This window comes from Lysinibacillus sp. NPDC096418 (genome assembly GCF_044762775.1).
In the GTDB taxonomy this organism is placed as follows: Bacteria; Bacillota; Bacilli; order Bacillales_A; family Planococcaceae; genus Lysinibacillus.
In genome coordinates this window covers 1-57671 of record NZ_JBIWEY010000024.1, presented here as the reverse complement: position 1 = coordinate 57671, position 57671 = coordinate 1, and the positions used below count along the sequence as shown (strand labels likewise).

At 38.3% G+C, this 57671-nt stretch carries 50 protein-coding genes, 5 tRNA genes, 1 riboswitch and 1 other annotated feature (1 of these 57 running past the window's edge); of the genes, 19 read left to right on the top strand and 36 right to left on the bottom strand.

Features of this window, described 5'->3' with window-relative positions:
- A protein-coding gene (locus ACIQZG_RS16610) for a BaiN/RdsA family NAD(P)/FAD-dependent oxidoreductase (protein WP_402756595.1) crosses the window boundary here: on the top strand, positions 1-394 show its 3' portion. The gene continues 857 nt to the left of window position 1, outside the view; 394 of the gene's 1251 nt are visible here — the last part of the coding sequence; the start codon falls outside the window, past its left edge; it ends in the stop codon at positions 392-394.
- 233 nt (positions 395-627) lie between these two features.
- On the opposite strand, the gene ACIQZG_RS16605 is transcribed toward ACIQZG_RS16610, so the two are convergent.
- Both ACIQZG_RS16605 and ACIQZG_RS16600 read right to left on the bottom strand, forming a co-directional pair.
- Entirely contained in the window at positions 628-1320 is a 693-nt protein-coding gene (locus ACIQZG_RS16605; RefSeq protein WP_402756594.1) for an AIM24 family protein, read from the bottom strand.
- A 296-nt stretch (positions 1321-1616) separates the two neighbouring features.
- Entirely contained in the window at positions 1617-2900 is a 1284-nt protein-coding gene (locus tag ACIQZG_RS16600) for an L-lactate MFS transporter (protein WP_402756593.1), read from the bottom strand.
- A 945-nt stretch (positions 2901-3845) separates the two neighbouring features.
- Here ACIQZG_RS16600 and ACIQZG_RS16595 point away from each other — a divergent pair.
- The 7 genes from ACIQZG_RS16595 (at position 3846) to ACIQZG_RS16565 (ending at position 11481) form a co-directional block, all read left to right on the top strand.
- On the top strand, positions 3846-5417 hold the full coding sequence (locus ACIQZG_RS16595; protein ID WP_402756592.1) for an ATP-binding protein: 1572 nt from the start codon (positions 3846-3848) through the stop codon (positions 5415-5417).
- Positions 5414-6082, top strand: coding sequence for a response regulator (locus ACIQZG_RS16590; protein ID WP_402756591.1), 669 nt, complete (start codon positions 5414-5416; stop codon positions 6080-6082). Before ACIQZG_RS16595 ends, ACIQZG_RS16590 begins: the two co-directional genes overlap by 4 nt.
- Positions 6083-6273: 191 nt before the next feature.
- The gene (locus ACIQZG_RS16585) at positions 6274-7317 is read left to right on the top strand and encodes a DctP family TRAP transporter solute-binding subunit (RefSeq protein ID WP_402756590.1); all 1044 of its coding nucleotides are present in this window, start codon (positions 6274-6276) and stop codon (positions 7315-7317) included.
- Between the two features lie 59 nt (positions 7318-7376).
- A complete protein-coding gene (locus ACIQZG_RS16580) occupies positions 7377-8420 on the top strand; it encodes a DctP family TRAP transporter solute-binding subunit (protein ID WP_402756589.1) in 1044 nt (347 codons plus the stop codon).
- Between the two features lie 114 nt (positions 8421-8534).
- Positions 8535-9032: a TRAP transporter small permease gene (locus ACIQZG_RS16575; protein WP_402756588.1), complete on the top strand. Its 498-nt coding sequence runs from the start codon at positions 8535-8537 to the stop codon at positions 9030-9032.
- The gene (locus ACIQZG_RS16570; RefSeq protein ID WP_402756615.1) at positions 9013-10281 is read left to right on the top strand and encodes a TRAP transporter large permease; all 1269 of its coding nucleotides are present in this window, start codon (positions 9013-9015) and stop codon (positions 10279-10281) included. The genes ACIQZG_RS16575 and ACIQZG_RS16570 overlap by 20 nt, the downstream gene beginning before the upstream one ends.
- A gap of 6 nt (positions 10282-10287) precedes the next feature.
- Complete coding sequence (locus ACIQZG_RS16565; RefSeq protein WP_402756587.1) at positions 10288-11481, top strand: MFS transporter; 1194 nt, start codon at positions 10288-10290, stop codon at positions 11479-11481.
- A 159-nt stretch (positions 11482-11640) separates the two neighbouring features.
- On the opposite strand, the gene ACIQZG_RS16560 is transcribed toward ACIQZG_RS16565, so the two are convergent.
- The 7 genes from ACIQZG_RS16560 to ACIQZG_RS16530 form a co-directional block, all read right to left on the bottom strand.
- Positions 11641-12582, bottom strand: coding sequence for a hypothetical protein (locus tag ACIQZG_RS16560; RefSeq protein WP_402756586.1), 942 nt, complete (start codon positions 12580-12582; stop codon positions 11641-11643).
- Complete coding sequence (locus tag ACIQZG_RS16555; protein ID WP_402756585.1) at positions 12569-13090, bottom strand: sigma-70 family RNA polymerase sigma factor; 522 nt, start codon at positions 13088-13090, stop codon at positions 12569-12571. Before ACIQZG_RS16555 ends, ACIQZG_RS16560 begins: the two co-directional genes overlap by 14 nt.
- Before the next feature lie 111 nt (positions 13091-13201).
- Positions 13202-13669 (bottom strand): GNAT family N-acetyltransferase, encoded by a 468-nt coding sequence (locus tag ACIQZG_RS16550; RefSeq protein ID WP_402756584.1) that lies wholly within the window; start codon positions 13667-13669, stop codon positions 13202-13204.
- Positions 13670-13724: 55 nt separating this feature from the next.
- The gene (leuS, locus tag ACIQZG_RS16545) at positions 13725-16142 is read right to left on the bottom strand and encodes a leucine--tRNA ligase (RefSeq protein WP_402756583.1); all 2418 of its coding nucleotides are present in this window, start codon (positions 16140-16142) and stop codon (positions 13725-13727) included.
- Positions 16143-16231: 89 nt separating this feature from the next.
- Positions 16232-16443: a binding site (T-box leader), on the bottom strand.
- Between the two features lie 59 nt (positions 16444-16502).
- On the bottom strand, positions 16503-18248 hold the full coding sequence (locus ACIQZG_RS16540; protein WP_402756582.1) for a SulP family inorganic anion transporter: 1746 nt from the start codon (positions 18246-18248) through the stop codon (positions 16503-16505).
- A 142-nt stretch (positions 18249-18390) separates the two neighbouring features.
- Positions 18391-18735, bottom strand: coding sequence for an ArsR/SmtB family transcription factor (locus tag ACIQZG_RS16535; protein WP_402756581.1), 345 nt, complete (start codon positions 18733-18735; stop codon positions 18391-18393).
- 217 nt (positions 18736-18952) lie between these two features.
- Positions 18953-20140, bottom strand: a complete 1188-nt coding sequence (locus ACIQZG_RS16530; protein WP_402756580.1) for an MDR family MFS transporter — start codon at positions 20138-20140, stop codon at positions 18953-18955.
- Between the two features lie 325 nt (positions 20141-20465).
- Here ACIQZG_RS16530 and mnmL point away from each other — a divergent pair, with 325 nt between their 5' ends.
- Together mnmL and mnmM are read left to right on the top strand one after the other, a co-directional pair.
- Complete coding sequence (mnmL, locus tag ACIQZG_RS16525; RefSeq protein ID WP_402756579.1) at positions 20466-21422, top strand: tRNA modification radical SAM protein MnmL/YtqA; 957 nt, start codon at positions 20466-20468, stop codon at positions 21420-21422.
- On the top strand, positions 21419-21997 hold the full coding sequence (gene mnmM, locus ACIQZG_RS16520; RefSeq protein WP_402756578.1) for a tRNA 5-(aminomethyl)-2-thiouridylate-methyltransferase MnmM: 579 nt from the start codon (positions 21419-21421) through the stop codon (positions 21995-21997). Before mnmL ends, mnmM begins: the two co-directional genes overlap by 4 nt.
- 445 nt (positions 21998-22442) lie before the next feature.
- On the opposite strand, the gene ACIQZG_RS16515 is transcribed toward mnmM, so the two are convergent.
- From ACIQZG_RS16515 to ACIQZG_RS16505, 3 genes are all read right to left on the bottom strand, one after another.
- Positions 22443-24524, bottom strand: coding sequence for a serine hydrolase domain-containing protein (locus ACIQZG_RS16515; protein WP_402756577.1), 2082 nt, complete (start codon positions 24522-24524; stop codon positions 22443-22445).
- Between the two features lie 1067 nt (positions 24525-25591).
- Positions 25592-27052, bottom strand: coding sequence for an alanine/glycine:cation symporter family protein (locus tag ACIQZG_RS16510; RefSeq protein ID WP_402756576.1), 1461 nt, complete (start codon positions 27050-27052; stop codon positions 25592-25594).
- A 126-nt stretch (positions 27053-27178) separates the two neighbouring features.
- Positions 27179-27985: an alpha/beta hydrolase gene (locus ACIQZG_RS16505; protein ID WP_402756575.1), complete on the bottom strand. Its 807-nt coding sequence runs from the start codon at positions 27983-27985 to the stop codon at positions 27179-27181.
- Positions 27986-28331: 346 nt separating this feature from the next.
- Between ACIQZG_RS16505 and ACIQZG_RS16500 the strand changes: the two genes are divergently transcribed.
- Positions 28332-28844 carry a gamma carbonic anhydrase gene (locus ACIQZG_RS16500; protein WP_402756574.1) on the top strand — a complete coding sequence of 171 codons (513 nt, stop codon included), beginning with the start codon at positions 28332-28334 and terminating at the stop codon, positions 28842-28844.
- A gap of 48 nt (positions 28845-28892) precedes the next feature.
- On the opposite strand, the gene metK is transcribed toward ACIQZG_RS16500, so the two are convergent.
- Positions 28893-30089 (bottom strand): methionine adenosyltransferase, encoded by a 1197-nt coding sequence (gene metK, locus ACIQZG_RS16495; protein ID WP_402756573.1) that lies wholly within the window; start codon positions 30087-30089, stop codon positions 28893-28895.
- 292 nt (positions 30090-30381) lie between these two features.
- A riboswitch (SAM riboswitch) is annotated at positions 30382-30500 on the bottom strand.
- 200 nt (positions 30501-30700) lie between these two features.
- Here metK and pckA point away from each other — a divergent pair.
- Positions 30701-32287: a phosphoenolpyruvate carboxykinase (ATP) gene (pckA, locus tag ACIQZG_RS16490; protein ID WP_402756572.1), complete on the top strand. Its 1587-nt coding sequence runs from the start codon at positions 30701-30703 to the stop codon at positions 32285-32287.
- 336 nt (positions 32288-32623) lie between these two features.
- Here the strand turns inward: pckA and ACIQZG_RS16485 are convergent, their stop codons facing one another.
- The 6 genes from ACIQZG_RS16485 to ACIQZG_RS16460 form a co-directional block, all read right to left on the bottom strand.
- On the bottom strand, positions 32624-33235 hold the full coding sequence (locus ACIQZG_RS16485; protein ID WP_402756614.1) for an alpha/beta hydrolase: 612 nt from the start codon (positions 33233-33235) through the stop codon (positions 32624-32626).
- A gap of 90 nt (positions 33236-33325) precedes the next feature.
- Positions 33326-33931, bottom strand: a complete 606-nt coding sequence (locus ACIQZG_RS16480; RefSeq protein WP_402756613.1) for a flavin reductase family protein — start codon at positions 33929-33931, stop codon at positions 33326-33328.
- 17 nt (positions 33932-33948) lie between these two features.
- Positions 33949-34887, bottom strand: coding sequence for a ring-cleaving dioxygenase (locus ACIQZG_RS16475; RefSeq protein WP_402756571.1), 939 nt, complete (start codon positions 34885-34887; stop codon positions 33949-33951).
- A gap of 301 nt (positions 34888-35188) precedes the next feature.
- Entirely contained in the window at positions 35189-35965 is a 777-nt protein-coding gene (locus tag ACIQZG_RS16470; RefSeq protein WP_402756570.1) for an alpha/beta hydrolase family protein, read from the bottom strand.
- Positions 35949-36416, bottom strand: coding sequence for an NUDIX domain-containing protein (locus ACIQZG_RS16465; RefSeq protein ID WP_402756569.1), 468 nt, complete (start codon positions 36414-36416; stop codon positions 35949-35951). Before ACIQZG_RS16465 ends, ACIQZG_RS16470 begins: the two co-directional genes overlap by 17 nt.
- Positions 36417-36567: 151 nt before the next feature.
- Positions 36568-37128 carry a helix-turn-helix domain-containing protein gene (locus ACIQZG_RS16460; protein ID WP_402756568.1) on the bottom strand — a complete coding sequence of 187 codons (561 nt, stop codon included), beginning with the start codon at positions 37126-37128 and terminating at the stop codon, positions 36568-36570.
- Positions 37129-37585: 457 nt separating this feature from the next.
- Between ACIQZG_RS16460 and ACIQZG_RS16455 the strand changes: the two genes are divergently transcribed.
- Positions 37586-39055 (top strand): L-lactate permease, encoded by a 1470-nt coding sequence (locus ACIQZG_RS16455; protein ID WP_402756567.1) that lies wholly within the window; start codon positions 37586-37588, stop codon positions 39053-39055.
- A gap of 63 nt (positions 39056-39118) precedes the next feature.
- On the opposite strand, the gene ACIQZG_RS16450 is transcribed toward ACIQZG_RS16455, so the two are convergent.
- The gene (locus tag ACIQZG_RS16450; protein ID WP_402756566.1) at positions 39119-40102 is read right to left on the bottom strand and encodes an alpha/beta fold hydrolase; all 984 of its coding nucleotides are present in this window, start codon (positions 40100-40102) and stop codon (positions 39119-39121) included.
- Positions 40103-40333: 231 nt separating this feature from the next.
- Entirely contained in the window at positions 40334-40651 is a 318-nt protein-coding gene (locus ACIQZG_RS16445) for a transposase (RefSeq protein WP_402756565.1), read from the bottom strand.
- 133 nt (positions 40652-40784) lie between these two features.
- On the opposite strand from ACIQZG_RS16445, the gene ytzI reads away from it, so the two are divergent.
- From ytzI to ACIQZG_RS16425, 4 genes are all read left to right on the top strand, one after another.
- On the top strand, positions 40785-40931 hold the full coding sequence (ytzI, locus tag ACIQZG_RS16440) for a YtzI protein (protein WP_402756564.1): 147 nt from the start codon (positions 40785-40787) through the stop codon (positions 40929-40931).
- 84 nt (positions 40932-41015) lie between these two features.
- Positions 41016-41186, top strand: a complete 171-nt coding sequence (locus ACIQZG_RS16435) for a hypothetical protein (RefSeq protein WP_402756616.1) — start codon at positions 41016-41018, stop codon at positions 41184-41186.
- Positions 41183-41416, top strand: a complete 234-nt coding sequence (gene yidD, locus ACIQZG_RS16430; RefSeq protein WP_402756563.1) for a membrane protein insertion efficiency factor YidD — start codon at positions 41183-41185, stop codon at positions 41414-41416. The genes ACIQZG_RS16435 and yidD overlap by 4 nt, the downstream gene beginning before the upstream one ends.
- 107 nt (positions 41417-41523) lie before the next feature.
- Positions 41524-42534 (top strand): metal ABC transporter solute-binding protein, Zn/Mn family, encoded by a 1011-nt coding sequence (locus tag ACIQZG_RS16425; RefSeq protein ID WP_402756562.1) that lies wholly within the window; start codon positions 41524-41526, stop codon positions 42532-42534.
- Here the strand turns inward: ACIQZG_RS16425 and ACIQZG_RS16420 are convergent.
- The 6 genes from ACIQZG_RS16420 to ACIQZG_RS16395 all read right to left on the bottom strand — a co-directional run bounded on the left by ACIQZG_RS16420 (position 42514) and on the right by ACIQZG_RS16395 (position 50453).
- On the bottom strand, positions 42514-43668 hold the full coding sequence (locus ACIQZG_RS16420; protein ID WP_402756561.1) for a transglutaminase domain-containing protein: 1155 nt from the start codon (positions 43666-43668) through the stop codon (positions 42514-42516). The genes ACIQZG_RS16425 and ACIQZG_RS16420 overlap by 21 nt on opposite strands.
- A 300-nt stretch (positions 43669-43968) precedes the next feature.
- Positions 43969-45396, bottom strand: coding sequence for an o-succinylbenzoate--CoA ligase (locus ACIQZG_RS16415; RefSeq protein ID WP_402756612.1), 1428 nt, complete (start codon positions 45394-45396; stop codon positions 43969-43971).
- A 271-nt stretch (positions 45397-45667) separates the two neighbouring features.
- On the bottom strand, positions 45668-46486 hold the full coding sequence (gene menB / locus ACIQZG_RS16410) for a 1,4-dihydroxy-2-naphthoyl-CoA synthase (protein ID WP_402756560.1): 819 nt from the start codon (positions 46484-46486) through the stop codon (positions 45668-45670).
- A 67-nt stretch (positions 46487-46553) separates the two neighbouring features.
- Positions 46554-47363, bottom strand: coding sequence for a 2-succinyl-6-hydroxy-2,4-cyclohexadiene-1-carboxylate synthase (gene menH / locus ACIQZG_RS16405; RefSeq protein WP_402756559.1), 810 nt, complete (start codon positions 47361-47363; stop codon positions 46554-46556).
- Positions 47351-49075, bottom strand: coding sequence for a 2-succinyl-5-enolpyruvyl-6-hydroxy-3-cyclohexene-1-carboxylic-acid synthase (menD, locus tag ACIQZG_RS16400; RefSeq protein WP_402756558.1), 1725 nt, complete (start codon positions 49073-49075; stop codon positions 47351-47353). The genes menH and menD overlap by 13 nt, the downstream gene beginning before the upstream one ends.
- On the bottom strand, positions 49068-50453 hold the full coding sequence (locus tag ACIQZG_RS16395) for an isochorismate synthase (protein ID WP_402756557.1): 1386 nt from the start codon (positions 50451-50453) through the stop codon (positions 49068-49070). The genes menD and ACIQZG_RS16395 overlap by 8 nt, the downstream gene beginning before the upstream one ends.
- A gap of 219 nt (positions 50454-50672) precedes the next feature.
- On the opposite strand from ACIQZG_RS16395, the gene ACIQZG_RS16390 reads away from it, so the two are divergent.
- Positions 50673-51593, top strand: a complete 921-nt coding sequence (locus ACIQZG_RS16390; RefSeq protein WP_402756556.1) for a 1,4-dihydroxy-2-naphthoate polyprenyltransferase — start codon at positions 50673-50675, stop codon at positions 51591-51593.
- 182 nt (positions 51594-51775) lie between these two features.
- Here the strand turns inward: ACIQZG_RS16390 and ACIQZG_RS16385 are convergent, their stop codons facing one another.
- The 3 genes from ACIQZG_RS16385 to ACIQZG_RS16375 all read right to left on the bottom strand — a co-directional run bounded on the left by ACIQZG_RS16385 (position 51776) and on the right by ACIQZG_RS16375 (position 54040).
- Positions 51776-52699 carry a dipeptidase gene (locus ACIQZG_RS16385; protein WP_402756555.1) on the bottom strand — a complete coding sequence of 308 codons (924 nt, stop codon included), beginning with the start codon at positions 52697-52699 and terminating at the stop codon, positions 51776-51778.
- A gap of 46 nt (positions 52700-52745) precedes the next feature.
- The gene (locus ACIQZG_RS16380) at positions 52746-53201 is read right to left on the bottom strand and encodes a TraR/DksA C4-type zinc finger protein (protein WP_402756554.1); all 456 of its coding nucleotides are present in this window, start codon (positions 53199-53201) and stop codon (positions 52746-52748) included.
- Between the two features lie 77 nt (positions 53202-53278).
- A complete protein-coding gene (locus ACIQZG_RS16375) occupies positions 53279-54040 on the bottom strand; it encodes a MerR family transcriptional regulator (protein WP_402756553.1) in 762 nt (253 codons plus the stop codon).
- A gap of 309 nt (positions 54041-54349) precedes the next feature.
- Here ACIQZG_RS16375 and ACIQZG_RS16370 point away from each other — a divergent pair, with 309 nt between their 5' ends.
- Positions 54350-55645 carry a trypsin-like peptidase domain-containing protein gene (locus ACIQZG_RS16370; RefSeq protein WP_402756552.1) on the top strand — a complete coding sequence of 432 codons (1296 nt, stop codon included), beginning with the start codon at positions 54350-54352 and terminating at the stop codon, positions 55643-55645.
- Between the two features lie 273 nt (positions 55646-55918).
- Here ACIQZG_RS16370 and dpaL read toward each other — a convergent pair whose 3' ends face one another.
- The 6 genes from dpaL to ACIQZG_RS16340 all read right to left on the bottom strand — a co-directional run bounded on the left by dpaL (position 55919) and on the right by ACIQZG_RS16340 (position 57656).
- Positions 55919-57133, bottom strand: a complete 1215-nt coding sequence (dpaL, locus tag ACIQZG_RS16365) for a diaminopropionate ammonia-lyase (RefSeq protein WP_402756551.1) — start codon at positions 57131-57133, stop codon at positions 55919-55921.
- 107 nt (positions 57134-57240) lie between these two features.
- Positions 57241-57312, bottom strand: a tRNA-Glu gene (locus ACIQZG_RS16360).
- 9 nt (positions 57313-57321) lie between these two features.
- Positions 57322-57412, bottom strand: a tRNA-Ser gene (locus ACIQZG_RS16355).
- Between the two features lie 9 nt (positions 57413-57421).
- Positions 57422-57498: transfer RNA gene (locus tag ACIQZG_RS16350), tRNA-Asn, on the bottom strand.
- A 7-nt stretch (positions 57499-57505) separates the two neighbouring features.
- Positions 57506-57579: transfer RNA gene (locus tag ACIQZG_RS16345), tRNA-Ile, on the bottom strand.
- Between the two features lie 3 nt (positions 57580-57582).
- Positions 57583-57656 (bottom strand) — tRNA-Gly (locus ACIQZG_RS16340).
- Positions 57657-57671: the final 15 nt, after the last annotated feature.

Sequence of the window (57671 nt, the reverse complement as noted above, 5' to 3'; positions counted from 1 at the left end):
AAACAAACTCGTGAAAGAAGATCCGAAAAAATCTGTGAAAAACGTCTGGAAGGGTGTCGCACCTGAACGCTGGTTACTATTCTTATTAGAACGTGCCGGCATCGATGCTCAATCGACAGGAATCGAATTATCACAAGAAAAAATCCGCAATTTAGCGCGTGAACTTGTCAACTTTACGATGACCGTTAGTGGCACACAATCACTGGAAAAAGCTTTCGTCACAGGGGGCGGAGTTTCGGTCAAAGAAGTCGAACCAAAAACAATGGCGTCCAAGAAAAAATCCGGGCTATTTTTCTGCGGTGAGATTTTAGATATTCACGGCTATACAGGCGGCTATAATATTACATCCGCTCTTGTCACGGGACGTATCGCAGGGATGAACGCTGCATTCTAAAAGAACAAATGCGCTAAAGCGCTCGTTCACATCCGACAAGCTACTTGCGAGTCTGAAGCGAAAGTAAACGCTCCACCACCACTTTAGCCTAGATGACAATGCCACAATTGAAAAATCTATAGTTTCCTTAACAACACAAAGCCACCTGACAACGACTAAATGTCGATGCTAGGTGGCTTTATCATATTCTAAGGTTGTCTTAAACAAAAATAGCATGTTCGGAATCACTATTATTATTTTTCATTTGATAAATACACTTCTTCAAAAGGCTGTATGATAACGAAACCTTCGCCTGAAAACGCCATTTGAATCGACTCACCACTACCACGTCCGATAAACGTACGGAAGCTAATATCTGTATTAAACTCTGGTGTTAAATTTCCCGACCACGCTACAGTTGCATGCGGATCAGTATATACTGTTTCCCCCGGTTTCACTAATAAAGTTAACGGTTCAAAATGCGTTGTAATCGCTACTTTACCACTTCCACGTAGCGTAACATTAAATAAACCACCTGCCATTATTCCTACCATTTTACGCATTAAATGAATATCCCAATCAATACTTGGCTCAAATGCAAGTAAATCATTGCCGTTTACACAGATGGTTTCATCCTTTAAATCAAAAATAGTAATTTTTTTACCCTGATCAGCTAAATAAAGGCGCCCATTCCCTATAGCTTTCATTAGTTGAGTACCTTCACCTGTTAATGCCTTTTTAAACATTTTAGTAAGCCCATGCTCCAGCACGCGTTCACGTTCAAACTTAATATCGCCTATATACGAAATCATTGCACCCATCTTCGACCAAACTTCACCATTCAAATTAATTTCTAAGACGCGCTCAGTTTCTAACTCGAAGTACTCGTTCTCATTATCGTCTTGTTGCGTTTTATGAACAAATTCATCCAATAAATATTTTCCCATATTATGTGCCTCCCTCTCTTAACATTTATATACGTACTACACCCATACAAAGATTCAATATTCCATTAATTGATATGTATTATATTACCACTATGATACCGTTGCAAAATAGCTCTTTTGGTAGCAAAATCCTTTAATTTCCCATAATATTATTGACACTATACAATCACTGTTATATGTTAGATGAAGAATATTCTTTTGTACTATAACAACATTGAACAAAAAAACCGAATAGCGTCATGTGCGAAATGACAACTATCCGGCTAAGTACTTTCAAGTGCGAATTGAAAGTGTTTTTATTGTGCTGTAGTTGAGACGTCTCCAACTTTTTCTGCTGAAACTTTCTGTGCATTTAATGCCATTTGTTTGCGTACATCTGCACGTAAAGTTAAAGAAATAATTAACGAAATCGCAATTAGACCTGTAAATACATAAAATACTGGAATATAACTTCCGTAAGCATTTTTAATTGTACTTACTAGTAGTGGACCAAAAATCCCACCCAGTGACCATGTTGTTAGTAGATATCCATGTATCACACCTAGTTGCTTCGTACCGAATAAATCACTTGCGAATGCTGGTAAATTCGAGAAACCACCGCCATAACAACTAACTACTAAGAAAATAAGTGCTTGGAAAATAATAACGTTTGTCGTATGTGGTAATACGATAAATGTAATTAACTGTGCTGTAAAGAAAATAACAAAGACGTTTGAACGGCCAATATAATCAGACACAGCTGCCCAGATCAAGCGGCCACCACCATTGAATAACCCCATAATTCCTACCATTGCTGCGGCACCTGCTACTGATAGGCCTACGATTTCTTGTGCCATTGGAGATGCTACAGAAATCATCATAATTCCCGCTGTTACATTCACTAAATGCATCGACCATAACATCCAGAAATGTTTTGTCTTCACTGCCTCACGCGCTGACATAACAGCTAAATCTTTTTTTACTACTTGCTTGCCATTTTCTGATGCTACCTTCATGTTTGCTGGCATATAACCAGGTACTGGCGGTGCAATATATAAAGACCCCAAAATCATTAACGTGAAATAACTTGCCCCTAGAATAAAGTACGTTGTAGAAATGCCTACTGCTTCCATTAAGTTTGCTGCAACCGGTGCTGTAATTAACGCTCCTGATCCAAATCCTAATACAGCCATGCCCGTTGCTAAACCACGACGGTCTGGGAACCATTTTACTAATGTCGAGACAGGTGCAATATAGCCAATTCCCATTCCTAACCCACTAAGTACCCCGTAAGTAAGCCAGTATAATACAACTGAGTCCATCATAATTGCGACACCTGCACCCGCTTGTCCTACCCCAAACATAACAGCCGCAACCATAGCCGATTTACGTGGCCCCATTTTTTCTACTAAGTTTCCAAATAACGCTGCTGCAAAACCTGCAAGCCCCATCATAATAGTAAAGGCGATCGTTACCTTCGTTTCACTCCATCCCATCTCTGTGACAATCGGTAATTTGTATACGCTATATGCATACGCTCCCCCAATTGAAAGATGAATTGCAATTGCGGATAATGCAATTAACCATCTATTTTTATTCATAAATTCTCATTTCTCCCCTCTTTCGCTATATGTGAAGACTTTATGAACGTCTATGTAAAACAATTTACCACTTATAATTATTCAAATGCAAGATGTTTTTCTAAAAATTATTATTTCTCTAAAAAGTATTTCAAATTAAATAACCTAGTTTTTCATATTCCTCACTTACAGCCCGTAAGGAAAAAGATGCTTAGTAAACAATATTTATTACTTAATTTAGCTAATAATATTTTTCCACTCTATTTATAAAAAAAACATTAACTATACTAGAATAATTAAATTTGTGTATATTTTCACATTCTCACACATCTCTCTCCCTATTTCTATATTTATTTCCAAACATATATAAATCGGACCCACCATTTCCAACGAGGAATCCCCTCACTTCACTAAGCAGAAATATTAAGAATAGTAGAGAATTTTTTGACTTTTAAAAGAAAATACTCATAACACCCATATTCGTCGTCCCCCCTCAGCCAGAAAGGTTAATCCCATAAATTGGTTTAGTTCTAAACTTATTACAACAACCTCTTTGCTTCGAAAATTAACACTTAAATTTTTCCCTACACTTTTTTATTATTCAAATATATATTTTTCTAGCATTTTTATATTTTTCATTAGTAATACACACAGTATAAAACTTATATACACCAACATTTCCAACCAGAATACCTTATAATAAAATAAAAACACGTTGTTATAGTACACAAACAGAAATAATGTAGTATAGTAAGTTTTGTATTACAACAATCTATTTATTTATGCATATTTGTATTAGAATGAAATTCCTAATTCACTAGACTATGGTAAAATAGTACAAATATATTTATATACCACAATTTAATAACTTTCACTGAAATATTTATGCCTGCATCAAAAATACTTACATAAAGAGGTGTACATTCTAAAGAAGGATGCCACCTTGGCATCACTTTTTACATACTTATGAAAAATATTTCTTTGCGCCTAAAGATGTTTATTTTTTCATTCATAATTGTTATTTCTTCTATTGCTACAAGTGGTGCTATTATGATTCATAATCTTTCTGGTGCCTTTGAAAAAGAATTTGGTGCACGTGCTATTGCGATTGCAAGAACTGTCTCGCAACTTTCGGATATTCAAAATTCTGTAGGTAAACAGGAGGGATTTGAAAAAATCCAACCTATCGCTGAACGGATTCGATTAGCCACAGATGTCGATTACATCGTTGTCATCGATATGAATCGGATTCGGTACTCCCATCCTTCTGAAAGTAAGCTGGGTACAATTTTTGAAGGCGGGGACGAAGTAGAAGCTTTTTCGCAGCATGAGTACATCTCAAAAGCTCGTGGTGTACTTGGTTACTCAATTCGAGCATTTGTCCCAATTATGAATGAAGAAGGAACGAAGCAGGTTGGTGTCATTACAGTTGGTCTTCTTGCACCAAAATGGTATCAGCTTCTGGATGAATATCAATTTGGTATATTAGTGTCGTTATTTTCAGGCTTAGCAATAGGTTTTGGTGGCTCTGTTCTAGTTGCAACTCACTTAAAACGACAAACATTCAATTTAGAGCCCTTTGAGATCGCTCGTCTTGTAGAGGAACGTTCCGGCATTATTCAAGCGATGGATATCGGGATATTGGCAACAGACGGTAATGGAAATGTAACGTTTATAAACAGATTGGCAAGGCAATATACACATTTCTTCGGACAAACAATATCGAGAAAAGCCTTATTTAAAGATACATGGCTTGCTGAGGATACGATTCAACAGTCCGAAGCATATCGTCCACTTCTAATGTACGAGCAAATGTATTTAGTACGAACTGTCTCTATTCGAATTATGGATCAAGACGCTGGCTATCTCATTATGTTGACGGACCGAAAAGAAGCAAATATGCTTGCTGAAGAATTAACTGGTATTAAAATGCTAGTAGATTCGTTGCGTGCTCAACAGCATGAATACATGAATCGTTTGCATAGTATTGCTGGTTTGATCCAACTCAAACGTAATGATGACGCCTTAAGCCTCATAATTGATGAAATAACAGATGAAGAAGAAATTATTCAAAGCTTACGTGACAAAATTCATGATTACTCCACACAAGGCTTAATGCTCGGCAAGTATTCACGTGCGAAAGAGCTAGGAATTGAACTTTCCATTGATGAAGACTCTAATTTAATCGAGTTTATGAGCGGTTTCTCAAGCGGAGATATGGTAACAATTATTGGGAATTTACTCGATAATGCGATGGATGCTTGCCTAGAATGTACACATAAGGATGTTCATTTAACGTTAATCGGTGATAAGCATCATTTATTTATAGAAGTACAAGACAGTGGTAAGGGGATTGAAGGAACACCACAACGAATTTTTGATTATGGGTTTAGTACGAAACAAAAAGAAGGCCGCGGTATTGGCCTCGCACTGATTAAACAAATAGTCGAATCTAACAAAGGATCAATCCAAGTAGAGTCTACTATTAATATTGGGACAACGATTACAATTAAAGCAGGGGTGACTGAAGAACAATGAGTAATCTTTCAGTTTTTATCGTAGAAGATGATCCAATGGTACTTGAAGTAAACAAAGGTTTTTTAGATAAAATGAATGGCTTTCAACTCGTAGGCGAATCTACTAATGGCAAAGATGCGTATGAAAATATTATTACCAAGAAACCAAACCTCATTTTACTTGATATGTTTTTACCGGATATGACGGGTATGGAGCTCTTTTTAAAACTTCGTGCTGAGCGCATTCCATCAGATATTATTATGATTACAGCAGCAAGGGACGCACAAACAGTACAAGAAGCACTTCGACTTGGCGCCATTGATTATCTTATAAAGCCATTTCGTTTTGATCGCTTTGAAAGAGCTTTGCAACAGTTTAAAAACGATGCAAAAAAACTTTCAAATACGAATACCTTTAAACAAGAGGATATCGATCAGTGGTTAGGCATACAGTATGAGACAACAGAGCTACCTAAAGGTCTTAATGACATCACGATGAGGCAAATTGTCGATTATTTAATGAAAGATCGTACACCTATTACTTCTGAGCAACTTGCACAAAATGTCGGAATGGCGAGAGTAACAGTCCGAAAGTATTTAGATTTTTTAGCTACAAAAGGTAGTGTTCTTATTAATTTAAAATATGGCACAGTTGGTCGACCAACAAAATACTACTCAATCAAATAAGTACGTAGAAAAAGCTTGCAAACTCAACGTTTGCAAGCTTTTCATTGTTTTATAACAGTTTATTAAAATAATAATTTGTTATATACCACAAATACCAAAATGTTCTTTAACACCATAATATTGTGTATTTCGACATTTAAATTACAATGAAAACAGTTCAGCTGTTACTCACGATAGGGGTCGTTTAAACTATGTGGCGAAAAAGTTTTATTCTTATTTTTGTAAGCGTTCTTATTTCGACGGTAGTTTTGTTAATTTCATGTCAAAAAGTTGATTACCCTACCGACAATGAACAGTTGAGTCATGAGGAACAAATTGTTATTCGCTTTTCACATGTAGTTGGTGAAAATACACCAAAAGGAATGGCAGCCATTAAATTTGCAGAGCTCGTCAAGAAACGTAGCAATGGGCATATAGAAGTTCAAGTATTTCCTAATGGTGTTCTTTATAAAGATGGTGAAGAAATGAATGCTCTTTTACGCGGAGATATTCAAATGATTGCACCTGCGATTTCTAAAGTCACAGCACTCGTACCAGAGTGGTCAGTCATGGATTTACCTTATGCATTTAAAAATGCAGATGAAGTTCATACATATATAGAAAGTAACACCGGGAAAATTCTTGTAAAGAAATTAAATGAGCATAACCTTCTATCAATGGGCATCTGGGATAGTGGATTTAAACAACTTAGTAATAGCATTCGACCAATCAAAGAAATTACTGACTTGAAAGGATTGCGAATGCGTATTATGCCAAGTGATATATTAGCAGAACAATTTTCAAGTGTCGGAGCTTTTCCAAGACGAATTGATTTTAATACTGTTTTCAATCAATTACAAAAAGGGAATGTCGATGGACAAGAAAATACATTCACGAATATCACAAGCAAAAACCTACATTCTTTACAAGACTATCTAACAGTTAGTAACCATGGTTATTTGGGCTATCTACTACTCATGAACAATGAGTTTTGGAATTCCTTACCGAAAGATGTCCAAACATTGCTCACTGATACACTTGCAGAAGTACAAGCTTGGGAATGGCAACTTGCTAAGGATTTAAGCGCTGAACGTCTTCAAGAGATGGAAGCATGTGATTGTATTGAACTTAACTACTTAACCGAGCAAGACATTCAAAAATGGGAGTCAGCTTTTGATCCTGTTTACAAATTTTACACAGAGCGCTATGACGAAAAATACATTAAAGCGCTCCCGAAAAATCAACCACACCATTAACTCGAGTTTAAAAGGTTTACCTTTTTAACTATATATCAAAATTTTTAGGGGGATACACAATGAAGAAATGGCTTTTAATGTCACTTATGGCTGTGCTTGTACTAGCACTTGCTGCTTGTGGTGGCGACAAAAAAGATGAGGCTGCTCCATCAACTGATGGTGACGGCGGCTATACAAAAGAGAAACCGCTTGTAATTAAGTTTTCTCACGTAACATCTATCGATAGCGTTAAAGGGAAAGCTGCTGAAGAATTCCGTAAATTAGTAGAAGAAAAAACAGATGGCAAAGTAAAGGTTGAAGTTTACCCTTCTTCTCAATTATACGGTGATGCAGATGAACTTGATGCGTTGGTATCAGGAAACGTCCACATGATCGCTCCATCTGTAACGAAAATGGTAAAGATTGATCCTCGTTGGCAATATGTAGACATGCCTTATCTATTTGAAAGCGATGAGCATGTTCGTAAATTCTTTGAATCTGACGTAGCAAAAACAATTCTTGAATCAGATAAATTAGCAAATAACGATATTAAAGGTTTAGTATTCTGGGGAAATGGCTTCAAACATTTCTCTAACAACAAACATCCACTTGTAAAACCAGAAGACTTCAAGGGTCTTAAATTCCGTGCACAAGCTGGTAAAGTACTTGAAGAACAATTCAAAGCTTTAAATGCTGGTTCTGCAACTATTTCATTCGGTGAAACATATGCTGCCCTACAACAAGGAACAGTTGATGGACAAGAAAACACATTCAATAACTTTGATACACAAAAATATCAAGAAGTACAAAAATACTTCTCAGTTTCTGAGCATGGTCGTCTTGACTACGCAATTTTCGTAAACAAATCATTCTGGGATAAAATCCCTGCAGATTTATTAACAGCTGTAGAAGAATCTTTAAACGAAGCGACTACATTAGCGTTGGATTTAGCTGCTGAAGAAAATGCTAAATCATTTGAAAACATTAAAAAATCTGGTATTGAAGTAATCGAATTAACAACAGAACAAAAAGAAACAATCAAAGCACAACTTGAGCCAGTTTACGAAGAATTTGGCGAAGTAATTACTGATGAATTAATCAACGGCATCCGTGATTTAAAATAAGTTCTTCTAGTTTGAGTGTCGATTGAATCGGCACTCACTCTTTTTTTGAAAATAAGCCGCTCACGCTTATATGTTGAATGAAATCTTAACATGAATTTTTAAGGAGGCAACAGGATGAAAGCATTATATAAGTTTTGGGGCTATTTAGAGGAAATCCTCGCAGGGTTCTTCTTTTTAGTCGGTATTGCACTAATCTTTTACGGCGTAATTATGCGCTACGCTTTCAATGATCCGCAAGCTTGGGTAGAAGAGCTTGCACGTTATTCAATCATTTGGGGAACATTCCTTGGTTTTGGATTAGCACTTCGTCATAACCAACATATTCAAGTAGATATTTTATACGATCAATTAAAGCCATCTATGAAACGTATTTTAGATTTAGTGGCAACTGGCTTAAGTATCACTTTCTGTGTTATTTATACGTATTACGGTTTCGTATTAGTAGAGAACCGCTTCTCTTCTGGTATGGTGTCTCTTGATATTGGTATTCCGATGTGGATCGTCTATTTAGTATTACCATTGTCAGGGATACTGTTCCTAGCGCGCTTCCTTGAGCGTCTAGTAAATATCCTACGAGGAAAGGATGAAGAATATGCTAATCCTCTTAATTAGTTTCTTTATATTACTATTTTTACGTGTACCCGTGGCAATTAGTTTAGCCCTATCAACTATTTTTGTATTGTTCCAAATTGACTTTAATATGAACATGGTGCCACAACGTATTTTCACTGCGCTAGATTCTTTCCCGATGATGGCGATTCCAGGCTTCGTACTTGCTGGGGTGTTAATGGCACGTGGTGGTATCTCTAAATACTTAATTGAAGCTTTACGTGCTTGGATAGGTCATCTTCCTGGTGGTCTTGCAGTTGTTACCATTTTAGCATGTGCGATTTTCGCAGCGATTTCAGGTTCTTCACCTGCAACGGCAGCGGCAATCGGATCAATTATGATTCCAGCGATGATTTCTGCTGGCTATAAAAAGCGTTATTCCATGGGGCTTGTAGCAGCCGGTGGTACATTAGGTATTTTAATCCCTCCAAGTGTACCGTTAATTATTTACGGTATTACTTCTGAACAATCAATCGGTGAATTATTCATGGCCGGCGTTATCCCTGGTCTTGCTTTAACAGGTATCTTAATCGTTGCCGCTATTTTCTATGCTAAGAAAAATGGCTTCAAAGGTGACGCAAAGGCATCTTGGGGTGAACGTGGACGTAAATCTCTAAAAGCTATTTGGGGTGGATTTTTACCATTCCTAATTTTAGGAACAATTTATTCTGGCGTTGTCACACCTACAGAATCTGCTGTAATCGCAGTATTCTACGGTTTAATCGTTTCTCTGTTCATCTACCGTGAAATGAAGCTCAAAGACTTCCGCGAAGTGCTAGTAGAATCTATTAATATTACGGCGATGATTTACTTAATCATCGGTGCCGCTTCACTGTTTGGTCTATACTTAACAAATGCTCAAGTTCCACAAAATGTAGGTGCTTGGATTGCTGAAAGTGATATGAACAAATGGATCTTTATGATCATTGTTAATATTCTGTTCTTCTTCATGGGTATGTTCTTAGAGGCAGTTTCTATTATTTTAATTACTTTACCAATCTTATTACCGATTCTTGCACACTTCGATATTAACTTAATTCACTTTGCAATTATCATGACAATCAACATGGAGCTTGGTATGATTACGCCTCCAGTAGGTCTGAATCTCTTCGTCGTAAGTGGTATTGCGAAGGAAAAGCTCGGGGAAGTAGTAAAAGGGGTAATTCCATTTATCATTCTTATGATTTTGTTCTTGGCACTTGTTGTCTTAATCCCACAATTATCACTTTGGTTACCAGAGCAAATGAAGTAAGAACTTATGGACACATTTAAACAAGGGTATTCCATAAAAGACATACAGTTTTGGGTAATTGTCACGAGTCTAGGTCTTGCATCTGTATTCGTATTTGCTGCGATGTATTCGATGCAACCACTCCTACCCTTCTTTACAGAGCAGTTTCAAATATCTGTTTCGTATGCTAGTATGTCAATGTCCATGACAACATTGTCTGTTATTTTTGGTTTAATTGTTTTAGGATTTTTATCAGACCGACACGGACGATTAGTTTTTATTAGATTCTCAATCATCCTGACTGTACTTCCTTTTCTATTCATGCCTTTAACAGATTCATTTTTCATCATTGTTGTTTTGCGATTTATTCAGGGCTTCGCCATTGCTGGTGTTCCAGCTGCGGCACTTGCCTACATTAGTGAGGAAATTGATCACAAATCGATGGGGATAGCGACTTCACTCTATATTTCCTGTAACGCTCTTGGCGGAACAATTGGACGTCTCGTAATGGGCTATGTAACTGAACGATTTTCTTGGGAGACCGCGTTCTTTGCCCTTGCAATATTAGGTACAATTATCTTTGCTATCGTATGGCTACTGCTTCCAAAATCACGTAACTTTGCAGTAAATGATCGAACAATACGAAAAGATATGCAAGGTTTTTGGTTCCATTTAAATAACCCAGTCTTGTTGAAACTATTTGGGCTCGGCATCATTTTACAAGTATCGTTTACAGGTATGTGGTCGTTTATTCCGTATCATTTAACAGAACCACCTTTTTCTCTTTCATTAAAAACAATTTCGTTCATTTTTTTAACATACAGCTTGGGCATTATTGGTTCACCAATCGCCAGTGCACTTGCAGGGAAAATAGGGATTCACATTGTACGAACAATAGGGGTGTTTTTATTAGTAATCGGGATTCTTTGCACTTTAAGTGACTCGCTTTTCATCGTTATTGTAGGCTTATGTATTGCCTGTTTAGGGTTCTTTTCTGCACATTCTCTAACATCCGCAACCGTTAGTCGTACAGCAACGTATCAAAAAGGGAGTGCCTCAAGTCTGTATCTCGTTTCTTATTATATTGGTGTGGCTTTCGGCAGCACGATGCTTAGTCCGATTTGGACTTTATTCCATTGGTCAGGCATCGTTAGTATCGCAGCCACTCTACCAATAATTTATATACTATTTTTAAATCGTACTTTACGAAAACAAGCATGAGAAAAATAGATTTCATTCAACACTATGACCGTCGAGCATATAAAAGAGATGTCCGCTAAAAAGCGAGACATCTCTTTTTCATCGACTTCTAGTTTCTTTACATACATCATTGTAGAAGATCAACATGAACTTTACGGGGACCTTCATCCATACTTTAGATTACATCTTTAATAACAAAATGAGGATGATAAGAGAAATCCCCACAAAAATTGCAGTAGCAATCGTTACATAATGCCTTTTCTCCTCGCGCCCATAATAAAAATCAATCGCGATATTTGAAAAGGCTACCATAATAAATATGCCTAAAATCACACTATAATATATTAACCACCCTTTTATTATAAAAACAATTACAATTAATCCATAAATGACGCTGCAAATTATCGTGGCAAGCTGGTGACCTCGGGAGATATACTTCGGTCCTTTTTGAATATTAAATATTTTTCGTACAACTATTTCAACAATCCATCTTAACAACAATAAACCCAGGAGAAAAATAAAAATCCAGTTTGAAAGCAAGTCGTCTTGCTCAAAGGAATTGAAAAATACTAGAAACTCACCTGCTACCACATCATCTACTTTGTAAAATAAGTCTGTGTTTATATCAATAAATGCAAGCTGCTCATTCTTACTTTGCATTTTTAATTTTGCTATTTGTCCATCTTCAAACTGTACCCACACATCTCGAAAAGGGCTATATCGCGTATCCTTTTCACTCAACTCAGCATGGTGTAAAACCTGCTCCAATAGCTCAGTTTCCTGACCATGTTGAAATCCCTCTTGATCAAATATCCAGCCTACTCTCCCAGCCTTAAAAGAATCATCTTCCCAATTCCAAGCAATCCCAAATTGCTTCACAGTCTCCATTCGGGCAATTTCATTAAGCGTTGCCTGCTTAGAAGGATTTATCGTGATCCACGGTCCGGTAATTATGAAAAACAAGACTATCGCAGACATCGAAGCAAGAACAACTGGATATTGCCAATGTCGTTTCTTTTTCGGTGGCTGCTGTGCCTTTTGTAAAATAGTTGCCTGTAATTCTTTTGTAAAGTAAGAAGACTCCCCAAGCTCTTTATTTAACTTTTCTTTAAAAGGTGTCATCTATTAGCACCTCCCAGTCACTTTGTTCAAGCTGATTCTTCAATAATGTCCTTGCTCGTCGCAATCTCGTTTTCACCGTGTTTTCTGAACAACTTAAAATGTCTGCAATCTCTCGGATTTTAAGGTCTCTATAATAATGCAATATCAACACTTCGCGATACATTACCGGCAGCATGAACAATGCATTCTTCAATACCGTGCGTTCTTCACCTTCAATAAGTTCTGTTTCAATCGTTCTCTTGCTTACACCGATATGTAATTTTTCGAATAAAACATGGCGTTTATTCTTCCAGCTACGTAAGTAGTCATGACTTTTATGAACCGTAATTTTCACTAAATATGTTTTCAATGAAGACCTTTGTTCAAAGCGATCTTGTTGTCGATAATAAGCTAGAAATACATCTTGCACGATTTCTTCGGCAATTGCCCAGTCCTTCACATACAAATATGCGACACGTAAACAATACTCGCCGTGCTCTTCCATAATTGCTGACAAGTGCTCACTCAAATAAACACCCCACTTCCATTACACTATAGTCGGAAAAATAATATGTATAGTTTCATTTTCATAAAAAAATTGCTAAACGAGTAGATTATTATCGTTTAGCAACCTAGCTTTCTATTTTACCTTTAACTCTAGCATCATACAGTATCGATTTTCACCGAAACCAAATTCATCTGATCTAGTTTCCTTTATCACAAACCCACAGCGCTCATACAAAACGATAGCTGCCTGGTTCTCAACATTCACTGTAAGCGTTACGTTTGAAAAGCCGTCCTTACGTAGTAACGCTATTACCTCTTGTAAAAACTGTCTTCCTGTTCCCTTGCCCTGCCAGTCAGAACGTACATAATAGCCAAAAATATACGCCGTTTCAGGGTTTTCATAGCTACGCATGATTTCTGCTACTGCAATTGGGCGTACATCCCCCTCAGCTCTATACCAAATCATTTTGCCGTAGCGAGCGATTGGCACTAGGGTTTGCTCATCAACAGCGCCTATACTAGAAAATGCATCTTGTTCTAGCTCAATCATCATCTTTTGTTCTGCTGGCGTTAACTTTTTCGGAACCTCAATATAATACATACTTATCCTCCTATAAAAAAACCGGGAAAGCAGTGCTCTCCCGGCTGAACAATTATTATTTTACAACGATGTTTACAAGTTTACCTGGAATAACAATAACTTTTACAAGTTCCTTGCCAGCCATATGCTCTTGTACTTTTTCGTCAGCTAATGCTACTTTTTCTAATTCTTCCTTAGAAGCATCTTTAGAAACTGTTACTTTTGCACGTACTTTACCTGCTACTTGTACAGCTACCTCTACTTCATCATCTACTAATTTTGACTCATCGTAAGTTGGCCATTCTTGGTAAGAAATTGTCCCTTCATGACCCAGTAGTTGCCATAGCTCTTCAGCCACGTGTGGTGCAATTGGCGCAAGCATTTTCACAAAGCCTTCCGCGTATGCTGTTGGAATAACATCTGCTTTGTAGCAATCATTAATGAATACCATCATTTGTGAAATAGCTGTATTGAAGCGAATGCCTTCGTAGTCTTCTGTCACTTTTTTCACAGTTTGGTGATATGATTTTTCTAATGTTTTATCATCAGAAGATTGGACTTTTGCTGCGATTGTCCCTTCTTCTTCGTTGACAAATAAACGCCAAATACGATCTAAGAAACGACGAGCACCATCTAAGCCATTTGTAGACCATGCAACTGAAGCTTCTAGCGGACCCATGAACATTTCATATAGACGAAGTGTATCAGCGCCGTGTGAAGCAACGATTTCATCAGGATTTACTACGTTACCTTTTGATTTAGACATTTTTTCATTACCCTCACCAAGAATCATCCCTTGGTTGAATAATTTTTGGAATGGCTCTTTCGTGTGAACCACACCTAAATCGTACAATACTTTATGCCAGAAGCGTGCGTATAGTAAGTGAAGTACCGCATGTTCTGCCCCACCAATATAAATATCAACTGGTAACCAGCGTTTTAGTAATTCTGGATCAGCAATAGCTTCCGTATTTGTTGGATCAATATAGCGTAGGAAGTACCAGCTAGAACCAGCCCATTGTGGCATTGTATTCGTTTCGCGACGACCTTTCATGCCTGTTTCTGGATCTACAACATTTACCCATTCAGTAATGTTCGCAAGTGGTGATTCACCTGTACCAGATGGTCGAATGTTATCTGTTTTAGGAAGCATTAATGGTAATTCAGTTTCTGGAACTGGCGTGATTGTGCCATCTTCCCAATGAATCATTGGAATTGGTTCACCCCAGTAACGTTGACGAGAGAATAACCAGTCACGTAAACGATAAGAAATTTTCTTCTCGCCGACACCTTTTTCTTCTAACCATGCGATTGCTTTTGCAATTGCCTCATCTTTACCAAGTCCATCAAGGAAACCAGAATTGATGTGCTTGCCATCGCCAGTAAATGCTTCGTTTTCGATATCTCCGCCTTCAAGCACAGCTTTGATCTCTAGGCCGAATTCTTTGGCAAATTCATAGTCACGCTCGTCATGAGCAGGTACCGCCATAATCGCACCTGTACCATAAGTAGCAAGTACATAATCTGCAATCCAGATTGGCATTTTTTCGCCATTTACAGGGTTTACTGCATAAGCCCCCGTGAAGACACCTGTTTTTTCTTTCGCTAAATCTGTACGCTCAAGATCAGATTTAAGTTTTACTTTATCTAAGTACGCTTCAACCGCTTCTTTTTGATCAGCAGTTGTAATTTGAGCTACTAATTTATGTTCTGGCGCAAGTACCGCATAAGTCGCACCAAATAATGTATCTGGACGCGTTGTGAATACTGTGAAGTTTTTATCAGTACCTTCAATATCAAATGTTACTTCAGCACCTTCAGAACGTCCAATCCAGTTGCGTTGCATATCTTTAATAGACTCTGGCCAATCAACTTCCTCTAGGTCGTCGATTAAACGATCTGCATAAGCAGTAATCTTAAGCATCCATTGTTTCATCGGACGGCGTTCAACTGGGTGACCACCACGCTCAGATTTACCGTCAATTATTTCTTCATTAGCAAGTACTGTACCAAGTGCAGGGCACCAGTTTACAGCCACTTCATCCACGTATGCTAAACCTTTGTTATAAAGTTGGATGAAGATCCACTGTGTCCATTTATAATATTCTGGGTCTGTCGTATTAATTTCACGATCCCAGTCATATGAAAAGCCTAGTTCTTGAATTTGACGTTTGAACGTTGCAATATTTTTCGCAGTGAATTCCGCTGGGTCATTTCCTGTATCAAGTGCATATTGCTCTGCAGGTAAACCAAATGCATCCCACCCCATCGGATGAAGAACATTATAGCCTTGCATACGTTTGAAGCGTGAAAGAATATCCGTCGCAGTATATCCTTCTGGGTGTCCTACATGAAGACCAGCACCCGATGGATACGGGAACATATCTAATGCATAAAATTTCGGTTTGTCTGTTTCATTTTCAGTTTTGAATGTCTTATTGTCAGCCCAGACCTGCTGCCATTTTTTTTCGATTTGTTGATGATTGAAACTCAAAATATTTCCTCCTTTATATGTGCGATGTTGCTCACCTTTAGAATTGACAAAATATTTAAAAAATAAAAAAACTCGCCCCTTTTTTGTATAAAAGGGACGAGAGAATACGCATCTCCCGCGGTACCACCCAAATTAGTGATCACACTCGGCTCAATTTTCCTTAACGCGGAAATAAACGACAAACTTAATTTACGTTTGCTGACTCAGTAGGCGAGTTCGATTTGTTCTCTTACTAGCTTCCACCAACCGCTAGCTCTCTAAAAAGAAAGGCAAATCTACTATTCCTCATCATTGTCATTACATGTATTGCATTTATTCTAATAGATAGTTTCAAAAAGCACAAGTACAAAAAGAAATCCGCTATTTACACACGATCTTATTCATTTTTTCTTCCTGCACAGACAGCGTTGTACATTCTCTGAAAGCGAAGTGTTTGCAGCCTAAACATTTATTAGTATTTAAATATGTTAATGCAGCGTCTATGGCTTCACCTGTTTGGCTATAGAAATTCTCAACACCAATTTCAGCTACTAAGCCACTTTGTTCGATCATTACTTTTAACTCAGGCTGTACACCTGTGACTAACACTGTGCCGCCGCGCTTTTTAAAATTTTGTACAATATTACTAAAGTAAGATTCCCCTGTCGAATCCATAAAAGGTACTTTCCCCATACGTAAAATTAATACTCTAGGGTGATAATGTATTGAATCTAATATCGATTGCTCAAATGTTTGAGCAGCACCAAAAAATAGTGGCCCTTCTATTGTATAAATACTAATTTGCGGGCAATCATGCGTTTGATTGACAACATGAGGAAGTACTTTACCACTTTTTTTCGTATGGTCTGGAAGTACCTTTGACACAACAAGCATTTCACTCATACGTTTAGCAAAAAGAATAACCGCTAATACTAGTCCTACTTCCACAGCCAAAGTCAGACTTGTAAAAACAGTAAGTAAGAAAGTAACCACTAAAACCAGTGAATCTCCTGATTTCATTTTTAAAATATGTGCGAAATGCTTTTGTTCACTCATATTCCATGCAACAACCATTAATACCGGTGCCATACTTGCCAATGGAATATGTGATGCATAAGGCGCTAACAATAGCACTGTTATTAATACAAAGATACCATGGATAATACCTGACATAGGTGATGTTGCACCAGTCTTAATATTTGTCGCTGTACGAGCAATCGCCCCAGTTGCAGGAATTCCGCCAAATAAAGGCGTAACAATATTAGCAATTCCTTGTCCAACAAGCTCTCGATTACTGTTGTGCTTACTGTTTGTCATTCCATCTGCCACAACTGCGGATAAAAGGGATTCAATCCCCCCTAGCATTGCAATGACAAATGCTGGCCCAATTAATTGCTGAATACGTTCAAACGTAATTTCAGGTATTGAAAATTGTGGCAATGTATTTGGAATACTGCCATATGCCGTGGCTATTGTCGCTACTTGCCCAGAGAAAAATACGGTTGCAACTATCGTAGAAACAACGATCCCTGCTAAAGCTCCTGGTACTTTAGGCAATACTTTTGGCGTTAATAGGATGATTACTAAACTTAGAAGTGCTATTAAAATACTGTAAAAATTAGTAGTACCAATCTGTTTAGCTAACTCTTTAATGTTTGCAATGAAATATTCATGTTGTTCAATATTCGTCAAACCAAGGAAATTCGCAATTTGCCCCGTAAAAATGATAACCGCAATACCAGCAGTAAAGCCTACTGTGACAGGACGAGGGATAAATTTAATAAGTGACCCTAATTTAAAAATCCCCATTAAACATAGTAGAATCCCCGCCATGAGCCCTGCGATTAGCAGACTTTCATAGCCGTATGTCAGTACAATACCTAACAGCACAGGGACAAATGCACCTGTTGGTCCGCCTATTTGATATTTGGAACCACCGAGTAACGAAATAAGGATACCAGCAATACATGCGGTATATATGCCATACTCTGGTTTCACTCCCGAAGCAATCGCAAATGACATGGCAAGTGGAATTGCCACAATGCCGACGATGGTTCCAGACAATAAATCCTTTTTAAAATGACCAACTGAATACCCCCGAAAACGTCCCGTAAACAGTGATTTCATAATAATTCTTCCTTTCGAAATTTAATTTCCAATCGAATCTAGTACAGTTATAGTAATTCCTATACAGATTTTAAGGTCCTTCTTAAAGAGGGAATAAATTGAATCATAATACGATTCTATCTATCAGTAAGTTCGATCATCATTACATCTCATCTTCCCTTTCACTAATGGTCATTTCTTCTAATATTGAAATCGTATTAATTAAATGATTGTTAAAAATCCTTTTCGCTACATCAAGCAATTCTATAATCATCGGATCACGTAAAGAATAATAAACGCGCTTTCCATCTTTCGTACCATACACAATATTTTTTGCGCGTAATACACTCAATTGCTGTGAAACTGCAGAACCTTCTATCTCCAGGCAATTTTGAATTTCATTTACACTTTTTTCACCATCTACTAACAATTCAAGGATTCTTATTCGTAACGGATGTGCCAATGCTTTAAAAAAATCCGCCTTGAAACTTTGTAATCCTTCTTCCATACTAATCCCCCACTTCTAATTCATTACTTTTGTTTTCTCATTTTCTGCCGGAAAAAAGCATAATTGTTACTCTTATATATTCAAATATTTGAATATGTATGATTGTAAGTGGAAAGGGAGAAGATTTCAAGAGAATTTATAATAAAAGGAGAAATAAAGCTGCTTAAGCAACCTTATTTCTCCTTTTATGTAACTTTTTTCATTTCGCAAACTTTTCTTACTCTAGTACTGTAGTACTCTTACTTCTTTTAACAAGAGGACGATCGTATACAAGACACGGAATAACCGCAATAACTACAATGATAACTAAAATCGACATGAGCGCCATCATACCAAACTGATCGACCATAATACCACCAAATAATGGTCCAATCATCCGACCAACTGTTGTTGCACTATTAAGGATCCCTTGATAAAAGCCTTGACGACCTTTTGGCGCAAGCTGATTTGCAATGGTCGGTAACGCAGGTGTGTAGAACATTTCACCAAACGTTAGGACGACCATCGCAGCTGCAAACATTTTAAAATCACTTGCAAATGCTACAATACCAAATGAAATTGCAATTATTACAACACCGAATACTAATTGGCGTTTTAAATTATTTTCCCAACGTTTCACGAGTGGTGCAATTAATGGTTGTGCCGCTACAATGAGTAATCCATTAATTGTCCAAAGTAGACTATACTGTTTTAAGCTCAAGCCTAGGTCTTGCGTATAAGAAGAAATCGTCGCACTCCATTGTGAATAGGCAATCCAGCATAGAACAGATGATGAACTAATGATTAATAATGCATACAATGAAGCCTTATTTGTAATTCGTTTCCGTTCACTGACCACATTTTTAGGTACTACACTATCTGTTTCAAAACGTTTAAATGTAAGTAATGCAATAAAGAAGAACAATACATACATCCATAGATTCACCTCAAACACATTATCGAAACCTTTTTCAGCGACAATACCAGCCAACGCCGGACCTACAGCAACACCTACGTTTTGGGCTAAATAAATGGCATTAAATGCTTTCCGGCCACCTTCAGGCCATGCAGTACCTGCCAGTGCAAACATGCTTGGAAAGACTATTCCCCCACTAAAACCGAGCAATGTTAATAACCACACATAATGCGGCCACTCGTGCCATTGTGTTAGTCCAATTAAAGATACTACTGTAAGAAAAATACCAAGCATAATCGCTTTATAACCACCAATTTTATCGAATAAAAATCCACCTAGTAAATTACCTAAAACCCCCGCTGCTGAATTTAACATTAAAACAAAGCCAGCCATTGCAAGCGTTTTTCCTAAGTAGTCATGCATATAGATGGCATTCAAAGGCCATAAAAAGGAGTTGCCCGTCGTATTTACGAGCATCCCTATAATTAAAAACCAAACACTTTTTGGCATTTTCAGACCTCCATTGTTTCGACGCTCTAAATAGTTAGTTTATTCCGAATTCCGAAAATAGACAAGAAAATAATTTCACCAATCTTTTATAGTCCTTTAAATAGTTACTACTATTTCCACACGGCTAGATAGCACTTATATGGGGCGTAGATAAGGTTGTGGTTTACGATGTGACTACAAAAAGCGAGTGCCATAGGGGAAGGCTCTTTTACTTTAATAGAATGGAAATAACTGTTTCAAAATGTACTCATTGTTAGTAGTAATTATTATCCCATGACGGAACGCACCACGCATGATAAAATATACCGTTAGAGGAGTGAAACACATGACAGAAACAAACTTTCCTTTTCCTTCTGAAGGGAAAAGATATTATACATGGAATCGCTATTTACGCGATCAGTTCGGCCATAAAGTATTTAAAGTAGCACTTGATGCAGGCTTTGACTGCCCGAATCGTGACGGCACAGTCGCCTTCGGGGGCTGTACGTTTTGTAGTGCTGCTGGTTCAGGGGATTTCGCAGGGAATAAAGTTGACCCGATCGACGTCCAATTTGCTGAAATCCGCGATAAAATGCATCAAAAATGGAAAGATGGTAAGTATATGGCGTACTTCCAAGCCTATACCAATACTCACGCCCCACTTCCTGTCCTTAAAGAAAAATTCGAAGCAGCATTAGCACAAGAAGGTGTGGTCGGTTTATCGATTGCCACACGCCCAGACTGCCTACCAGATGATGTGGTGGAATACTTAGCAGAGTTGAACGAACGCACATATTTATGGGTAGAGCTTGGCTTACAAACTGTACACGAAAAAACAGCTAACTTAATAAACCGTGCACATGACTATGCAACGTATGTAGAAGGTGTGGAAAAACTGCGTAAACACGGGATTCGTGTATGTTCACACATTATTAATGGGCTTCCTCTTGAGGATTATGACATGATGATGGAAACAGCTCGCGAAGTAGCAAAACTAGATGTTCAAGGCATTAAAATTCACTTACTTCATCTATTAAAAGGTACGCCTATGGTGAAGCAATACGAAAAGGGCATGCTTGAATTTTTAGACCAAGACGTCTATACGAAATTAGTAGCTGATCAATTAGAAATTTTACCTCCAGAGATGGTTATTCACCGTATAACTGGTGACGGGCCAATCGACTTAATGATCGGACCAATGTGGAGTGTCAACAAGTGGGAAGTTTTAAATGGCATTGATGCTGAACTTGAAAAACGAGGCAGCTGGCAAGGGAAACTTTACAATGCTGAGGTACCAAAATGAAACTACAACGAGTTTTACAGTATGCGCAGCAACTTCTAAAAGACTCAGTAGAAGAAGGCGATACAGTCGTTGATGCGACAGCTGGTAACGGTCATGATACATTATTTCTCGCACAGCTTGTTGGAGATAATGGACAAGTATACGCATTTGATGTACAAAAATCAGCAGTCGATGCTACCTTACATCGCCTACTAGATAATGGGTTAGAGCACCGTGCACTTGTCCTCCATACGGGGCATGAACAAGTTGCCAAACATGTACAAAAGCCAGTCGCCGCCGCTATTTTCAATCTTGGCTACTTACCTGGTAGTGATCACGATATTATTACAAAGCCAAACACAACAATACAGGCCATTCAAGCATTGCTCGACCTATTAAAAGTAGGTGGCATCATTGTACTCGTCATTTATCACGGACATGAAGGTGGAAAAGAAGAGCGCGATGCTGTCATCGACTATGTCTCTACATTGCCTCAAAAATTCGTACATGTATTGCGCTATGAATTTTTAAATCAACAAAATGACCCTCCCTTTATCATCGCATTAGAGAAAGTAAAAGGCTTCCCTACTAATTAGAAGACAGAAAAGGGTTTGCGTACTATGCTTTATGTGATTACTTTAATAACAGTGAATCCAGGTCTTTTTAAATAAAAAAAGTAAAGGGCGGTGCTTTTCCGCCGTTTACTTTTTCCTTTTTCACTTTATTAAGAAGAAAACTGGCATAACTGGACTATCTTTCATATAGATATTTGCTCCAAGAGCTAATGAATCTATTGTTACCCCTTCTTCAAGCAAATAATGAATTACTTTTTGATCGCCTAGATATAATCCACGATAGGTATAATACTTATTTCCATTTAAGTGAAATTGAAGTTTAATAATCCAACAACTAAACTAATTTTTGGGAACCAAATCATATACCATGATTATTTAGTGGGAATAATCCGTAAATACAAACAAAACCAGCAAAACACCTTTTCGGTGTCGTACTGGTTTTATTGAAGTTCATCTTAAATTGTAGTTAGTTCAACTTGACTGCAAATTCCGAGTTCGGCGCGCCAGCAAATACAACCGTTCCGTTCTTTGGCAGTTTTACTTTGTTATTGCCGCTCACAACGGTAAAATTGATACATACACCCTTCTCATCATACACCGCGAACGAACTCTTCGATGGCAACGCTACGGTCATCGTTTTCCCTGTTACCGCTTGCGGGATTGTAAACCATCTCGCATGACCATTTGCTTGTAGCGTAACTTTAGATGCTGGGCTTGCATCAAGCGGTTTTACGTTGGTTCCACTTACGTATAAAAATCCGGACATCTCCATATATTCATTTCCGCCTTCTGTATAGAAACGAGATTCCGTCGTATCACGGCCTGTCAACCCGGGGATCTGGAGCTGATGCGCAGCCGTGTTTGGGCCTGTAATTTTTCTGCCGTTCCAATAGCCCTCTAGACCATCATTGCGATTAATTTGTGTTGTAAGCAACACTGGTACGAGATATTGAGCAGAACTATATTTCTCGTTTACAAGATAGAACTTGACGCCTTCCCGCTTTGCCCAAGCGGCAGTGGTTTCTTTCGATAGCACGTTGTCTTCTAGTTTCTCTGCTCCATAGTGATTCATCGCTACTTGCCCTAAGCCAGGCATCGATATAAATGTGCTCTCCCTCAAATATGTTCGTCTATTCTTCTCTGTGACGAAGTTGAGCTTGGAGGTACCTGTCTCATTAATAAAGCTTCCATTCGCAGTATATACATATTTTTCTTCTGGATTAGATGATAAGAACAGTTCTCCATTCTTCGTAATTTCTATTTTGAAATGACTTGAACTATTACCGTAAAAACCCGCTTTCTTCGCTACGTCTTGAGGCATCTTGGCCTTGACCGGCTTGTCAAAGGATCTGTTCGGCTTAATGTCCTTAATTGTGCCCTTCTCTTTGAGCGCGGCAAGTAGCAATTCAGTTGCCAGCAATTGATTTGTAGAGCTGCTGCCGCCAGATGACAAGACAGCCACTGCCATCTTCTGTTCCGGTAGCACGACCAGTGAAGCATGTTGTAAAAACGTATCTCCGCCCTTAACCAAGCCCTTTATTCCATATTCACTGAATGGATATAGTTTCACACTATCCCAGCCAAGACCATAGTTGAAAATATTATCTCCATCCCCCGGCCACATTCCTTTTTTATATTCCTCCTGCTCCATCGCTTTGACTGCCTTATCGGAGAGGATCCCTTTTCCCTGTCCCATAAATAATTGTGAGAATCGCACCATATCTTCTGCTGTGGAAGAGATCCCTCCCGTCCCGATAATATTCACCGATTCAGCGGGAAGCTGTCCTTGGTACATCGGAAAATAAAGTCCAGCCCGCTTATCATCTTCCCATTTGTCCTGCGGCGTTTTCGTATGATTTAACTTTAAAGGTTCTGTAAACTGTTGATGTATAAATTCGGTAAAGCTCATACCGCTGACTCTTTCCACCATAATCTCGGCTAACGTAAAGCCGTCATTGCAATATACCGAGAACGCACCAGGATCCGCCTTCAAGCTTTGATTGGACAATTGCTGCAACAAGGTATCATGGGCATATGTATCATTATCTTTAAATAAAAATGAATTACCATACATAGTACCTTGCAAGCCTGATGAGTGATTCAACAGCATACGTGGCGTAATGCGTTTATAACGCTCGTCTTTCATCTTGAAATCAGGAACATAGTCGACGACAGGAGCATCCAAATCAACTTTTCCTTCGTCAACCAATTTCATCACAGCCGCCGCTGCATACATTTTACTGACTGAACCAATCCCGTATAGGGTATCTTTGGTCAGCGGCTGTTTCCCTTTCATATCGTTCTTGCCTGTCTGATCCGACAAAACAAGTTTGCCATTATCAATTAGCGCATACTGCACGCTAGTCGTTGCATACGACTCCGTGAGTAGCGCAGCCTTCTCTGCCGCAATCTTCTTCAGTTCTTGGCTAGCTACTTCTTGGCTAGCTACAACCGTAGTCTGACTTCCAGAAAACGCCATCGCCCCTGTTGGTAAGCTCATCGTTAACGCTAATGTAGCGGCTAACACCCCAGATAGTTTATTTTTCATAAAAGAATTGCCTCCTTAGATAAGTGATCGATTTCATTGCTCTTATTTCGAACAAAAGTATCTCCTTGTTCAGCAGTATAAATAAAAAACATCACCTCCAAATTGCATTTTTTTCACAGCTAAAACACATCTGTTATATAAAAAGTATCACAGATGTATCCATAAAGTCAAATTTTTCTAAATATATATATTTATGCTCGTTGCACTTCATATTTGGATTTTCATCCTAAGTTTGGCTTTAAACCGATGAAGGATTTCGCAGCAAACAGAATACCTGTATCTCCAGTATAAAGTGGTATAGGTTAATTACTTGTATAATATTGGATAGACGTTCAAGTAGATTCCGATGTTAGTCAGAGTGGAAGATTTTTACTTATGAAACGAGGGGAAGGAAAAAATCGAATCGCTCATAATATCTGATGTTTTGAACTAACAGCGGTCCTTCAAAATCAAGTTGGAGTTTCTAATGTGATTTGAAATAGGAGGCATAAAAAGATACTCGTTAGCGATAGGAGGGTACTGAAAAGCTCTAAACTAAGATTATTTTTATAGTATTTTTGCATGGGCATTATTTTACTATGCAAGGATTTTACGCGGCAGCGAATGTCTTCCGCGCGAAAGCAAAGCAACAGAGGCGTGAGAATCCAGCAGGAACATTATTTACAACGAAAGCGTAAGTGAAACGTAGCGACAGGAGCGCGCACGAGACGTAAGACGCAACAAGCCACGCGTAACGAGGGTTGCGGCCTACTCTGTGCCTGAGGAAAGCGAATGCTAGAGAGCATAATCCTTTAGGTCATATTTTTATTAGAGAATCTATTTTTAAATAACTTTTTCTGTAGCCTCTAGCGATAGATGCAGCATTTTTCGCCATTATTTTTGTCCACATTATTAGAGGGACTTGTCGATTTTCCTAAATAAGCAACGAATACTATTTATCCTTCTAAGGCTATTAACAAAATATAAGAGGCTGGGACAAAAACCTCTTCTGAATAGAAAAAAGTGAAATTGAGCACACTCAATTTCACTTTTTTCATTATTTGAGGCTTGTCCCAGCCCCTTTTTTACTATTTATTTTTCCGTTTTTCATTGTAGTCAATCCAGAAGTCTGCATCTTTAATGCCTAGTTTACGAGGATCGAAGACAGGGTCTTTCCCCTCTTTTTTCTGATGCTCATAATCTTTTAAGGCGAGCATGGCTGGCTTTATCAAGAACAACATACCAAGAATATTAACCCAAACCATCAGACCAAGACCTACGTCACCGAATGCCCAAGCAAGGTCAGATGTACGCACTGTCCCATAGTATGTTGCGGCGATTACAATAATTTTCACAACCCAAATGGCTAATTTCTCATTACTACCCCTAAATAAATATGACGCATTCGTTTCTGCTATATAGTAATATGACATAATAGTTGTAAAAGCAAAGAAGAATAATGCGATTGCAACGAAAGCTGAACCAAAATTATTTAATGATGGGAATGCTGCGTTTACAGCACCTTGTGTGAAGTCAGAGTACGTCATATTTGGTACGTTCTCTTCAATAAGCGCCCCTGTTGAGCTTCCCTCTTGCACATTGTATGTACCCATAAATAGAATCATTAACGCTGTTGCTGAGCATACGAATAATGTATCAATATAAACAGAGAATGATTGTACTAATCCTTGTTTGGCAGGATGAGACACTTCTGCTGCTGCTGCTGGGTGAGCACCATTACCTTGTCCTGCTTCATTTGAGTAAATCGCTCGTTTTACACCCCAAGCAATAGCAGAACCAATTAAACCTCCAAATACCGCATCAGCACCAAATGCACTTCGGATGATCATACTAAACACTGCAGGAACATCTGAAATATTCATAAAAATCACGACTACAGCTAACAAAATATACGCAATTGCCATGAATGGTACTAATAATGTCGCGGCACTCGCAATACGTTTAACACCACCAATGATAATGAATGCTAGTAACAATACGATCGCTACGCCTGTTACTCTCGTTTCAATTCCAAATGCATTTTCAACAGCAGATGAGATTGCGTTGGATTGAACCCCTGGCATTAAAATACCCGTTGCTAAAAGTGCAGCAACGGCAAACATCATACCAAACCATTTTTTTCCTGTACCTTTTTCAATATAGTAAGCTGGCCCACCTCGGTATACACCGCCACGTTTTTCTTTGTAGATTTGTGCTAATGTCGACTCTACAAAAGCTGTCGAAGCACCTATAAAAGCCGTCACCCACATCCAAAAAATTGCACCAGGTCCACCAAACGCAATAGCAGATGCCGTACCAACAATATTTCCGGTACCTACACGACCTGCTAAAGCCATTGATAACGCTTCAAATGAAGATACCCCTTCTTCAGATTTCTCGCCTTTTATCATTAGAACAATACTATCTTTTACAAGTCTGACTTGTACAAACCTCGTCATAACTGTAAATAATACACCGACAATTAGAATTCCGTAAACTAACCACGGCCCCCATAAAATATCATTTAATACCTTTACAAAACTCTCCATCTTACCCCTCCCTATACATATTTTTTGATTAAGAGATTATCGTATTACTTTTTTCAGAAAATTTCAATATCATTTTCAGATTAAAACTATCTTGAAAAATGATTGCTAAATAGGGAGGGGGATGAATTATTTAATAATATAGCCTACCGATCGAAGTACATTATTCATAAAATCTCTCATATAAATAAAAATTTCTTCACGCTCTACCTCGTGAAATAAATTATGATAACTCTTTGGCCATTCCTTATATTGAATTTCCGTTATATCCTGCTGAAAAAGCCAGTGACGAGCCATTCTTACATCAGTAATAACATCTCTTTCGCCAGTCATTACAAGCATAGGCTTATTTGGGAATTCACCCTTTTGTAAAATGATTAAATTTTTTATCAACATTTGAAGTTCTCGATACCATTTAACGGAAACAACTGTCATAAAGGGAAATTCATCTTTCATTTCTTCTATACCTTCAACACTACGCGTTAATTTACCCAAATCAATTTCATGGGTCATCTTTACATTTGCAGTTAGTGCGCTAATAGTCGTTAATGCATTTGATAATTTACCGGGTTGTAATTTTAATTGCAACCAAGGTGAACTTAAAATAATTCCTGCACACTCATACTTTTTTTTGTGCATCATACGTAGTGCTAGTGTTGCACCTAATCCATGCCCAATTATAAAAACAGGTAACTCATACGAAAAAGCATTCTCAATAAGCTGTCTTGTATATTTATAATATTCTTTAAAATCCTCATCATGTGCACGTGAAAACTGCGCTTTTGTCCCGTGATTTGGTAAATCCCCCATTACTACGTGGAAGCCTTCTATTCTAAGTTTTTCTATAAGCCACGCATACCAGCGGTGATTTTCATAAGCACCATGAAGAATGGCAACTACTGCCTTGGCTTGTCCATCAGCTTCCCATTTCCACATTTAATTTACTCCTCCTGAAACTTAATTACACAATTATTATAACGAATATCATGATTTTTAACATTATTCGAGGATTTACCTAAATAATCCTCAAATACTACCAAAATTACCCTTACATTCGTGTATCTATCTAACACAAATAAATAGATGCAGCATGTCCCAGCTACACTTTTATTGTAAATCAATCTATCGCATTAACGTAATGAAAAACCTGTATCCAATATTTTTTTATTAATCAAAGCATCAGATACTCTTCCACTTTGGCATATTCGATTTTCACCTTTCCAATAACTTGCGTATTTGATACGATAATATCACATCACGTAAAAGAAAAGAGGCCCTTAATATGATCTATCCTTTTAAAGATAAAAACCCCCATATTCATCCATCGGTCTTTATCGCAGACTATGCGACAGTAACGGGCGACGTCACAATTGGAGCCGAAACAACAATTTGGTTTAATACAGTTATTCGAGGAGATGTATCTCCTACTATTATCGGTAAACGAGTGAGTATTCAAGACCTATGTTGCTTACATCAAAGCCCTAAATATCCACTCATTATAGAGGATGAAGTAACAGTTGGTCATCAAGTAACCCTACATAGTTGTACGATTCGTCAAAATGCATTGATTGGCATGGGTTCCATTATTTTAGACGGGGCTGAAATTGGCGAAGGTGCTTTTATCGGTGCAGGTAGTCTCGTACCTCCGGGAAAAGTAATTCCTCCTAATAGCTTGGCTCTAGGACGCCCAGCAAAAGTCGTACGTGAATTAAATGCCGAAGATAAAGAAGATATGGAGCGCATTGTTCGTGAATACGCTGAAAAAGGACAATACTATAAATCACTGCAAAAATAGATTAAAGGGGAACTAAGATAATTTCTTTTCTTAGTTCCCCTTTATTCATTACAGACCAGCTTTAGCTCTTAATGCGTCAGCTTTGTCCGTTTTTTCCCATGGTACATCTAAGTCAATACGACCGAAATGACCATATGCTGCTGTTTGTTTGTAAATTGGACGACGTAGATCAAGCATTTTAATAATACCTGCTGGGCGTAAGTCGAAGTATTCGCGAATCCATTCTACGATTTGGCTTTCATTTACTTTTCCTGTACCGAATGTATCAACAGCGATTGACACAGGCTGTGCTACACCGATTGCATAAGCAAGTTGTACTTCTGCACGTTCCGCAAGACCCGCTGCTACGATATTTTTCGCCACGTAACGTGCTGCATACGCTGCTGAACGGTCAACCTTTGTCGCGTCCTTACCAGAGAATGCACCACCACCATGACGTGCATAACCACCATAAGTATCTACGATGATTTTACGCCCTGTCAGACCTGCATCACCTTTAGGTCCTCCGATTACAAAACGACCAGTTGGATTGATGAAGTATTTTGTATTCGCATCAAGTAATTCACCTGGTACAACAGGTCCAATTACTACCGCTTTTAAATCTGCCTGAATTTGTTCAAGCGTCACTTCTTCATCATGTTGTGTTGAAATAACAATTGTATCCACACGTACTGGTTGGTTATTTTCATCGTATTCAATTGTTACTTGTGTTTTACCATCCGGACGTAAGTATGCTAATTCGCCAGATTTACGTACTTCTGTAAGACGGCGAGCTAATTTATGTGCTAAGCTGATTGGTAGTGGCATAAGCTCAGGCGTTTCGTTACATGCATAACCAAACATTAATCCCTGATCTCCTGCACCAATCGCTTCGATGTCTTCTTCTGTCATTGTTCCTTCGCGTGCTTCTAATGCTTGGTCAACACCTTGTGCAATATCTGCAGATTGCTCACCGATTGCCACTAGTACTGCTAGGTTTTCAGCATCAAAGCCATACTTCCCACGAGTGTAGCCAATCTCTGCTACAGTATCGCGTACGATTCCTTTAATATCTACATACGTAGAAGTAGTGATTTCTCCTGCTACTAATACTAAACCTGTTGTTACAGTAGTTTCACACGCTACACGTGCATTTGGATCTGCTTCTAAAATTGCATCTAAAATTGCATCCGAAATTTGGTCGCAAATTTTATCTGGATGTCCTTCCGTTACACTCTCTGATGTAAACAATCGACGGTTTGTCATTTGGTTTCCTCCTATTACTCTTGCGAATAGTGCTCGCGAAATTAATACGGTACTCATTACCCATGTCAAGTTCGCTCCTAAAGGATTGAACTTCAAGCCGTTGTTGCTGACGTTTCACTTTCGCACAAAAAGGCAGCTGCTGCTTTTAACACGAGGATTTCGAAAGGCTTATCCTTACTTATAATAAGGAAGAAAATAAATATCGTTACTACGGTAGTTATTTTTACAAACAAAAAAATCCTCAACTCACGCTTTTACATGAGGAAAGGATTTGACATTTCGTAACCTTTCACTCTTATCGTTCAAGGGAAATTCCCCTGCATCAGGTTGGCACCAGCGCATACCGTGAAATTGGTTATGCAGGTTGCCGGGTTTCATAGGGCCTGACCCTCCACCAGCTCGGGATAAGAGTATCCGTTCAATTCCACATGTTACTTAAAACAGCCGCTTATGTCAAATATTTTATGACGTTTATGCTAATTGTAAGAAATTCGCAAAAATAAATTTTCGAATTAGTATAGATTATTTAGGCAATTGTGTTATACTATTTTTGAAAATAAGAAAATCTCCCTGACTCAGGGAATACTATAAAAAAGGATGGTATTTAATCGATGAATTCAGTAGAAATCGCTAACGAACTGAAGGAATTATTAAGCGGCGGGAACATTAAAGTTCAACTTTCAGTACCACAACTTGTAGAAAAAGCTACATCTCGCGGTGAAGCATTGTTAACAGTAGATGGCGCACTTCGCGCAGAAACTGGTAAATACACTGGTCGTTCACCTAAAGATAAATATACGGTAGAAGAAGCAGAATCAAAAGAACAAATTGATTGGGGTAATGTAAACCTACCGATTTCATCTGAAGTATTTGATAACTTATATGTAAAAGTATTAAACTACTTAAAAGAAAAAGATGAACTTTTCGTTTTCAAAGGCTTTGCAGGCGCTGATAAAGATTCACAATTAAGTATCCAAGTGATCAACGAATACGCTTGGCACAATCTTTTCGTTCATCAATTATTTATCCGTCCAACTGAAGAAGAATTAGCATCTCACGTTGCAGACTTCACAATCGTTTCAGCTCCTAACTTCAAAGCAGACCCTGCTGTCGATGGTACAGCTTCTGAAACATTCATTATCGTGTCTCTTGAAAAGAAAATCATCTTAATTGGTGGTACTGAGTATGCTGGCGAAATGAAAAAATCGATTTTTGGTATCATGAACTACTTGTTACCACAACAGGGCATCCTTTCGATGCACTGTTCAGCAAACGTTGGTGAAGCTGGCGATGTAGCATTATTCTTCGGATTATCTGGTACTGGTAAAACTACGTTATCAGCAGATGCTGACCGCAAATTAATCGGTGACGATGAACACGGTTGGTCTGATAACGGCGTATTCAATATCGAAGGCGGTTGCTACGCAAAAACTATCAATCTTTCTGAAGAAAAAGAGCCTGAAATTTACCATGCTATCCGTTTCGGTTCTGTATTAGAGAACGTTGTGGTTGATCCGGACTCTCGAGTATGTGACTACGATGACGGTTCATTAACTGAAAACACACGTGTTGCTTATCCTATCGATTACATCGAAAACATCGTAACACCATCTGTTGCAGGTCACCCAAAAACAATCGTCTTCTTAACAGCCGATGCCTATGGCGTATTACCTCCAATCAGTAAATTAACAAAAGAGCAAGCAATGTATCACTTCCTAAGCGGTTTCACTTCAAAACTCGCTGGTACTGAACGTGGTGTTACAGAGCCTGAACCAGTATTCTCTACATGCTTCGGTTCTCCGTTCCTACCACTTCCAGCAACAGTTTACGCTGAAATGTTAGGTAACAAGATTGACGAGCATGGCGCACAAGTATTCCTAGTTAACACAGGTTGGACTGGTGGCGAATACGGCGTAGGTTCACGTATGAAGCTTTCTTACACTCGTACAATGATACGTGCTGCAATCGACGGTAAACTAAACAACGTTGAAACAATCCAAGACGCTGTATTCGGATTACATATCCCAACTGCTGTTGAAGGTGTTCCAACTGAAGTACTTAACCCTCGTGATGCATGGGCAGATAAAGCAGCATATGATGTAAAAGCAGCTGAACTTGCTAATCTTTTCAACGATAACTTCAAGAAATTCTCAAACGTTTCTGAAGCAATCATTAAACAAGGCGGTCCTTTAAAATAAGACGCATTCAAAGAGGAGACGAATAATATCGTCTCCTCTTTCTTATGTTCTATAAAGATATAAATAGACTTTGATATTAAACGATAACACGAAAGTAGCACAGCCTACATAATTGGTTTTTCTTTTCCCTCCTGCAACCACAAAGGGAACTCCTCTAATAATTGCTCATATAACGGCTCATCACTAACAGTCTCTATACTACTCTAAGGCTCTTCCTCTAGAAAATTAGTTATAACCTCTTATAAAAAACTAAACAACCAGTCACCGGTTCAATACCGACAACTGGTTGGATAAATGCTATTTTGAGCTCTGTTTTATAAACGGGGAGCACTTTTTTTAAGAATAAATCTGTTCATACCACTGTTTAGCAGCTTCCACTTCTACTATTGTGAGCTGATGTCCAGTACTTACCCATTGAACACCAACCGATGCACTTGCATCTGCTAATAGTTGTAGTAGTTCAAGAGATTCTTGTTGCGGACAAATCGGATCATTCATTCCTGCCGCGATAAATACATGGATACCCGTTAAATTGGGGAGTGTAATACCGCGCCTTGGCACCATAGGATGATGTAAAATTGCACCTTTTAGTGCATCTTCAAAATGAAATAACAGACTGGCCGCAATATTGGCACCGTTTGAATAACCAATAGCTAGGATGTTTTGACGGTCAAACTTATATTCTACAGCAGCCTTATCTAAAAACGCATTAAGCTCATTTGTCTGAAATATTAAATCCTCCTCATCGAATATACCTTCAGCTAAACGTTTAAAGAAACGAGGCATTCCATTTTCTAATACATTACCGCGTACGCTTAGTACAGATGCATTTGGATCTACAATATCTGCCAAAGACAATAAGTCATGTTCGTTACCACCAGTACCATGTAAAAGTAACAGAACTGGTTTTTCGTTATTTGTTCCCTGTTTAAAAATATGTTGCATAATATCATTCTTTCCTTTCAAAAAGGTTAATTTTAATAATTACCTCTTCTATCATAAATGGGGCTTTAACGTACTTTTCAAATATTGAGATTACTACTTAGGTCTTTCAATGGAAAAAATATCACCAATTGTCGCATAATCAGAACCTGCTAAGCGACTAACCGCATTTAACCCTCGAGGGTCGATTCGTCCATCTTGATAAATTGCTTCATCCACATGAAACCGTACAACTTCTCCAATAAACAAATCACTACCAGATCCTTCTCCCCCTAGTGGAATAGCTTTGACAAGTTTACATTCCATTCGAACTTTCGCTTCCTTTACTCCCGGCACAGATACATTTTCACTTTGTACAAGCGTTAGATTCGCCAACTCGATTTCACTTTCAGTTGCAGGTAATGAGGCTGCGGTTTCATTGATTTTCGCAACATTCTCTTCATCCACAATATGCACTACAAATTGCGAACTTCGATAAATATTTCGAGCAGTATCTTTTAGTTGTTCATCAGGCCTTTGGACAGCAAGTGAAACCATTGGTGGGTTTGATGACACAATATTGAAATAGCTAAATGGTGCACCGTTTACAATACCATCTTCAGATTCAGTAGTAACAAAGGCTATAGGTCTAGGAATTATAGCACCAATTAGAAGTTTATAATTATCCCGCTCACTATTTCGTTTCGGATCAATCGAAATCAAATTCTTCATCCCCCTTATTAGTCGATTGTACGCACTTGAATTGGAATAAGGGAATTAACTAATTGCTCACGGTATTGTTCATACTGTACAGGTAACATCAACTGAGTTCCCATTGTTTCAGTAGTTTCATCATGGGCAAACCCTGGCGGATCTGTTGCAATTTCAAAAAGTATTTCGCCTGATTCACGGAAGTACAGTGCGTTAAAATAATTACGGTCTTTCATTTCAGTTACATGTTGTCCAAGATTCATTGCATGTTGTTGCCATTCAAGATGATCTGTATCATCTTTTGCACGCCAAGCAATATGGTGAACTGTGCCGACACCTATTGAGCCACGAACACCAGTGACCATTTTTAAATCGATTATATTACCGATAGAAGCCGGTGCTTTATAGCGTGTATAATCACCTTCAGTTCCAACCAATTCAAGTCCCATTACATCTGTTAATGTTTTGGCAGTTTCTTCTGGTCTACTTGAGTATAGTGTTGCACCGCCGAATCCTTTTATTGCGACTTCTGGCGTTACCCCACCAAATGTCCAGTCATTTTGTTCACCTTCCGCTCGTTCAACTAACTCTAAATGTAAGCCATGCGGATCATCAAATTGAATCACTTGTTCTCCAAAACGTTCTGCTTTTTTAAATGGAATCGCAAGTGTTGCAAGACGATTAATCCAAAAATCCAATGCACCAGATGGGACTACGTACGTTGTCACGCCAACTTGTCCATCTCCAATTTTTCCTTTATAGGCATCTGCCCAAGGGAAAAATGTAATAATTGTGCCTGGCTTACCTGCCGCATTGCCAAAATAGAGATGGTAAGTGCCAGGATCATCGAAGTTAACTGTTTGTTTAACTAAACGCAAACCCAATACGCCTGCATAAAAATCAATATTTTCCTGTGGATGCCCTACAATTGCTGTAATATGGTGAATACCCGCTGTTTGTTTTTTCATTATTATTTCCTCCTGTTAATTAAGATATCTCGAATTCGAGATATCTATTTAAAAAAATTTTATTATCTTTATGTTTTTAGGTTATATTTCAAATCATATCAATCATCAATAACATTCATTTCTAATTATTTCGAATTAAAGTATCTTTAATTCGAAATAAATTTAACATAGAGTCACTGTAACTGTCAATACTTTAGTTTTAGATTGTTTTTATTTATGAATAGCCACGCTGATATATAAGATACATGTAACAAACCATATAAAAACAGTCATTCTAATGATAGAACGACTGTCATGTTCTTTATTGTGCTTTCATCCAGTTACACAGTTTTCGAACAACTTGTCGATTAACTTCTGGCGGGAAAAAATGTGTCAGGTTTTCATAATACCATGTTTCCACGCTTCGCTTTTCTTCTTCTAAATAAAATTCAAGCTGTCTTGCATGCTCAATTTCAACATTTTCATCGCGTAAACCATGTATGATTAATACGGGTGCTTTTATTTCTTCCACTTCAAATAAGGGTGTTCGAGCATCGTATGCTTCAGGTACACGATTTGGCGTGCCTCCGATGACACGTTTCATCATACGACGCATATCCATGCGTTCCCAATATGTAGCTGTTGCATCTGATACACCTGCCCACGTAACAATGGATGTAATGTCATTTCGTATAATCGCTGTCCATAATGCCATCATACCACCTCGTGAAAAACCAAAAACATGAACGCGATCATTACAATATTGCTTTAACACTTCAACACCATGTACCGCATCAAAGCGATCATCTCCGGCAAACTCATCACGTCCTTCGCCGCCCCTATTGCCACGATAATAAGGCGCAAAAACGATAAATCCTTGGGCTGCAAACTGTGCGATACGTGGGGCTCTTACCATACCAACATTTTGTATGCCACCTCGTAAATAGAGAAAACCATCATATGTGCCTTTTACTTTAGGTTCTGCTAGTAACCCTTTCACCCGTAAACCTTGCGAAATATACGTTATTTCTGTTAAACGAATAGCAGGATTCGGTGAAGGATATGCACGTTTTTCAAGTATCTCACCATCGATTTTCATAGTGCTTCACTTCCTCTAGCATTTTTTTCATACCTTCATCCTTCATATAAAAACTTAAATTTGGATGTTCCGCTAGTTCTTCATCTGTTAGCCACATCATACCCGATGTTTCTAAATCAAAAGATATATCCTCTTGACTAGCAAACTGTGCAGTAAACACCGTTTTACAAAATAGCATGTCATCGTGTACTGCATATTCCGCAAACCACTGCAAATTCTTTACCCGTACCCCAGTTTCTTCAAATACTTCTCGTATAGCAGCTTCCTCTAAAGTTTCACCAGGCTCTAGCTTACCCCCGGGAAACTCAACTCCCCTACGTTTATGAATTGTACAAAGCCACTTGTCCTCATACTTTAAAAACACTAGTACATGCTTTGGCTCAACAGTAAATTTCCCTTTTGTGAAACTTAAATCTACTTGAAAACCATTTAAATCTTGAAATGAAAACATTCACGTCAACTCCTATATACATAGTGTAACGAACGTATTCAGTGCATTCAACTTTCCCTGATAAAAAATACATGTAAACAATAATAAATGTACTTATTAAAAACTTGGTATGTATTACCTCTAATAAGTCGTTAATTTATCACCAATATGCCTATTTCTTCGCCTGTGTAGAATCAATCACAAGGAAATAACGACACTCTTCATCTCCAATATTAAGAAATCTATGTTCTGTATCCGCTTCAAAAAAGAAGGAATCTCCCTCACCTAATTCTTCTTTAAAAACGCCGTTTCCTAGTTCAACACGTAATTTTCCATATTCAACAAAAATATATTCTTGAACACCTGATTTGTGTGCCGGAAATACACCCGATTCTTCATTAGCAGGAACAATATTCAAGACAAATTCAATGCCTCTGGATGGAAAGGAGGGGGACAATAAATGCCGTTGAAATCCAGATTTTTCATCAACATAAATGGGACGATTATTTTTTCTCATTACAACAATATCCCGTTTTTCCTGCTGATCTAATAAAGCTGAAAGTGTCGTATTTAATGCCTCCGCAATTTGACAAGCTACTTGAATGGTTGGGTTTTTTTCTTCTCGTTCAATTTGAGATAGCATAGAGGCACTCACATTACTTAATGAAGATAAATCCTGTAGCGTCAAATTGCTTTTTTTCCTAATAAAATTCACTTGTTTTCCAAATCCCATTATTTTAAACTCCTTCATTTTCACTATAGTGTATTTCCAGTGACGTATTCCTTCTATAATATGGCACAACAGCTATAACTATCAACATTAATAAAACCTTATACAGTTATTGTGAAACTTAAATTAGGTTCTTCAACAAAATGTGGGGTTGACATTTAAAAAGCAGCATTTGTTGATTGTAGCGGAGCCAGCGTGACTCCTTGGAGATTAGCGTCACAGGTAAGACCTTGGAGCGAGCGTTTAGGGGAACAAAGGCTAGAGACATCACTTCCTGGGATAGCGCCTTTGTGACCAACATCGTGTTGACGGCTTACCGGTAGCCCCCAGGAAAGCACGCTGGCGGAACGGAAATCACCCCCTATTTTTTGATGATCCTCCTTAAATTACAAATTTTATACTATAGTGTAATTAGATGTACTATAATGAATTAAAGTCATATAAATTAGGAGTGTATGAAATGTTAAAAATCTTACTTGCTTTGTTACCACTGTTTAGTATTTTTTTCATGATTTTCGTATTAAAAAAGTCTTCCATTTTCACAGGGATAACTGCTTGTATCATTACAACTGTCATCGCTATTTCACCAGTCTTTAACACAAACATAAAAATAATACCTGAGCCTATAACTAAAAGTTTTCTGACGACATCCGTCATTGTGTATATCTTATTTTTTGGAATTCTTTTATTTCAATTGATGGAAAAAGCAGGGGCTATAGATGGCATCGCTTCTTCTATCACAACTGCAACCAATGATAAAATTTATCAAGTCTTGATATTAGCTTTAGGGTTATCACCTTTAATTGAATCTGTGAGTGGCTTTGGTTTAGCTGTCATCGTCATTGCACCTATATTGATTGCCTTAGGTTTTAGTCCTATTCAATCATCTGTTATTGCTTTAATCAGTTTATGTATTATACCTTGGGGAACTTTATCATTAGGTACAATCATTGGAGCTACATTAGGAGATATTCCCTTACAAGAGTTAGGAATGGGGAGTGCCTTAATGTCTATACCTATTTACATCTATATTGCCGTCTTAGTTGCATACATAGGGGCTGGAAAAGAAGCTTTAAAAGAAAGTATAATACCAGTACTTTTCATTGGATTTTTATTAGGTTTTTCTGTCTGGGTCTGTAATCGTTTTGCTAGTGTCGAGCTTGCAGGTATTTTTGGATCTTTAACAGTAATCGTCGCTATTTTTCTACTGATCAAACTAAAGAGTAATACTTCAACACATGAAAGCCAAATTTCATTTATTAAAAATGTTTCTCCCTATCTACTGTTAATACTGCTACTATTCACATCAAGAATCATTCATCATATAAAAGATTTTCTTTCCGGTATCTTAAATATTTCTATAGAAAAATATAATTTTCACTTAGCACCACTATACTCACCTGGTTTTTTTCTTATGCTCGTTTGCATTTTCACACTTTTCTTCTTCCGTTTAAACAGAAGCGCCATCATAGATAGTATCAAATTAACACTAAATAAATGTTATCCGGTCATCCTCACTACATTTTTATATATTGTCGTTTCTGAAATTATGTCAGAAGCAAAGATGATTGAAATTTTGTCATCGACAGCATCACAATCTTTTGGTCAATTTTTTGTATTTATTGCCCCATTAATAGGTGCTACTGGCGGCTTTTTAACGGGAAGTAATACCGCATCCAATACGATGTTTATTAGATTACAAACTGAGACTGCCATACAAATAGGTCTTTCGCCCATTCTAATAGCATGCACTCAAAACGTAAGCTCATCTTTCATGACGATGGTGAATCCTTCAAGAGTCGCGCTAAGCTGCTCTGTCTGTAAAATTAGTACACTGGAAAATGAAATTCAAAATAAACTAGCGTTCGTTGGGATCGGTACAATTACTATTATTTTCATAGAGTTAATAATAATGTATACACTATTGTAGTTAGTTCTATTCTAGCTCAATAAAAAGGATCAATCGAAAATAATTGATCCTTTTTATAAAATATCATTCAGCATCTATAGTTTTTCTTAGTGAGTGTTTGTTTAAAAATAATTCTATCTTCTCAGCTATAGTTTCTGGTTGCCAAGCGTGGACATAATGCCCTGCATCTACTACAATGGATTCTCCTATCTTAAGCTCACTGACATAGTCCTCTAACATCTCTCCCCAGTTCTCAATAGGTATTTCTTTCCCATTTGAAATGAAGAACAACATTGGTGTATCTTTAGGAATTCCCTCTCGTTCAACTTTTTTAGCATTCTCCTTTATTTGCTCAATCTCTTCAGCCATATTAGAAGTTAACGTTCGACGATATAAAATTGAACGATACACTTCTTGATCCTTCTTTAATAAATTACCAGAAGCTATAGCTGCCGATTGATTGAATAGAGATGGTATCCATCGAATCATCCCTGAGCGTGCAAAGATCGTAGGTAGGATGAGTTCCATGGAAGATGGAATTGGAAATATTTCGTAAACAGAAGGAATAGCAGGATCTAACCCAATGATACTATCTACTTCTTCAGGATAGAGCTGTGCCCAACGGATTGCTTCAATGCCTGACATAGAGTGCGCTGCTAAAACATAAGGTGGACGAATTTCTACCAATTGTAAGGCTGTTCTAGTCTCTTCTAAAATAACATCAATTTCCCGTGAGACATCCGCTACTTCACTCCAACCATAACCTGCCTTTTCCACAACTGCAATTGAATTACTTGAAGATAGTAGTGACCAAAGTGGTTTGAAATCTAACATTGGGGCACTCGTACCGTTACCTGATAAAAAAACAACTGTTTGTTTCCCTTTACCTTGTTGATACACATGCATCTGATGTCCGTTCACCTCTACCATTTTTCCCGGAGGCGGAGTATCTAGCACCTCTTTTTTTATAGCATTCAAATGATAAATCCAAGAAGCTCCAAAAACCATCACTAGAAGGGCACCTAACACTAAACATACCTTTATCACCATTTTGCTAATTTTCCGCATCATTTCTCCTCTTTCTCTACTGTTCTATAATTGATTATGTAGAAAATAAAATAAGAGACCCAGTTATTCATCTTGCAAAAATGCAATTATATCCTATCTATTCTAAATCACTTACTCCTAATATCCGCCTCTATATTATATATGATTTTCCAAATATATTAATATTAGCAAATTCATTGTTCGCGAGAGCGCACTTATTGTGAACAATAAAAAATGCCTAGCCACAATGAGCTAGACACGTTTATCGAAGTATGGTAACTGTTCCACAAATGCTTTTGTGTCATCATCTCCATACTCATGCACTAAGGCATATATTTTTTTTAATCTCAAATCAATATCATCATTTTCCTTATCTAAATGATATGGTACATACGGAACCTGCGCTCTCCACATATTCGATATCTCTAGTAGCTGCATTTGCTGAAAGATTTTTTCAAAAACATCTAGTGCCTGGCGATCAATATTTAGCTCAAAATTCCATGGACCTGCATGTGGATTTGTATAATACGTTCGGTTGGCAAGTGAAAAATATACGCGGTGGCGATCCATCAAAACACTCCTTTTTCTATAGTATGATGAAAAAGGAATTTTTTTATTCGCCGGAATGTCAAACTTCCTTCACAATTACCAGAAGCACATATTCTATAATAAGAATGGATGAATCAGAAACGGAGTGAAGTAAATGAGTTTAACCATACTATTAATCGTAGCACTTATCATCGTTATCTTGATAACAGTTGCTACTATTGCAAGTGTCAATCGTGCCTATGCCTTTAAACATACAGTCGATGAAAAACCTGTTCAAAACTTTCAACACGACAAGAAGTAGATTGCTACATAACCAGATCCTAGTTCAATTAATACATTTTTAATGCTAAAACTATTATAATAAAAATAACGAAACTGATTTGGAGTGAAAAAAATGGGTGTCCCATTACCAATTATCATCATGATTGCCATGATGATGCTAATGTTTGGTGTCTCTGTCATCGTCCTCATGAAGAAAAAAGGCGATGTTTTTAAACAAACAATCGATGCTAAACCTGAACAATCAACAATACAACACAAGGATGGTCAAGCATGAAATATCCCTTTATATGGCTCATTCAGTTTTACAGAAAATTCATCTCACCTATGACGCCACCTTCGTGTCGCTTCCATCCCACCTGCTCATCTTACGGATTAGAAGCATTTCAAAAGCACGGAGCAATTAAAGGATTTATCTTGACGATTATCCGTATTTTAAAATGCCAACCACTACATCCTGGTGGCTTTGACCCAGTTCCAGAAAAATGGCCTTCGAAAAAGAATTAATTTCGAAGGTCATTTTTTCTTGTACTTTTCTCAGTAGTACGTTATTATAAAAACTGTTAAAAATAAATCGTAATCATTACTATTTAAGAGAGAGGTATTACATTAATATGAAAAAAATATTTTTACTGTTCACAGTAGCCATACTAGCGCTATTTACGGCAGCGTGTGGCGACAAAACAACAACTGCTGATAAGGCTAGCGAATCGACAAGCAAATTATCTATTTATACGACAGTTTACCCATTAAGCTATTTCACTGAACGAATTGGCGGTGAATTTGTAAACGTTTCTTCTATTTATCCAACTGGAGCTAATGAGCATACATTTGAGCCCACTCAAAAAGATATGATGAAATTAGCTGATGCTGATCTGTTTTTCTATGTAGGTTTAGGTCTTGAAGGCTTCGTTGAAAATGCGAAAAAAACGTTAGCGAAAGAAGACGTTACAATGATTGCAACAGCTGACCAAGTATCCGATGAACAACTAGCTGTAAGCACAGGTCATACACATGACAACGAAGAAAAGGGACATACCCATGAAGAACATGAAGAAGACGGACAAAGTCATGAAGACCACGACCACGGTGATGTAGATCCACACGTTTGGCTTTCACCAGTCATTAGTCAGAACTTAGCACTTTCTATTAAAAATGCACTTGTTGAAAAAATGCCTGAACAAGAAGCTACTTTTACTGCTAATTACGAAGCTTTAGTACATGAATTACAAAAATTAAACGATCAATTTAAAACAATGGCCGATACTGCATCAGAGAAAAACTTCTTCGTTTCACACGCAGCATTTGGTTATATTGCGGGTGAATATGGTCTATCTCAACTACCAATCGCAGGCTTAAACTCACAAACTGAACCTTCACAAAAAGAATTAACGTCAATCGTAGACAAAGCAAAGGATTTACACATTCATTATATTTTATTCGAACAAAACGTTTCCTCTAAACTAGCGGAAGTTATTCAGAAAGAAGTTGGAGCAGATTCACTTGTCTTGCATAACTTAAGTACCTTAACAACCGACGATGTAAAAAACAAAGAAACGTACTTCACGTTAATGCAGAAAAATATCAAAACATTAGAAACTGCTTTAAACACTCAAACTCAATAAAATGGAAAAGGGTGTCTCGATGAAAAAATTCGAGACACCCTTTTTTATGACGACTAGTTTTTTATGCGATATTCTTTGTTGTGGAACATAAATATTCTTATATTTTCGAATGCTCTCACGACTATATTTTTCTTTGTTTTCAAAGAATAAATTCATAAACAAATTAGCGATAAGAAATTTTGCATTGATGTTTTCTACATTTTTCTTTGAACGCTCATCGACCTTTGAATAGCTACCTCCATAATCAAAAGTAGGAAACTTCGTACGATTAATAATAGAGGAATTTTGTAAAAATGCTGTGCTGTTTAATACAAATGGCTGATCCATAGCATTGAGCTTAAAAGAATATTCACGATTTGCTGCTGGATATTGCATACGGTCCCACTGATGATCTTCAGCTAATTGATCGTCAGACAAAAGGAAATAGTTATATCGTACTTCGTTTGGTTTATCTGGTACTGGATCATCCCAGGTTACATCAATGTGATACCAAGCTCCAGCTAAGTTCACTAATACCCATGCATGGAGCTGATCTTTCGCATCTCCTGCGACGTAACGCACTTCAAACCCCAACTTCTCTAACATACGATAAAGCACTAACGCATACGCTTGGCATACCGCCTTGTTTTCTGTTAACAATGTGTATGGTGAATATTGACTGCTTACTGTCTGACTTGAATACTCTGTAGACAAGACGATAAAGTCATGTGCAGCTTTAACTTTCTCAAAGTTACTAAGTCTACGCATCGGCGCTATAATATTGTTCAGTGTTTGGTCTACGAAAGCTTCTTCGACTTTTGAGTGGTGATAGTTAAACTGAAATTTAATGACAATATTTTTTACATAGCCGCTATAATGCCATCTAAAACTTGCGATATTCGCATAAATATAAGGATCTATATCTGCCTCTTTAATCATTGCTGTTAACTCATCTTTCGACAAAGTAGCCGCTCCTGTATAGCGAATATCAAAATCCGTTTTTAGTTGCATCAAAGCCTGTTGGATTTGCTGTTTTAATTCATCGACTGTATTTGCTGTTTCAACTTCTTTATGAAAATTATCGGCCAGAACATGCAGTTGACTCATGTGTAAGAAAGTTAGTAGTATCATCATAATACTTAAGTATTTTCTCATATGAGTCTGTCTCCCTTACTAATCATTTTATGTGGTTTTCATTTGTTTTATACCAAACTACTTGTAAATTTGTGATATACAGAACAAATGAGCTAAAGCGCTCCTTCACATCAAATCGCCAAAACGCCACATCCATATGGTATTGCCGAAATGACTCATATCGTGTGAGCCCGAAGCAACCTCGAGGATGTAGTGCTTTAGCCTAGACGACAATGCCCTAGGTTGACCACTGTCAAAAATAAATAGTTTCCTTAACAATAAAAAAGAAGCCTTCTTGTATACAGAAAGCTCCTTCTTGGACTATAATTCCTTTAATTTTCTTCTTAACAGCTTATTCGAGCCATTTCGGGGTAACTCATGGACAAAATTTATTTCCTTAGGTATTTTATATTTAGCTAGCTTTTGTTTACAAAAATCTAATAGTTCCTCAATCGATACTTCTTCCTTCAACACGATATAGGCTTTTGGCACTTGCCCCCATTTGTCATGGTTCTTACCACATACGCCGGCTTCCTTCACTGCTGGATGTGCGAGAAGTACATTCTCGATTTCTGCGGGGTAAATATTTTCACCACCTGAAATGATTAAATCAGCTCGACGATCGACAACAAATAAATAGCCATCTTCGTCGATATAGCCAATATCCCCTGTATGAAGCCACCCATCTATTGTTGCTTCCTTTTGTGCAAAGCGGCCAATATAGCCAGGTGTTACGTGCGGGCCACGAATACATATTTCTCCCTCGCCCTTTTCATTTGACTCAACAATTTGTATTTGATTAAAGAATAATGGCTTCCCCGCAGAACCAATTTTCAACATTGCATCTTCACTCGCAAGTGTAGCAGTTTGAGATGAAGTTTCCGTCATGCCATATGTTTGGGCAACGGCTAAATTTAATGCCCCAGCACGCTGTAAATAATCAACTGGAACGGGTCCACCTCCTGCTAGCATCATTTTAAAACGAGTTGAGGCTTTCCTATTTTTCTCTTCTAATGCATGTAAAATACGTTCTAATGTGACCGAAACAACAGACATATGCGTTACATCACCATTGACCATATTTTTCATAATAGCATCAACATCAAATTGTTCGTATAAATGCACTTTATTGCCATATAGTAATGACCGCACTAAAATCGAAAAGCCACTAATATGAAATAACGGTACCGCACACAACCAGACATCTTCAGCCTGTAAACCTAAATTAAAAACTGAGGCTGTCGCACTCGCCTGATGATTGCCAACAGTTTGACGTACGCCCTTTGGAAAACCAGTTGTGCCTGACGTATACATAATCGAGGTCGTTTGTGCTAATGACCACTCTTTCGCAACGGTAACTTCTCGTTCAGCACCTTGCTCAATTTCTGAAAATAAAAGCTGAGGCGCATTTTGCGGCAACTTTTCTGCATCTTCATCTGCAACAAGTACAGTTACTACTGCAGCATCCTCTATTTGATAAGCAATTTCTGCTGCTGACAAACGTCGATTCAGCATAACTAATTCGCATTGCAAATGCATACTTGCATACATCATGAAAATTATATTTGGCGTGCTTGGGCCCATAATCGCAATACGGGCTCCTTGCTGTATGCCAAGTGCCGTTAATTGCCGTGCACGTTTTAGAGCAAGTTCATTTACTTCACTAAATGTCCATGTTTGTCCTTCATTTGTTAAAGCAGCGCGCAACGGTGTTAAATAAGCACGCTGTAAAATCCAGTTCGGATACATATCGTTTCCTCCAATCACTTACAATGCTAATCTTACTGCTTTTTCGAAAGATTTGCATAGATATTGCGCAATTCTATCCGTCACATTCAAAGTTTTATCCGTCTAAACGACTTGCCTACGCAAAAAAACACGTATCTCATAAAAGATACGTGTCTCTGTTATTGTCTAGCTCCGAAAGCCAGCTCCTCGCGTCGCTTCAATCCCTCGGGCGAAGGCAAATGAGCACCTTCATTTCAAACTCTCAAACGGGCTTTCTAAGCTTTTCCATTCATCAAGGGAATCTTGGGAATTGACCGAAGTCTGGTTGGCGTTTTTCTTTGAATGCGTCGCGACCTTCTTTTGCTTCATCAGTTGTGTAGTAAAGAAGTGTAGCGTCACCCGCCATTTGTTGAAGACCTGCTAAGCCGTCAGTATCAGCGTTCATCGCAGCTTTTAAGAAGCGAAGTGCCATTGGCGACATTTGTAGCATTTCTTCACACCACTGAACTGTTTCGTCTTCAAGTTGCTCGTAAGGAACAACTGTGTTAACTAAGCCCATATCAAGTGCTTGTTGTGCATCGTATTGACGGCAAAGGTACCAAATTTCACGTGCCTTTTTATGTCCGATAATACGTGCAAGATAGCCTGAACCGTAGCCAGCATCGAATGATCCAACTTTTGGTCCTGTTTGTCCAAAACGAGCGTTGTCTGCAGCGATTGTTAAGTCACATACTACGTGTAGTACATGTCCACCACCGATTGCATAACCTGCAACCATCGCAACTACTGGTTTTGGAATAACGCGGATTAAACGTTGTAAGTCTAATACATTTAAGCGTGGAATTTCGTCGTCGCCAACGTAACCACCGTTGCCTCGAACTTTTTGGTCTCCACCTGAACAGAAGGCTTTTTCTCCTTCGCCTGTTAAGATGATAACACCCACATTTTTATCGTCGCGCGCACGTGAAAATGCATCGATCATTTCCATTACCGTTTTTGGACGGAAAGCGTTGCGCACTTCTGGACGGTTAATCGTAATTTTTGCGATACCGTTGTAGAACTCATACTTAATATCTTCATAAGTATGTAATGATGTCCATTGACGTGTCATTGATATTTCCCCCTAATTCATCTAATCCGCCTCATTATTAATATGAGGCGTTAACATGATCTCAAAATCACATTAAATACTTCTTTACTATTGTAGCAAACTCCGCGGGATTTTCCACATGAATTGCGTGCCCAGCTTCATTTACTATCACATGTTGTGCATTCTTGCATAAAGCTGTCATATCAGTTGCAATTTTACAGAACTTTTCATCCATCGATCCTGTAATCAATAACACAGGCATGTCTAGTTGTGCTAAAAACAGCCAATTGGATGGTTGCATACCTGTTCCTATTCCACGAAGGCTGCCGGCTAATCCAGATTCACATTGCGTAAGCCGCTCTGTTCGAATCGCTCGTCGTACACTTTCTGGCAATCTTTTTTGTGATTCAAAGAGCGGGATATTTTCCCATGCATCGATAAACGATGTAAGGCCATTCATCTCAATTTTATCGGCTAACATGTTATCTCGATCACAACGCTCGATACATTCTTTAGATGTACGTAAGCCTGGTGATGCGCTTTCTAATATTAACTTTTCAATACGCTCAGGATATTCGATGGCATACGATAAGGCAATACGACCACCCATGGAATACCCGAGTAATGCGAATTTATCCAAACCCAATTGCTTGAAAATTTCGTCTAGGTCTCTTAACTGCTCATTCATAACGTACCGACTAGCTTTCTCCGGGGCTATCGTTTTACCGTGACCAATTAAGTCAATTGCGACGATTCGTACATCTTTCAGCTCATTCGCCAAATTTCGCCATGTGACCGTACTACCTGTAAATCCATGCAATGCAACGACTACTTGCTCGGCCCCTTCATTCCACACTTCTACATTCGTTTCAATACCTCGTATATTTAACTTTGCCATGCTTTTAACCCCGAATTTATTCGTTGCCATAGCGCACGGTGTGCAAATACATTTTCCTCACGATCTGTGAAGATTTCTACTAAACGTAATGGGCGTTTTTTGGCCATCGTAAATTTCGGGAACAACTCTGCAATTTCATCCACACGTACATATTCCATATCATACATATGTGCAATATCACGAAACTCTAGAGCAGTTGGTGTACCAAATAAATCCTCATAATGTTCTTCCACTTTAGACTGTGGTAAATAAGAGAAAATACCACCACCATCATTGTTCATGACGATAATAGTTATATTACAATTCTGATAGCGTGAAGCGATTAAACCATTTACGTCATGTAAAAACGCTAAATCACCTATGATTAAATACGTTTCACGTTTGTTTACTTGGCTAAATCCCATTGCTGTAGAAACAACACCATCAATTCCGTTCGCTCCACGGTTTGCAAACACACGAATATCCTTTGTTGTTTTGATTAAAAACGTATCAACATCACGAATCGGCATACTGCTACTTACGAAAATATCACTACCCTCTGGTATGAATTCTAAAAGTAAGCTAACCATAGCACCTTCATCAATTGCACCTTCAGTGTAATGTTCGATATATTCAAGTGCCAGATCATCAGCATCTTGCCATTCAGCTAAATATGCTGATTCTAGCATATTGTCACTAACATCTAATTTTCTTAGCCATTCGCCAATAGTAGCTTGTATAAAGTGTGTGGATACACCTGTTGAATCTCGGAACATCGGATCCTCATCAACCACAATATACGCATTTGGCTGAGATTTCGTAATAAATTGCATGATAAACTTCGAAATCGGCTGAGCCCCTAAACGAAGCACAGTATCAGGCTTCACTAACGCCGGAAAATCTTCACTCTTCATAATAGCGTCATATGTTGTAATTACATACTGCATACAGTCTTCAGGTACTAAAGTACGCATGTTTGACAGACTCTCCACAATTGTTGGCCATTTTAACTGACGTACTAAATCCCATAGGATTGTTAAATCAGTGCCTAGTGGAAGCTCCCCAATTACAATAAAGCCTCGTTTCGTCGCAGCTAATAAGTCTCTTAATTCTCCCTGCGTTCTCTCTGAAGGTGTTAACTCAGCGATACTACTTTGCTGAAATGTTGCCCTTGGCAGTTCGTCATGAAAGTCAATAAGTAATGGCTCTCGAAAAGGTACATTCAGATGTACAGGTCCAAATGGTGCACTCGTTGCTAAGGCAACAGCACGTGCAATATGACGCTCAACAAATGGTAATGTAGGTGCTACCCCATCTGCTAATGGAAAATCGACACTCCATTTCACATGCTCACCGTAAAGGTTTAGCTGGTTAATAGCTTGTGGTGCACCCACCTCACGTAATTCATGTGGACGATCTGCTGTAATGACGATTAATGGTACACGCGCATAGCTTGCCTCAACAATCGCCGGAAAGTAGTTCGCTGCTGCTGTTCCTGATGTGCACAATAATACAACTGGCTTTGCGGTCGCTTTGGCGATACCAAGTGCAAAAAATGCAGCTGAACGTTCATCAACCTGGCGATACATCGTTAACTCTTTTGTTGATGCAAAAGCATAAGCAAGTGGTGTAGAACGTGATCCTGGACTAACAACCACCTGCTCGACGCCTCCCTGTACTAGTGACGCAACCATTTTATAAACATAATCAGTTAATATCTGACGATCACTCATCTAATTGACCTCCTAACGCTCGAAGCATCGGGCGGAATTTTACTAATGTTTCTTCATATTCAGATTGTGGTTCTGAATCTGCCACAATACCCCCACCTGCGTACAAATAAGCTTTATCATCGACTAAAGATGCAGAGCGAATCGCTACAACAAATTCACCATTACCTTCTGCATCCAACCAACCGATCGGCGCAGCATATAGCCCGCGATTCATCGGCTCGTATTTACGAATTGCTGCCATTGCTTCTTGTCGTGGCACGCCACCTAAAGCTGGTGTTGGATGTAGATGCTTCGTTAATTGTAATATTGTTGCATCCGCGTTTAGTTGACCTTCAACCGGTGTATATAAATGTTGAATATCACGGATTTTCAGTAAACGTGGCCCTGTAGGGATTTTCATATCGGTACAGTTTTTACGGAATGTTTCAGCAATCATATCAACAACGTATTGATGCTCTCCACCATTTTTACGGTCATTCAATAGGCTTTGACCTAAAACCATATCTTCCTCCGCTGTCTTTCCACGTTTAATGGAACCTGCTACGCAAGACGAGAAAGCACGACCTTTTTCTACTTTTACAAGACGCTCTGGTGACGCACCGAAAAATAGTAAATTATTTCGCTCTAAACCAAATAAATAACTTTCAGGTTGCTCATTGATCACCTGAGAAAGTACTTGTTGTGAGCCTACTTGCTCTTTAAATTGCAATGCAAGAGAGCGTGCGATGACAACTTTATCAGCTTCTTTCTCTTTAATAAGCGATGTCACCTGATTAATGGATGCTAAGTACTGTTCTTTATATGGTTCGAAATAGTTGATCATTTCAGGCTTAGAATATGTTTTTACTTCTTTCACCTGTGCTGCGTGAATTAAATGATCTCGCTCTTTACGAAGCACTTCAAATTGTTCTTCTGCATGCGCATTTTTAGTGACAAGATTCACACTTATATATGCTTTGTCATCACGTAAAACCAGTTGATATGTGGCAAGTGCAAAATAAGCTTCTGGAAAGTCTGTCCACTCTCCACTCACTTCATTTTGTGGATCGAATGTAAAACCACCAAAAAGTATCGGTTGTAACTCTGCTTGACCCTTTATGCAATTTTTCGTTAAGCTAATCCACTCTTTTTCTACACCATCAAAACGGTCGTCTTTTGCGCTATTTTGAATTGTATAGGCATGTCCTAAGCCTACTAATGTCATTGTTTTTTCTCTATTTTGCCAATAAAATCGTTCACCTTTATAACGCTCTTCACCAGCCGCGTAAAATGCTAGCGCCGATAAGCGACTTACTTCGATTGTTTCCATATAAAAATGAAGGTTTTGGCCCAAAGAGTCCACATATACTTCTGTGGCTTGGTACCACTTCTGTTGCATGAAAATTCCCTCCGTTGTTGCAATGTAACTCGCTAAAAGAACCGTCACTTGTTTCTTTGACAGCTATTAACTACTGTATCGTTCTATGAAATCAGTTTCTATTGTATCATATCATTTTTTTAGGCTTAACTGTATCCAATAAGCCGATAACCTACCCAATTTCTCATTCTTCATATAAAATAGGTAGAGTCTACAACATTTGAAGGAGAGAATCACCTTATGACCAAAGTCATTGAAGCTGATAGGGGTTTTAAAGTTTGGTGGCATTTGACACGTCCTCACACTTTAACCGCTTCGTTCGTTCCAGTTTTTTTAGGAACAGCAATTGCTCTAGCAATTGACAAAGTAACTATTAATTTTGCCCTGTTTTTTGCCATGCTTATCGCTAGTATGCTTATTCAAGCGGCAACAAATATGTTCAATGAATATTATGATTACAAACTAGGACTCGATAATGAACATTCAGTCGGCATCGGAGGAACAATTGTCCGTCATGGTGTCCAGCCAAAAACTATTATGTTTATTGCGCTAAGTTTTTATGCGTTCGCTACGCTACTAGGCATTTATATTTGTGCATCAACGTCTTGGTGGCTTGCTGCTGTTGGGCTCGTATGTATGCTCATCGGTTTCTTATATACAGGTGGACCTTACCCAATTGCATATTCACCATTCGGAGAGCTCGTTTCAGGGGCTGTTATGGGGATGGGTATTGTCTTAATCGCCTTTTACATTCAAACAGGTACAGTCACACTTGATGCGATATTACTTTCTGTGCCAAGTATGATTTTAGTCGGAGCAATTATGCTGTCGAATAATATTCGTGATATTGTTGGAGACACAGAAGGTGGACGTAAAACGCTCGCTATTTTAATTGGTCGTGACCGAGCAATCACTGTGTTATCAGGCTTTTTCATCGTTTCATATTTATGGATTATTGCACTTGTAGCAATTGATGACATTACTGCTTGGGCACTTATTATTTTCTTAAGTGTACCGAAAGCGTTACGTGCCATCCAAATTTTCCGCGATAAAAAGGAAGCAAAAGAAGTAATGCCTGCGATGAAATTTACAGCGCAAACCAATACATTCTTCGGCTTCCTACTAGGTCTTGGATTATTATTTAATTATTTCTTTTATTAATGCTTATGCACGACAGCCTTAACGGGTTGTCGTATTTTTTATCTTTATTTAGCAAACACATAGTGAATGAAGATAAAGCCTTCGGGGGATGTCACCGATTTTGAAAGGAACTAATTGTGCAAGCACAATTCAAAATCTGGACGCATTGTTTTTTCTGCGCGAAAGCGTAGCGGCAGGTACAATTACACCGAGGCGTCATTGATATAGCGACGAAAATTGGCGTTGGCAATGCCTCGCACTTCTTCGACTGAAAAATGTTCTCGTAAGGCTTCTAATAAATTTTGTGTCTCTCCAGCATGCGCTAACCCATTCAGCGTTTCATCAATGCCATCAAAATCAGAGCCCAAACCAAGATGCTCAACACCTACTAGATTGGCTAAATGCTTTATATGTGTTACTAAATCATCCAACGTAGCATTTTCACCAATAAAATGTGGATAGTACACTATATGGATATGTCCCCCATGCTCTACTAACGCCTTCGCTTGCTCATCCGTTAAATTACGGGGATGCTCGCAGAGTGCTCGTGCATTACTATGACTTGCAATTATATGCTTCGCCAGTGGCAAGACATCCCAAAAGCCTTGCTCATTTAAATGCGAGACATCAATCAATATATCATGCTTATTTAAAATATCTACAACTTCTTTGCCAAATGGCTTTAAGCCTAGTTTCGCATCTTGCTCAGCCCCATATGCCACACTATTTTCGCCATTCCACGTTAAACCGACAAGCTTGACCCCAGCATCTAATACCGCTTGCAATTTCGTAATATCGTCACCAATTGCATCGCAACCTTCTAAGCTTAAAATTGCACCTATTTCATGAGGCGCTAAATTTTCAAGCTGAGACCAGTCTGTTATATGCACCATACCTTCTGTTTGTAACACATGCGTATGAAACGCTTCAATTTGACGGATTACCTCAATAAACTTCATACCTTGAGGAATCTTCGGGTCGATAAAGATTGCAAAAACTTGAGCTTTTACCTGCCCTAATTGCAGTCGATCCTTATTTGTTTGTAATCGTACATCATCCCTAAACTTCGCTGTTTCTAGCGTAGTTAATTTCATTAGCACATCACAATGTAAATCTATAATGTCCATACTTTTCACCTCATACAGCTATTATACTGCCTGAAGTAAAGAATGCTTACATATTTTGATCGGACTCGGTATCCGAGGAGCCAAATGCCTCAACCTCTTCAAAATCATCCGAGAATTTTGGTGAAGCGGATAGTACTTCTTCTTCAACGGGTCTTAAATTCTCATCTTGATGCTCCGCATGCTCCACACATGTTAATGCTTTCGGCATCGCCTCTAGACGACCAAGAGGAATCTCTTCTCCACATACACTGCAAACACCATACGTGCCATCTTCCATCGCTTCAAGAGCACGTTTAATTTCTTCAGCATTGTCACTCCGATGCTCATCAATAGCCATTTCTGTTAGCTGATCCGTTAAATCACTGGCATTATCAGCCGGATGATTATCATAATTCGATAACTCTGTTTTCTCTGGCACCTCAGCATCTTCTAGTTGCTGTTCCACTTCCTTTAATTCCTGTTCTAATTGTTTTTTCAACTTGGCTATAGTTTGTTCTTTCACAAAAACGCCTCCCTTTGCCTTTTCTATATTTTTTCCTAAAATATCATTTCTAAAACACAAGACCTCGGGAGAGTTTTTTAATTTCGTGTATATGTTAAAATGGCATCATGTAGAAACTGCGTCGCACCTGGTGCAACACGCTCATCATAGTAAGCTGTAAATCGCTCATCTGCTATATACATCTGTGCAAGACCAGCATGTGTCTCCTTCGAATATTTAGACCAGTTAAAGCATAACCAGCGCTTATGAAGTTCCGCTACTTCCATTGCAATTTCACTCGATGTATCGTCCATTTGCATCGCCTCTTCTAAGCGAGCAAATAACTGTTGCTCTAACTGCTGCATCGCTTCATATTGTTCTTTTGTCATTTTTCTTAGTTGCGCATTGGATGCATCAACTGTTTCACTTCCATATTTCGATCGAATTTCCTCACCGTATTGTTGTTCATTGTCCTCAATAAGCTTTTCTTTAAATCCTTTAAATTTTTCTTCGTTTGTCATTGGTATTTCCTCCTCTAATGATTGAATCGTTTGCTCCACCGTTTGTAATAATAGATCAAGTTGCTGTTTTCGTTTTAGTAATTCAACCCGATGTGAAACAAGAGCCTCTTTCTGCTGAAAATCAGGCGCTTGAATAATTTGCTGAATCGTCGCTAACTTTATATCTAACGCCCTGTAAATTAATATTTGCTGTAACAAATCTACCTCTTCTTGTTCATAAAAACGGTAACCTGCCTCATTCGTTCTTGCAGGCTTCAATAAACCAATTTCATCATAATAACGCAGTGTCCTCGTACTAACACCAGACAAATTTGCCAGCTCTTGAATAGTATATTCCATACCTTTCACCTCCACTACCCTTACTGTAAACCTTTACGCAACGTCAAGGTCAAGAAAAAAATATGTAAAAAAAAACACTGGAATTCTGGGTATGTTCATCAAAAAAAGGCGATGTTGACATTTTTAATAAAGCGTTTGTTGATTTGAATGGATCCAGCATGATTCCTTGGGGATAAGCATTACGGAAATCACCCCTAGTTTCGATAGTGACCTTTGTTTATACAACAGTAGTGAATTTTTCTATTAAATAGTACAAATTCAACATTTATTACCGATATTAATAGTAAATATCTCATAGGAGTTGGTAGGGTGAAATGTCCAAAGTGCAATCATATTGAGAATGCTGGCGGAAACTTTTGTTCTGTATGTGGAGAGAAATTAACTTCGATACCGGTTGTAAAACAAGGAATTCCAGTTTGGATGATATTTGTATTAATCATTTGCTTTGTAACACTAGGTGGCCTTGGTTATGGTTTTTGGGATTACTATAATGATAATCAAAAAGCAAGCGGTACATCCTACAAAGAAACAAGTACTATTCCAAACATTCAGCAAGTCTCAACTGAAGAAATAAAGAAAAAACAAGAGAACTATAAGCAAGACGTAGACCGAGTAGCACTCATAAAAGAAGTACAGCAAAAAGTATTTACAGTATTGACTAATTCTGCACAGGGCTCTGGTTTTCTCTATAAACAAGGTGGCTATGTCATTACCAATGCCCATGTTGTTGAAGGCGAAGTAGACGTAGCTATTCGAAACTCTAAAGGGCAAGAATCGCCCGCAACCGTAATTGGCATTTCAGATCGATACGATATAGCGCTTTTACATGTACCAGCATATCGGGATGTAAAACCTTTAGAAGTTGAGCCTAGGGAGTCACCTGTTGGCTTAGAGGTCATTGCTTTCGGCAGTCCTAAAGGATTTGAAAATTCTGCATCCGTAGGCTATATAACAGGTAACGGTCGTGATATAGAATTAGATAAATTCATTTACAAGCAAATCTATCAAATAGATGCTCAAATCGATGAAGGAAGTAGTGGAGGACCTTTAGTGGATGTCCAAACTGGAAAAGTAGTTGGCATTAATTCACTTCTTTATACTTCAGAAACTAAAACAAATTTCGGATTCAGCATCCCACTATACAGTATGCTTGAGCAGTTTGATGCTTGGATTGCAAAACCGTTAGCTGCAAAAGAAGTGCTAGCAGTTGCAGATGTTTATAACTATAGCCCGCAAACTTCAGTCGATACAGATGCTATTTTAGCGGGTCAGTTTGTGCAAGCTTTCCGCATGTATTATGAATTGGCGTTGAACGAAGGTGATTTTTATTGGATTGCAGATATGTTAGCATCTAATAGCACAGCCTATCGAGAACTTGAAGATTACGTTAATGATATTACTGGAGATGGCCATTATTTCTATTTTACCAATAACGAAGTATTAGATGTAACTACTTCAAATGGCAACTATCTCGTGTATATGAACGAAACGTTTGATTTTTATAATGCACAGGGCGATTATCAATACTACGACCGCTATAAAACATATACAATTACAACTGATTCAAACGGAGCATTCAAAATTTCAAATATAAAAATTCATTAATATCTCCACTATTTTTAATAATTCGAATGACAGATGAAAAATTAAGTATATACATTTTAAGAGGATGTCCAATAAGTCCGTTTAAGCTGAACAACTGGCTTTCTATATAGTAAAAATCCGCTTCGCTTTCCGCCTGCACAGCATAAGTCGCAAATAATGTTCCCGCAGGAGTCTACGCGGATTTTTACCTGTATATCAATAAAATAGTTACTCTCGATAAACTATCTTACTTTTAAGACAGCACCTTACTTCTTCAACTAATACTATTCCCCTCTAGGTTGTAGGATATTTCCCATGCCACATAATATCACGGTAATTGTTAACATCTGTATCTCCCTCAGTACTAATGAATAGTACTCGTGAAGTCGTATTTAATTTCAATACCTCTTTTAAATCCTGATATTCGCTATCACTCATAATTGTGTAAAAACATCCTAGCGGTGCTGCACCAGATTCTCCTGCAATAATACTCGTATCACTTCCAATCGGATTTCCAAGCACACGCATTCCCGTAGCTGCTACTTCTTCCTCACAACTAATACTTACCTGCGTATAAGTCTTCAAAATATCCCAAGCAACTGGACTAGGCTCTCCGCATGCAAGACCTGCCATAATAGTATGCATCGCTCCTCCAACATTTACAGACTGTTCGGTTCCCTTCTTAAAGCTTTCATAATAACAATTTGCTGCATGTGGCTCCACTAATACATACGTTATATCTTGCTCATAATACTGCTGTAAAAACGCCACCATTGCACTTGCAAAAGAGCCAACGCCAGCTTGCAAAAATACATGCGTCGGTGCTTCTTCAAGTTGATTTACAACTTCTTTCATTAAAGTAGTATAGCCTTGCATAATCCACAGTGGAATTTCTTCATACCCTTCCCACATTGTATCTTGTACAATAATCCAACCATTTTCCGCTGCAAGCTGTGAAGTATAGCGAACCGTATCATCATAATTCATATTAGTAATTTCAGCATAAGCACCTTCATTTTTTATATTTTGCAGGCGCTCCTCTGCACTACCTTGTGGCATATATATGCGCGCTTTGAAACCAAGCTCTCTCGCGGCCCAAGCCACCCCACGTCCATGATTGCCATCCGTTGTTGAAATAAAGATTAAGTCTCCTAATTGTTTTTTCACTTCTGGCAACTTTAACTCTTCAAACGATAACTCTTCAATATCTTTCTCTAATAGCTTAGCTACATACTGTCCTAATGCATACACACCGCCTAATACTTTAAATGCATTTAAGCCAAATCGATATGACTCATCTTTTACAAAAATCTGATTTACACCTACATTTCTTGCTAAAGCATCTAACTTTCGTAAGGGTGTTTCTTCAAACTGTCCATATGTACGGTGGAATCGCTCAACGCGACTTACTTGATCTAACGTGAAATTTTCTAGTAGTGGCGCTACTTGTTTTATGTTGCCTTGCAATTGAAATTGTCTATTTTTAATCCATATTAGTTTATCATTCATGTTTCTTCCCCCTTTATCTATACTCTATCAACATCTTATCTAAAATGATATTTAGATACAAAAAAAAGCACACATAATGTCTTTCAACATCATGTGTGCTTTACGTATGACCCCTACGGGATTCGAACCCGTGTTACCGCCGTGAAAGGGCGGTGTCTTAACCGCTTGACCAAGGGGCCAATCTATAGTGGCGGAGAAGGAGGGATTTGAACCCTCGCGCCGGTTACCCGACCTACACCCTTAGCAGGGGCGCCTCTTCAGCCTCTTGAGTACTTCCCCACAAAAAAATGGCTCCGAAGGCAGGACTCGAACCTGCGACAACCTGATTAACAGTCAGGTGCTACTACCAACTGAGCTACTTCGGAATAGTAGTGGGCCTAAATGGACTCGAACCATCGACCTCACGCTTATCAGGCGTGCGCTCTAACCAGCTGAGCTATAGGCCCTCTTGGAGCGGGTGATGAGAATCGAACTCACGACATCAGCTTGGAAGGCTGAGGTTTTACCATTAAACTACACCCGCAAAAATGGTGGGTCA

Excerpts from the sequence above, each read along its gene's own strand:
- ACIQZG_RS16605 (WP_402756594.1), bottom strand. The coding sequence starts at position 1,320 with ATGGGAAAATATTTATTGGATGAATTTGTTCATAAAACGCAACAAGAC.
- ACIQZG_RS16600 (WP_402756593.1), bottom strand. The coding sequence starts at position 2,900 with ATGAATAAAAATAGATGGTTAATTGCATTATCCGCAATTGCAATTCAT.
- ACIQZG_RS16595 (WP_402756592.1), top strand. The coding sequence starts at position 3,846 with ATGAAAAATATTTCTTTGCGCCTAAAGATGTTTATTTTTTCATTCATA.
- ACIQZG_RS16590 (WP_402756591.1), top strand. The coding sequence starts at position 5,414 with ATGAGTAATCTTTCAGTTTTTATCGTAGAAGATGATCCAATGGTACTT.
- ACIQZG_RS16585 (WP_402756590.1), top strand. The coding sequence starts at position 6,274 with ATGTGGCGAAAAAGTTTTATTCTTATTTTTGTAAGCGTTCTTATTTCG.
- ACIQZG_RS16580 (WP_402756589.1), top strand. The coding sequence starts at position 7,377 with ATGAAGAAATGGCTTTTAATGTCACTTATGGCTGTGCTTGTACTAGCA.
- ACIQZG_RS16575 (WP_402756588.1), top strand. The coding sequence starts at position 8,535 with ATGAAAGCATTATATAAGTTTTGGGGCTATTTAGAGGAAATCCTCGCA.
- ACIQZG_RS16570 (WP_402756615.1), top strand. The coding sequence starts at position 9,013 with ATGCTAATCCTCTTAATTAGTTTCTTTATATTACTATTTTTACGTGTA.
- ACIQZG_RS16565 (WP_402756587.1), top strand. The coding sequence starts at position 10,288 with ATGGACACATTTAAACAAGGGTATTCCATAAAAGACATACAGTTTTGG.
- ACIQZG_RS16560 (WP_402756586.1), bottom strand. The coding sequence starts at position 12,582 with ATGACACCTTTTAAAGAAAAGTTAAATAAAGAGCTTGGGGAGTCTTCT.
- ACIQZG_RS16550 (WP_402756584.1), bottom strand. The coding sequence starts at position 13,669 with ATGTATTATATTGAGGTTCCGAAAAAGTTAACGCCAGCAGAACAAAAG.
- ACIQZG_RS16540 (WP_402756582.1), bottom strand. The coding sequence starts at position 18,248 with ATGAAATCACTGTTTACGGGACGTTTTCGGGGGTATTCAGTTGGTCAT.
- ACIQZG_RS16535 (WP_402756581.1), bottom strand. The coding sequence starts at position 18,735 with ATGGAAGAAGGATTACAAAGTTTCAAGGCGGATTTTTTTAAAGCATTG.
- ACIQZG_RS16530 (WP_402756580.1), bottom strand. The coding sequence starts at position 20,140 with ATGCCAAAAAGTGTTTGGTTTTTAATTATAGGGATGCTCGTAAATACG.
- mnmL (WP_402756579.1), top strand. The coding sequence starts at position 20,466 with ATGACAGAAACAAACTTTCCTTTTCCTTCTGAAGGGAAAAGATATTAT.
- mnmM (WP_402756578.1), top strand. The coding sequence starts at position 21,419 with ATGAAACTACAACGAGTTTTACAGTATGCGCAGCAACTTCTAAAAGAC.
- ACIQZG_RS16515 (WP_402756577.1), bottom strand. The coding sequence starts at position 24,524 with ATGAAAAATAAACTATCTGGGGTGTTAGCCGCTACATTAGCGTTAACG.
- ACIQZG_RS16510 (WP_402756576.1), bottom strand. The coding sequence starts at position 27,052 with ATGGAGAGTTTTGTAAAGGTATTAAATGATATTTTATGGGGGCCGTGG.
- ACIQZG_RS16505 (WP_402756575.1), bottom strand. The coding sequence starts at position 27,985 with ATGTGGAAATGGGAAGCTGATGGACAAGCCAAGGCAGTAGTTGCCATT.
- ACIQZG_RS16500 (WP_402756574.1), top strand. The coding sequence starts at position 28,332 with ATGATCTATCCTTTTAAAGATAAAAACCCCCATATTCATCCATCGGTC.
- metK (WP_402756573.1), bottom strand. The coding sequence starts at position 30,089 with ATGACAAACCGTCGATTGTTTACATCAGAGAGTGTAACGGAAGGACAT.
- pckA (WP_402756572.1), top strand. The coding sequence starts at position 30,701 with ATGAATTCAGTAGAAATCGCTAACGAACTGAAGGAATTATTAAGCGGC.
- ACIQZG_RS16475 (WP_402756571.1), bottom strand. The coding sequence starts at position 34,887 with ATGAAAAAACAAACAGCGGGTATTCACCATATTACAGCAATTGTAGGG.
- ACIQZG_RS16470 (WP_402756570.1), bottom strand. The coding sequence starts at position 35,965 with ATGAAAATCGATGGTGAGATACTTGAAAAACGTGCATATCCTTCACCG.
- ACIQZG_RS16465 (WP_402756569.1), bottom strand. The coding sequence starts at position 36,416 with ATGTTTTCATTTCAAGATTTAAATGGTTTTCAAGTAGATTTAAGTTTC.
- ACIQZG_RS16460 (WP_402756568.1), bottom strand. The coding sequence starts at position 37,128 with ATGGGATTTGGAAAACAAGTGAATTTTATTAGGAAAAAAAGCAATTTG.
- ACIQZG_RS16455 (WP_402756567.1), top strand. The coding sequence starts at position 37,586 with ATGTTAAAAATCTTACTTGCTTTGTTACCACTGTTTAGTATTTTTTTC.
- ACIQZG_RS16450 (WP_402756566.1), bottom strand. The coding sequence starts at position 40,102 with ATGCGGAAAATTAGCAAAATGGTGATAAAGGTATGTTTAGTGTTAGGT.
- ACIQZG_RS16445 (WP_402756565.1), bottom strand. The coding sequence starts at position 40,651 with ATGGATCGCCACCGCGTATATTTTTCACTTGCCAACCGAACGTATTAT.
- ytzI (WP_402756564.1), top strand. The coding sequence starts at position 40,785 with ATGAGTTTAACCATACTATTAATCGTAGCACTTATCATCGTTATCTTG.
- yidD (WP_402756563.1), top strand. The coding sequence starts at position 41,183 with ATGAAATATCCCTTTATATGGCTCATTCAGTTTTACAGAAAATTCATC.
- ACIQZG_RS16425 (WP_402756562.1), top strand. The coding sequence starts at position 41,524 with ATGAAAAAAATATTTTTACTGTTCACAGTAGCCATACTAGCGCTATTT.
- ACIQZG_RS16420 (WP_402756561.1), bottom strand. The coding sequence starts at position 43,668 with ATGAGAAAATACTTAAGTATTATGATGATACTACTAACTTTCTTACAC.
- ACIQZG_RS16415 (WP_402756612.1), bottom strand. The coding sequence starts at position 45,396 with ATGTATCCGAACTGGATTTTACAGCGTGCTTATTTAACACCGTTGCGC.
- menB (WP_402756560.1), bottom strand. The coding sequence starts at position 46,486 with ATGACACGTCAATGGACATCATTACATACTTATGAAGATATTAAGTAT.
- menH (WP_402756559.1), bottom strand. The coding sequence starts at position 47,363 with ATGGCAAAGTTAAATATACGAGGTATTGAAACGAATGTAGAAGTGTGG.
- menD (WP_402756558.1), bottom strand. The coding sequence starts at position 49,075 with ATGAGTGATCGTCAGATATTAACTGATTATGTTTATAAAATGGTTGCG.
- ACIQZG_RS16395 (WP_402756557.1), bottom strand. The coding sequence starts at position 50,453 with ATGCAACAGAAGTGGTACCAAGCCACAGAAGTATATGTGGACTCTTTG.
- ACIQZG_RS16390 (WP_402756556.1), top strand. The coding sequence starts at position 50,673 with ATGACCAAAGTCATTGAAGCTGATAGGGGTTTTAAAGTTTGGTGGCAT.
- ACIQZG_RS16385 (WP_402756555.1), bottom strand. The coding sequence starts at position 52,699 with ATGGACATTATAGATTTACATTGTGATGTGCTAATGAAATTAACTACG.
- ACIQZG_RS16375 (WP_402756553.1), bottom strand. The coding sequence starts at position 54,040 with ATGGAATATACTATTCAAGAGCTGGCAAATTTGTCTGGTGTTAGTACG.
- dpaL (WP_402756551.1), bottom strand. The coding sequence starts at position 57,133 with ATGAATGATAAACTAATATGGATTAAAAATAGACAATTTCAATTGCAA.